The organism is Arthrobacter sp. (genome assembly GCF_048266065.1).
In the GTDB taxonomy this organism is placed as follows: Bacteria; Actinomycetota; Actinomycetes; order Actinomycetales; family Micrococcaceae; genus Arthrobacter_H.
Genome location: NZ_JBLXAH010000007.1, coordinates 168,930 through 225,112, shown reverse-complemented (window position 1 = coordinate 225,112; position 56,183 = coordinate 168,930). Strand labels below are relative to the sequence as shown.

Here is a 56,183-nt window from a genome sequence, read left to right as displayed (position 1 = left end):
GGTCCGCGCTCTCGCGATGCCCGGCAACCCCCTATTTTACAGGTGGAAGCGCAGTTCTCCGACGGGGCCCTATTTCAGCGACCAGCGGGCGCCGTCGGCCGAGTCCTCCACGACGATGCCCGCGGCGGCGAGGGTGTCGCGGATCCGGTCCGCCCGCGCCCAGTCCCTGGCCGCCCGCGCCTCGACGCGTTCTTCCAGCTGCGCGGCCACCAGCGTGTCCAACGCCTCCTGCTGGGCCGGGGACCCGCCCTGTGTCCCGTCGCCGGCGGCGTCGTCCAATCCGAGGGTGGACGTCATGGCCAGCACCTGCGCCAACGCCTGGCCGGCGGCCTCCAGCTCACCGGCGGCCAGCGCCTTGTTGCCACGGCGCACGCTCTCATGCAAGGCGGCCAGGGCCTGCGGGACGTTCAGGTCGTCGTCCATGGCCGCTGCGAAGTCGTCGGTGACCTCGAAGTGCTCCAGGTCCAGTTCGAAGTCGGCCCCCGGGGCGACTGCGTGGATGCGTTGCAGGGCGTTGGCGATGAACGTGTCGATGCGTTCGACGGCGGCTGCGGCCTCCTGCAGCGAGCTGGGCTTGTAGTCCAGCTGGGACCTGTAGTGGGCCTGGCCCAGGAAGTAGCGCACCACCCGGGCCGGGGCGGCGTCGAGCATCTCGGCCGGGGAAATGGTGTTGCCGATGGACTTGGACATCTTCTCGCCCTCGAAGGTGACCATGCCGTTGTGCATCCAGAAGTTCGCGAACCCGTCGCCGGCGGCGGTGGATTGGGCGAGCTCGTTCTCGTGGTGCGGGAAGCGCAGGTCCAGTCCCCCGCCGTGGATGTCGAAGGCGGTGCCGAGGTACTTGCCGGCCATCGCCGAGCATTCCAGGTGCCAGCCGGGACGGCCGCGGCCCCACGGGCTGGGCCAGGAGGCGGTGGCCGGGTCGGTGTCCTTGTGCCCCTTCCACAGGGCGAAGTCCCGCGGATCGCGCTTGCCGCGCGGATCGGCGTCGGGTGCCGCCTGCAGGTCCTCGACGCGTTGGCGGGTCAGGGCACCATAGGCCGGGTAGGAGAGCACATCGAAGTAGACGTCCCCGGAGTCGTCGGTGGCCGGGTAGGCGTGACCGGCGTCGATGAGCCGGGTGATGAGTTCGTGCATCTCGGTGATGTGGCCGGTGGCGCGCGGTTCGTAGGTCGGCCGGCGCACCCCCAGGGTGTCGTAGGCCAGCGCGAAGGCCTGTTCGAAGCGGTAGGCCAGCGCGTACCAGTCCTCGTCCGGCTGGTAGGCGTCGTCGCCGTCGAAGTCCTCGGCGAAGGAGGCTGCGGACTTCTCCAGGATCTTGTCGTCGATGTCCGTCACGTTGCGCACCACGTCCACGCGCAGGCCCCGGTATTCGAGCCAGCGAACCAGGATGTCGAACGCGATCGCCGAGCGCACGTGCCCCACGTGCGGCATGCCCTGGACGGTGGCGCCACAGTAGTACAGGCCCACGCGCCCCGGTGTCAGGGGAACGAAGTCCCGGACCTGTGCCTGCTGGGTGTCATAGAAACGGATGCTCACCGCTCAAGGTTATCGGACGCGGGGTAGACCAGTGCGGTGGCGTAGGCCGTGATGCCCTCCCCCGCCCCCTCGTAGCCGAGCCCGTCCGAAGTGGTGGCGGTGACGGTGATCGGGGCGCCGGCGGCAGCGGACAGCACGGCGTCGGCCTCGGTGCGGCGGGGCCCGAACTTCGGGCGCCGGCCCACGAATTGGACGGCGACGTTGCCGATCTCCCAGCCTGCGGCGCGCACCAGCCGGGCTGCCTCGGCCAGCAGGCTCGCTCCGGAGGCCCCGGCGAATTCGGGCCGGTCGGTGCCGAAGTGGGTGCCCAGATCCCCGATCCCGGCGGCGGAGAACAGGGCGTCGCAGGCGGCGTGTGCCACGGCGTCGCCGTCGGAATGGCCGGAGAGCCCGCGTTCGCCGGGCCAGTGCAGCCCGGCCAGCCACAGCTCGCGGTCGGGGTCGGGGTCCACGGCGTGCACGTCGATGCCGATCCCGGTGCGCGGGATCAGGGGGCGGGGGGTCATCGCGGCTCCTCGGTGGTGGTGGTCGGGGACGGGGCCTGGTCGCGGGTCCGGTCGCCGGCCAGCATCGCCTCGGCCAGCAGCAGGTCCAGCGCGGTGGTGATCTTGAAGGCCGCCGGATCGCCGGGGACGACCAGGACCTGGTGTCCGGTGCGTTCCATCAGGGCGGCGTCGTCGGTAATCGCCGCGGCCTCGGCCCGGCTCCACCCCGCGGCGGCGGCGTGCGCGGCGGCGAGGGCACCTGCTTCGAAGCCCTGCGGTGTCTGGATGGCCCGCAATCCCGAACGGTCGGGGGTGCCGGTGACCGGCGCGGCGTCGGGGATGCCGTGGGCGGGGCGGGTCGCGGGGTCAACGACCTTGATGGTGTCCGCCACGGCCACTCCGGGGATCACTGCGGTGCCTCCTGCCTGCAGGGCCTCGACAATGCGGATGAACACCTCCGGCGGGGTCAGGCAGCGGGCCGCATCGTGGACCAGGATGTGGTCGACGGGGCCGAGTGCCTCGATGCCGGTGCGCACGGAGTCGGTGCGTTCGGCGCCCCCGGCGGTGGTGGTGATGGCCGTTCCGGTGTCCCGTCCGAGGTCGGCGCAGATCCGCCGCAGGTGTTCGTCACCGGGTGGGAGCACTGCCACCACGGTGGTCGCGACGCCGGAGGCGATGATGCCCCGCAGGGCATGTTCGAGCAGGGGCTTCCCGGCCAGCGGCACCAGGGCCTTGGGCATGCCCCGGCCCAGACGGGTGCCGGAGCCGGCCGCGACGAGGACGACGCCGATGCGAGGTGTCGAGGGGGCGGTGTCAGTCACGGTCCCACCTTACCGGCGGGCAAAGGAAAGACCCGGCCACCGTCGGGTGGCCGGGTCTGGTGCCGGTCGTGCCGGCCTCTCGCCGTTCCGGATGGCCGGAGCGACGTCGTTGCCTAGGAGGCGAGCACCTCGTCGAGGACGGTTTCCGCCTTCTCCTCGTCCAGCTTCTTGGCCAGGGCCAACTCGCTGATGAGGATCTGGCGCGCCTTCGAGAGCATGCGCTTTTCACCGGCCGACAGTCCGCGGTCGTTGTCGCGGCGCCACAGGTCGCGGACGACCTCTGCCACCTTGACGACGTCACCGGACGCCAGCTTTTCCAGGTTTGCCTTGTAACGGCGGGACCAGTTGGTCGGCTCCTCCGTCAGTTCGGCACGCAGGACGTCAAAAACATGTTCCAGCCCCTCCTGGCCGACGACGTCCCTGACGCCAACCAGATCAACATTTTCTGCCGGAACCTCGATTGTCAGATCTCCCTGCGCGACCTTGAGCTTGAGATACATCTTCTCTTCGCCCTTGATCGTCCGCATCTTGATCTCTTCGATCATCGCCGCACCGTGGTGAGGGTAAACAACCGTTTCGCCAACCTCAAAAACCATCTGGATAAACCCCTTTCCCGGAATCAAGTTTATCACGAATATGGTTCTATTACCGGCGCGTTGCCCGTCATCTAGCGGGAGGAGGGCCATAATCCGCCCTTGCAATTTCTGCCATTGATGCTAGCGCGCACGAATGCGCACCCCGGGCCGCGGGTGCCCCCTCCCCCGCTCCGGGGACCGTCATGCTCCCGGTGGAGTCATACTTTTGCGGCGAAACCGATTAGGCTGGAGGCAATGCTTTTTATGCCCGGCGTGGAACCCACTCGTCCGCACGGGGCGACAACACCAGAGAAGAACCTTGTAGAGGAGTTTGTGCCGTGATCACCGCACAGAAGTTCCGCGGCCGCAAGACCGCGACCGTTGCCGCCTTCGCCTTGCTGGCGGCCGGGATGACCGGATGCAGCGCGGTGAACCAGCAGGCCACCACCATGCACTACGCGGCGTCCGATGGCATCGTCTTCGACGTCGCCAGCATCGAGGCACGCAACCTCATGCTGGTCACGAACTCGGCCGACCAGAAGGCCCGCTTCATCGGCAGCCTGATCAACGACACCGACCAGCCGGCCTCGGTGGAACTGACGGTGGATGGCAATTCGGCCACCATCGAGGTTCCCCGCAAGTCCTCGGTCGAGCTGGAGGACGACGCCAACAAGACGGTGCTCCCCCGCGCCGGCGTCGAGCCCGGATCGCACGCCGACCTGACCGTCAAGGTCGGTGCCAGCAGCGCCACCGAGTCCCTGCCGGTCGTCAACGGTGCGCTGCCCGAATACCGTCCGTACCTGCCCGAGGGCTACAACGCCGACACGGTCAAGCACCTGGAGCCGACCGCGCCGATCCTGAAGCCCGAAGGCCACTAGGCCCGACCCCACGGCATGCGCTGGGCGGCCGGGTCCCCGCGGGGATCCGGCCGCCCTTGTTGTGTTTCCGCGCGTTGTGCCCGCGCGCGGGGCGGGGTGCCCCGCCGTCGTGCTTTAGGCCTCGAACTTGTAGCCGAGCCCGCGCACCGTCACCAGATGCACCGGGGCCGCGGAGTCCGGCTCGATCTTCGAGCGCAGGCGCTTGACGTGGACGTCCAGGGTCTTGGTGTCCCCGACGTAGTCCGCACCCCACACCCGGTCGATGAGCTGGCCGCGGGTGAGCACGCGTCCGGCGTTGCGCAGGAGCATCTCGAGCAGCTCGAACTCCTTGAGCGGGAAGGAGACCTGCTCGCCCTGGACGCTGACGGTATGCCGTTCCACATCCATGCGCACCGGGCCCGCCTGCACGGTGGCGGCGACCAGTTCCTCCGGCTCGCCCTGCCGGCGCAGCACGGCGCGCACGCGGGCGACCAGTTCCCGGGCGGAATAGGGCTTGGTGACGTAGTCGTCGGCGCCGAGCTCCAGGCCCACGACCTTGTCGATTTCCGCGTCCTTGGCGGTGAGCATGATCACCGGGACGCTGGAGCGTTGGCGCAGCTGCCGGCAGACCTCGGTGCCCGGCTGACCGGGGAGCATGAGGTCCAGCAGGACCAGGTCGGCCCCGTTGCGGTCGAACTCGACGATCGCGTCGATCCCGTTGTCGACGACCTGGACCTCGAAGCCCTCCTTCGTCAGCAGGTACTCCAGCGGGTCGCTCAGCGACTCCTCGTCTTCGACCACCAGAATGCGGGTCAAATTCGGCCTCCTTGTTGTGTGGCGCGGCGTGGGTTCACGCCGGGGGTCTCGTGGCCGGGTTCCCCCGCGTCGTCGGCGTCCGGCGCCTCGCGGGGGGCCTCGTCGGCCTGTTCGTGGCGGGGCATGCGCACCGTGAAGGTGGAGCCCTGGCCGGGCTGGGACCACAGCGTGATTTCGCCGCCGTGGTTGGAAATGACGTGCTTGACGATGCTCAGGCCCAGACCGGTTCCCCCGGTCTGGCGCGTGCGGGCGGCGTCGACCCGGTAGAAGCGCTCGAAGATGCGTTCCTGTTCCTCCGGGGCGATGCCGGGGCCCTGGTCGGTGACGGAGACCTGCACCAGCCCGTCGCGCGAGCGGACGCCGACCCCGACGCTGGTGCCCTCCGGCGAGTAGCGGATGGCATTGTCGATGAGGTTCCTGAAGGCGGTCATCAGCAGGTCCCGGTCCCCGAAGATCCTGTCATCGGTGTGGCCGCCGACGGTGATGGTGATGTTCTTGCCCTCGGCGGTGAGCTTGTTGCGGTCCACCGCCTCGGCGATGGCCCGGTTCACGTCCACCGGCTGGCCGGCCAGGACCACGTCCGTGCCCTGCAGGCGGGAGAGCTCGATGATGTCCTGCACCAGCGCGCCGAGCCGACGGGCCTCCTTGTCCAGCCGGGTCGAGAAGCGGCGGACCGCCACCTCGTCGTCGGCCGCCTCGTCGATGGCCTCGGAGAGCAGCCGGATGGCACCTACCGGCGTCTTGAGTTCATGGGAGACGTTGGCGACGAAGTCGGTGCGGACCGCCTCGGTCCGGGTGATCTCCGTCCGGTCATCGGCCAGCAGCAGGATGTATTCCTCCCCCAACGGGGCGACCCGCACGTGCACCACGATGGTCCCCTGGCCGAGCGGGCCCAGCGGCAATTCGAACTGGCGTTCCTCGATGACGCCGTCGGCCCTGACGCGTCGGGCCAGCGAGAGCAGCTCGGCGTGCACCATCGTGTGGCCACGGACCAGGCCGTAGGCGTAGGCGGCCGGGTTGGCGCGGACCACGCCGTCGATGTCGTCGACCACCACGAAGGCCCGTCCCACCACGGAGAGGATCTCGGCGGCACCCTCGGGCAGGGTCGGTTCGCCGACGTCGACGACGGCCCGGCGCTGCATCCGGCTGTAGCGGTACGCGAGGAGCCCCACGACGCCGAGCGCCAGGCCCACCAGGCCGGCCATCACGATCATCAACGCTTCATCCACGGAACTAGCGTAGCCCGGCCTCAACGGGGCCTTGCGCCCATATGACGGGCCGGAGCGCCCCATTCACCCAATGTTCATGCGGCGGCGGTCCTTGGTTAAGGTGGGGGTGGAAGGGTTGGACCCTACAGTGCCCCACCCCTGCCCGGGGGAGCGGGACAGCAGCTATGAAAGGACGCCCAGTGCGCAAGGTTTTCCAGGCCGAACTCCAGACGATCGGCGAGGAACTGACGGAAATGGCCTCCCTCGTGGCCGATGCCATGGAACGGGCCTACTCCTCGTATGCCGGGGCCGATACCGAGATCGCCCAGGAAGTGATCGCCGCCGATGCACGCGTGGACTTCATGCAGAACCAGTTGGATGAGCGGGCCATCGACGTGCTGGCCCTCCAGGGCCCGGTGGCCTCTGACCTGCGGATGATCGTCGGTTCACTGCGGATGAGCGCCTCGCTGGAGCGGATGGGTGACCTGGCCCGCCACATCGCCCAGCTCGCCCGCCTGCGCTACCCGGCCAACGTGGCCCCGGACTCCGTCGCCCCGGTCTTCGCCGAAATGGCCGAGCTCGACGTGCAGATCGCCCGGAAGCTGATCACCCTGCTGGAGACCCGCGACCTGGACATCGCCGCGGAGATCATCACGATCAACACCCGGATCGACGACCTGCATGCCAGCGTCTTCAAGATCGTCGCGGCACCGGAGTGGAACGAGTCGGCGCCGCGGACTGCCGACGTCACGCTGACCAGCCGCTACATGGAACGCTACGGCGACCACGGCGTCTCGGTCGCCCGCAAGGTCAACTACCTGGTGACCGGCGAGTGGGAGCCCGGCAGCTCCGAACGCTAGGACCAACGTCGAAGGGGGCCGGCCGGCGCATGTGCGTCGGCCGGCCCCCTTTGTCGTTTCCTTCGACGGGCCGGGGCTACTTGCGGCCCTGGTTGGCCACCGCCTTGATCGCGTCGGCCGCGGCGTCGGCGTCGAGGTAGCGCCCGCCGGGCGTGACCGGGGCGAAGTCCTCGTCCAGTTCATAGACCAGCGGGATGCCGGTGGGAATGTTCAGGCCAGCGATGTCCTCGTCGGAGATGCCGTCCAGGTGCTTGACCAGGGCGCGCAGCGAATTGCCGTGCGCGGTGACCAGGACCGTCTTGCCGGCCTGCAGGTCGGGCCGGATCGCGGACTCCCAGTAGGGCAGCATGCGCTCCAGGACGTCCTTGAGGCATTCGGTGCGCGGGGCATCCTCGCCGAGGTCGGCGTAGCGCCGGTCCCCGATCTGGGAGAACTCCGAGTCGTCGTCCAGCGGCGGCGGCGGGGTGTCGTAGGAGCGGCGCCACTGCATGAACTGGTCCTCGCCGAACTCGGCGAGCGTCTGGGCCTTGTCCTTGCCCTGCAGCGCACCGTAGTGGCGTTCGTTCAGGCGCCAGTCGCGGCGGACCGGGATCCAGGACAGGTCGGCTGCCTCCAGGGCCAGGTTCGCGGTGATGATCGCGCGCTTGAGCAGGGAGGTGTGCAGCACGTCGGGGACCAGGCCCTCGGCGGTGAGCAGCTCTCCGCCGCGCACTGCCTCGGCGCGTCCCTGCTCGGTCAGCGGCACATCGTACCAGCCGGTGAAGAGGTTCTTTTCGTTCCATTCGCTCTGCCCGTGGCGGAGCAGGATCAGGGTGTGCGTCATGAATTCATCCTATCGGGCGTGAAGTCCGTTACTTTCCCCCATGACTGGTCATGAAGGGGTCCGGCGCCACCTTATATTTTTGGTTGTGGTGCAAAAGGCTCAGCGGCTTGGCGGCCGGCACCAGGCCGGGCGTCCCGTGGGCAACCCCACCCGCGGCACCACGAACCCGAACCGGATGCGCCGGGTGGACCGGTGGATGACCGGTACCCAGGAATTCCGTTTGCGCCCCGCCGTCACCGGCGCCCCTCCGATCTGCGTGGACCTGGGCTATGGGGCCTCGCCGCGCACCGCCGTCGAATATTTCCAGCGGCTGCGAGCCGTCAACCCCCGGGTGTCAGTGGTGGGACTGGAGATCGATCCGGGCAGGGTCCGGGAAGCGAAGGCAATGGAGGTCGAGGGGTTGTCCTTCGATGTCGGCGGCTTCGAGATCCCCACCGCGCGCAATCCCCTGCTCATCCGTGCCTTCAATGTCCTGCGTCAGTACAACGAGGAGGATGTCGCCGCGATCTGGAAGGCCCTCGCGGCACGGCTCGATCCGCAGGGGCTGCTCATCGAGGGCACCTGCGATGAGATCGGGCGGATCAGCACCTGGGTCGGCGTCGCCCCCGAGGGGCCGCTGACCTTGAGCATCTCGGTGCGTTTCGGGGCGGTCCACCGGCCCAGCGACGTGGCCGAACGCCTGCCCAAGGCGCTGATCCACCGCAACCATCCCGGGGAACGGGTCCATGAATTCCTGGCAGCCGCCGATGCCGCCTGGCTGGCGTCGGCACCGTTGGCGGCCTTTGGCCAGCGCCAGCGGTGGATTGCGATGTGCAGGACGTTGCGCGTGCAGGGGTGGCCGGTGCGCGACGGGGTGTCCCGCTGGCGTTTGGGCGAGCTCACCGTCGACTGGGCGTGTGTGGCCCCGCGGACCGGGTCGCTGGCGCTCTGAGGCCGCTGGCGCCCTGAGGCCGCCGGCCCGCCGGACCGGTCAGTAGTTGTAGTACCCCGGGGAGCCCTTGCCGCCCACGGACGGACGCACATCGGCGAGGTAGACGCAGGAGATGCACGCGGCGATCAGCTGCAGGAACCCGGCACCACCGGAACCCAGGAAGCTGAACACGCACACGGCGGCCGAGACGCCGGTCAGGCCCAGCCAGAAGCCCTTGGTGCGCTTGTTCTCACGCAGGTAGTTGGCCGCCGGGTGGCGCACGGCATCGATGAAGGCCCACAGGCCGAGCACCAGGGCCACCAGGCTCAGGAGCCGGAACAGGTACGTCTCGAACAACAATGCGGTTAACACAAGCGCCAGTCTAGGCGACGTGGCCCCGATCCACCGCTAGCGCGTCGACGTCAGCGCGGCGTCCAGGTCCTTCCAGAGGTCCTCGACGTTTTCGATCCCGACGCTGAGCCGGATCAGGTTCACCGGGACCGAGTCCGGCTCCCCCGGGTGGCGGCGGCGCCGTTCGGCCAGCGATTCGACCCCGCCCAGGCTCGTGGCCGGGGTCCACAACCCCAGGGCGGCCAGGACGGCTTCGGCCGCTGCCTCTCCCCCGGCGACGGTGATGGCCACGATCGAACCGAACCCGTCCATCTGGGCTGCGGCGCGTGCGTGCCCGGGATCGGAGGCCAGCCCCGGGTACCTCACGGATTCCACGGCAGGGTGCGCCTCCAGCCGGCGGGCCAGCTCCCCGGCGTTGGCCTGGGCGCGCTCGACGCGCAACGCCATGGTCCGCAGCCCGCGCAGCGTCAGCCAGGCCTCGAAGGGCCCGGGGATCGCCCCGTGGAGCGAGCGGTGCCCGTGCAGCTTCGCCCGCAGGTCGGCATCGCTGGTGAGCACTGCACCGAGCACGACGTCGGAATGCCCGCCGATGTACTTGGTCGCCGAATGCACCACGACGTCGGCGCCGAGTTCCAGCGGGCGCTGCAGCAGCGGAGTGGAGAAGGTGTTGTCCACCACGCACAACACGCCGGCGGCACGGGCGGCTGCGGCGAGCGCCCGCACGTCGGCGACCTCGAGCATCGGGTTGGTGGGGCTTTCCAGCCAGAGCAGGTCGGCGCCCTCGAGCAGGGCCACAGTGGCCTCGGTGTCTTCCACATCGGCCAGGCGCACGGTGATCCCGGCCCGGGTCTGCAGGTCGGCCACCAGGGACAGCGAGCCGTTGTAGCTGTGCCGGGGCACCACGATCGTGCCGCCCAGGGGAATCAGCGACATGGCCGAGGCCACAGCCGCCATCCCCGAGGCGTAGAGAAGCCCCGGCAGGGCGGCGAACTCCAGCTGCGCCAGTGCCTCTTCGAGCGGGTCCCAGGTCGGGTTGGAGAACCGCCCGTAGACCCGTTCCCCGGCCCCCGGCGTCCCGGCCCCGAAGAACGTGGAGGACAGCACGATCGGCGGATTCACCGGTGCGTCCGGCTCGCGCGGCGGACGCCCGGCGGCGACGACGACTGTATCGGGGCAGAGATCCTGGGAGTGCGATGGGGCCATGCCAAAATCGTAGACCCCGCCCCCGTCCACACCCGAAGCCGCGACAGCGTGTTACCGGCCGCTGGCCGATAGGCTTAGCCGGTGAATGAAATGCAGCGCACGCCCGGGGCCCTGTTCGTCGTCCTCGAAGGCGGCGACGGTGCGGGCAAGTCCACGCAGGCGGCCCGGTTGGCCACCCACCTGCAGGAGCGCGGCCGCGAGGTCGTGCGCACCCGCGAACCCGGTGGCACCCCGATCGGCGAGAAACTGCGGTCCCTGGTCCTGGACCACGGCCACGGTGAGGTCGATGCCCGGACCGAGGCCCTCCTGTTCGCCGCGGCACGCGCCGCCCACGTCGAGCAACTCATCCTGCCCGCCCTCGCCCGCGGCGCCACCGTCATCTGCGACCGCTACATCGACTCCTCCGTCGCCTACCAGGGCGTCGGCCGGGGCCTCGGCACCGAGCAGGTCCTGGCGGTGAACCGCTGGGCCACCGGTGGCCTGCGCCCCGACCTGACCATCCTGCTCGACGTCGACCCGCGGGCCGGGCGGGACCGCCGCACCCAGGGGGACGCCACCGAGGACCGGCTTGAATCCGAGCCCGACTCCTTCCATGCGCGGATCCGCCAGGCCTTCCTGGACCGTGCCGGAAACGAGGACGGCGCCTACCTGGTCTTGGATGCCTCCCTGGCCGTGGAGGACCTGGCCGGGCAGATCTGCGCAGCGGTCGACGCGCTCGGACACCCGGAAGGATCCACCCCATGAGCACTGCCACGACACTGCCCGGGGTCTGGGCGGACCTCCCCGGACAGGACCAGGCCGTCGACGCGCTGCGCCGTGCAGCGGCGCAGGGAGCCCCCTCGCATGCCTGGCTGTTCACCGGCCCCCCGGGATCGGGACGTTCAAATGCCGCCCGCTCGTTCGCCGCGGCCCTGCAATGCGACGTCGCCGACCCCGAAGCTCGCGGGTGTGGCCAGTGCAGGCCCTGCCGCACCGTCATGGCAGGAACCCACCCGGACGTCGCCCTCATCGCCACGGAGAAGGTCGCCTACCAGATCGATGACGTCCGGCAACTGATCGCCAAGGCCCAGGACCGCCCCTCGACGGGAACGTGGCGGATCATCATCGTCGAGGATGCCGACCGCATGACCGAGCGGACCACCAACGTCCTGTTGAAGTCGATCGAGGAACCGCCCCCGCATACCGTGTGGATCCTGTGCGCCCCGAGCCCCGCCGACGTGTTGGTGACCATCCGCTCGCGGTGCCGCCCGGTGACGCTGGGGGTGCCGTCCCGGACGGCGGTGGCCGAGCTGCTGGTGCGCCGCGACGGGTTGACCCCCGAGCAGGCGGACTTCGCCGCCCGCGTCTCGCAAAGCCACATCGGCATCGCCAGGCGCTTGGCCCGCGACGAAGGGGCCCGGCAACGCCGTGATCGCACGGTGCGCCTGCCCCTGCGCCTGGGCAGCGTGTCCGATGCTGTCATCGCCGCGGGCGACCTGGTGGAGCTCTCCACGGCGGAGGCCACCGCCTCAGCGGAGGAACGCGGTGCCGCCGATACCGCAGCGCTGCGCGAATCCCTGGGCTTGGCAGCGGATGCCCCCGTGCCCCCGCAATTGCGCAGCCAATTCAAGGCCCTGGAGGAGCTGAACAAGCGCCGGGCCAAGCGCGGAGTCAACGACTCCCTGGATCGGGCGTTGATCGACTTGACCACCTTCTACCGCGACGTCCTGACCCTGCAGCTGTCCACGGGCAGTGAACTGGTCAACGCCTACCTGGAGCGAGAGCTCACGGGGATCGCCCACTCCTCGACGCCCGAGCACACGCTGGCGCGCATCGACTACATTGCCGAGGCGCGGCGCCGCATCACCGCCAACGTCCAGCCGTTGCTGGCCATGGAGGCCATGATGGCCGGATTGCTTCCGGCCAGGAGCCAAGGAGAACCCCGCGCATGACCTTCCCCCGACGCCGGCTGCGCTGGGCAGCCGCCGCCAGTTCCCTGCTGCTCCTCACCGGCTGCAGTGGCGGCCCCTCCTCCGGTCCCGAGGCGGACGCCGGGTCGACGGCATCGGTGCCCACCCCACCGGCGGGACTGGAGAAGTACTATTCCCAGACACTGGACTGGACCAGCTGCTCGACGTCGTTCGAGTGCGCCGAGGTGGAGGTGCCCCTCGACTACCAGCACCCGGACCGGGACTCCATCAAGCTCTCCGTGGTGAAGCTGGATGCCCGCGGCACGTCGAAGGGGACGTTGCTGGTCAATCCCGGTGGCCCCGGTGCCTCCGGCGTGGATCTGGTCATGAATGCGGGTACCCAGATGTTCTCCGCCGACCTGCGCAAGGGGTATGACCTCCTCGGCTTCGATCCGCGCGGGGTCAGCCGTTCGGCGCCGGTGACGTGCCAAACGGATGCCGAGCGCGATGAGGCCCGGACCGAGGACCCGGATCCCACCACCGACGCCGGGTTGGCGGAGCTCAAGGAGTTGAGCGAGCAGTTCGCGGATGCCTGCGCCGCGAAGACGGGCAAGGAACTCGGCTTCATCGACACTGTCAGTTCCGCCAAGGACCTGGATATCCTGCGTGCCGTCAATGGCGATGCACGGTTGAATTATTTGGGCTTCTCCTATGGAACGAAGCTCGGTGCCACCTATGCCCAGCTTTATCCGAAGAACATCGGGCACATGGTGCTCGACGGGGCGATGGACCCCTCCCTCGACAACGAGGAAGTCACCCTCGGGCAGGCCGCCGCCTTCGAGAAGGCGATCACCGCCTACCTCGAGGATTGCCTGCGACGCCAAAACTGCCCGTTCGACGGCGATGTCGACCAGGCCCGCGACCAGCTGCATCAGTTGTTCGCCTCCATCGAGCAGTACCCGCTGACGGCCCAGGATGGCCGCGAGGTCGGCATCACCGACTTCGTCAGCGGTTTCCTGGTGGCCTTCTACGAAAACGCCTATTGGCCGACACTCACCGATGCCCTCAATGCCGCCATCTCCGGTGATCCGACGCAGATGCTCGCCCTGGCGGACATGAGTGCCGGACGCGAGGAGGACGGTTCCTATACCGGCAACGCGGACTCTGCGTTCATCGCCATCAACTGCCTGGACTACCCGGTCGACACGTCCCTGGCCGGGCAGCGCCAGGACGCGAAGGAGCTCGAGCAGGCGTCGCCGACCATCGGCAAATACCTCGCCTATGGTGGCTTTGCCTGCCAGGACTGGAAGTTCAAGCCCACCGGCACCCCGGCGCCGGTTTCGGCCCCCGGAGCGGCACCGATCGTCATCATCGGCACCACCGGGGATCCAGCCACTCCGTATGCCTGGTCGCAAGCGCTGAACAAGCAGTTGGAGTCCTCGGTGCTGTTGACCTTCCACGGGGAAGGCCACACCGCCTACGGCCGCAGCAATGAGTGCATCGGCAACGCGGTGGACGAGTACTTCCTGGACTCGACGGTGCCCGAGGACGGCCTGCAGTGCTGAGGGGCGGGCCGGTGGATGCGTTCGTTTTGACCGCTGGCGAAGCGCTCCTATAAACTAACTGCTTGTGGCCCGCGCGGCTACGGTGCCTCCTTAGCTCAGTTGGTAGAGCGTTTCACTCGTAATGAAAAGGTCGCCAGTTCGATTCTGGCAGGAGGCTCACCTTTCAAGAAGGCCGTTCCCCGGAGAAAACACCGGGAAGCGGCCTTCTTGTTGTTCCCGTGTCTTTGCGGAATCGACCCGGTCCGACCTCCCGAAAGGCCCAGCCCATGACAACGAATGCCCAACGACAGAAGATCCGCACGGCCGGTGACTTCATGATCGTCGGTGGCACGCTGCTCGCCGTCGTGGCGGCCTTTCTGGGATTGATTCTGCTCTTCTCCGGCAGCGGGGCCGCGCTGGTGTTGTCCGGGGTTCCCACCGGGCTCCTGCTCATGGCCGTCGGCTACCTCAAGCGGATTGCCACGGCGCTCACGCCGCCAGCGGCAGACTAGCCAGGCTCCCGGATCCCCGATGCGCTGAAGCCGCTCCCGACGGTGGCAGCGGTACCGGCCAACGCGCTGTCAGCCATGGCTGGGGCCTCCACCAGAAGAGCCCGCCACCTCACGGTGGCGGGCTTTTCTGCATCCGGGGTTGGGGGCTACTCGAAATCGCTGACCGACGGATCCGGTCCGATGCGGCCTTCGGTACCGCGGTCCAGTCCGTTGATGGCCTCGATGTCGCCGTCGTCCAGTGTCACACCGAGTGCTTCCCAGTTCTCCACGATCCGCGACGGCGTCTCCGACTTGGGGATCACCACGTTGCCCAGGGCCAGGTGCCAGGCAATGACGACCTGCGCCACGGTGGCACCGTGCTTGGCTGCAATGCCGGCCAGCACTGGGTTGGACAACAGGTCCGAGCCCTGGCCCAACGGTGACCACGACTGGTGGACGATGCCCCGCGAGGCCTCGTAGGCGCGCAGTTCGGCCTGCGGGAAGTACGGGTGGGTTTCGACCTGGTGGATCGCCGGCGCCACGCCGGTGGCCTCCTCGATCTCCTTCAGCGCCTCGACGGTGAAGTTGCAGACGCCGATGGACCGCACGCGTCCGGACTTCTGGAGTTCCACGAGGGCCTTCCAGGTCTCGACGTGCTTGCCCTGCTTCGGCTGCAGCCAGTGGATGAGGAAAAGGTCCAGGGAGTCCAGGCCCAGGCGCTCCAGCGACGCATCAAAGGCGTCGAGGGTCTGCTGGTACCCTTGGTCGGAGTTCCAGACCTTGGTGGTGATGAACAGGTCCTGCGGGTCCAGGCCGGAGGCTGCCACGGCCCGGCCGACGCCTGCCTCGTTGCCGTAGATCCGGGCGGTGTCGATGTGGCGGTAGCCGGCTTCGAGCGCCAGCCCGACCACCTTTTCCGCGACGTCGTCCTTGACCTTCCACACCCCGTAGCCGAGCTGCGGGATGGTGTTGCCGTCGTTGAACGTGGTCTGGGGTGATTCGTATGTGGTCATTGACCTATCCTGTCACCGGATCCGCGGTGGAATCGACGTCAACGGACCCGCTCCGCGCTGGGCGAACGAGTCGCTTCAGCCAACGGCTGCGAGGGCTTCCTCCGCGGCGCGGACGCCGTCGACGACCAGGTCGGCACGGAACGCGACGTTTTCCAGTCCTGCCGAGTTGTAGCCCCAGCGTTCACCGTCGAGCCGGGCCATGGCGGCGGCCTGTGCCGCTGCGGCCAGGTCGTTGGCGGCCTTGGACAGGGTGCGGTGGACACCTGCATGGCTGCCGGGGATATCGGTGCCCGAACTGGGCCGTTGGCCCTGGGCGGCAACGCAGACCGCCCGCACCCTCGGCTGCAGGTCCGCCAGGTGGTCGGCAATCATCACCAGTGCGTTGTAGAGCTCATCGGATTCGATGCCCTCCAACACCTGGTGGAAACGGTCCAGCCCCCGGCTGAAGCGGTCGTGGGCGCGGCGCCAGACGCCGTCGCCCAGCTCCTTGTCGTCGCGTCGGGCGCCACGCATCTGGGCCATCCATCCCATGCTCAGAGGTACTGTCCGGGTCCGCCGTCGGCATCGGCGCTGGCCTGCGCACCGCGGTCGGGACCGCCCGGGGCCATGCGTTCGGGTTCGCCGCGTTCGTTGATGACGATTCCGGGGGCCACCTGGGTTCCGGGAGGCAATTCACGCAGTTGGATGCGTTGGGCGAGCTGCTGGCTGGCCATCTGCTGCGCCGCCAGTGCGGTCTGGATGCCGTGGAAGACGCCCTCCAGCCAGCCGACCAGTTGGGCCTGGGCGATCCGCAGTTCCGACTCCGAGGGGGTGCTGCCTTCGGTGAACGGCAGGCGGATCCGCCGCAGTTCGCTGGCCAGTTCCGGGGAGAGGCCGTCCTCGAGTTCGACGACTGAGCGTTCGTGGATGTCGGCCAGGGTGGTCCGGGCCTCGGCGTCGAGCGGCGCGGCCTTGACCTCTTCAAGCAGCTGCTTGATCATCGAGCCGATGCGCATGACCTTCGCCGGTTCGTCGACGAGCCCCTGGATCCTGAAGGACTCGGCGGGGGGTCCCTCGGGATGGCCTTCCACCGCAGGAGCCGGCGGCCGTGGCTGCACGTGTTCGCTCATGGTCCCATCTTGCCATGATGCGACGAGGGTGGGGCCGGTCACCCGGCCCCACCCTCGTCGTCGTGCATCAGCAGCAACGCCCCTGCGGGTTGCGTTCCTCCCAGTCGTACTTGTCCCGCCAGAATTGGCGCTCGGTCATCGGCTCACACCCCGGATGCGTTGCGGCATGATGGGCGACGTACCGGTGGTAGGCGTCGGCGCCCATCATGCCCTCGAGGTACCAGCGCACCTTGCCCAGGCTCTTGCGTACTGCCGGGAACAACGCGGTGGCCATGTCAGTGACCGCCGCCGTGGTCGGCTCGTTCCGTCGCCGGAACGTGCTTCCAGCGGGCCTCCAGTTCCTTCTCTGCAGGACTGGTGATGATGCCCGAGGGGGCATAGATCCGCGATTCCACCCGCGGGTCCTCGGTATCCGCTGCCGTCCCCGGTGCCCGGTAGGCACGGATGGTCGCCAGGATGGCCGTGATGATCACGATGATGGACAGGACCACGAAGATGATCGAGAGGGTGCCCTGGACGCCGGTATTGCGCACCACTGCCTCCATGGCCTCGACGTTTTTGGCGGTGCCGAAGCTGTCCTTGCCTTGGGCCAGCGCCTCCTTGAAGGAGTTGTGCTGGGCCCAGTAGCCGACCTTGGCAACCGGGGAGAAGATCTTCTCCCACGAGGCCCAGATCGTGATGACCGCGGTGAAGGCCAACGGCACGGCAACGATCCACAGGTAGCGGAAGTTGCCACGTTTGGCCACGATGGCCAGCACGACAGCCAGGGCGATGGCCGCCAGCAGCTGGTTGGCGATGCCGAACAGCGGGAAGAACGTATTGATCCCGCCCAACGGGTCGGTGACCCCCAGGATGAGGATGTACCCCCAGCCGGCGACCATGACCGCCGTGCACAGCCAGGCGCCGGGGCGCCAGGAGGTGTCCTTGAACTTCGGGATGAAGTTGCCGATGGTGTCCTGCAGCATGAACCGGGCCACGCGGGTTCCGGCGTCGACGGCGGTAAGGATGAACAGCGCCTCGAACATGATGGCGAAGTGGTACCAGAAGCCCATCATCGCGGTGCCGCCGAACCACTGGTGCATGATGTGGGCGATGCCCACGGCCAGGGTCGGGGCGCCGCCGGTGCGCGAGACGATGCTCTCCTCGCCGACGTTGGCCGCCAGGTCGGTGAGCATGTTCGGCGTCAGGTGCACGCCGGTCAGGCCCAGGCTGTTCACGAACGCGACGGCCGACTCGACGGTTCCCCCGGTGGAGGCCGCCGAGGAGTTCATCGCGAAGTAGACACCGCGGTCGATGGAGATCGCGGCAACCAGCGCCATGATGGCCACGAAGGACTCCATCAGCATGCCGCCGTAGCCCAGGAAGCGGGTCTGCTTTTCCTTCTCCACCATCTTCGGGGTGGTGCCCGAGGCGATCAGCGCGTGGAAGCCCGAGAGCGCACCACAGGCGATCGTCACGAACAGGAACGGGAAGAGCGAACCGGCCACCACCGGGCCGTCGGCCCGTCCGGCGTACTCGGAGAAGGCCGGCACCGAGATGGTGGGACGCACGATGATGATGGCCACGGCCAGCAGGCCGATGACGCCGATCTTCATGAACGTGGACAGGTAGTCGCGCGGTGCCAGCAGGAGCCAGACCGGCAGGATCGCCGCGATGAAGCCGTAGACGATGATCGACCAGGCGATCACGGGGCGGTCCAGGTGGAACAGTGCCGAGCCGAGGTCGGATTCGGCGACCCAGCGGCCGGAGATGATGGCGAACATCAGCAGGACGAACCCGATGATCGAGATCTCCAGGACCTTCCCCGGGCGGATGAAGCGCAGGTAGCAGCCCATGAACAGGGCGATCGGGATGGTCAGCGCCACCGAGTACACGCCCCAGGCGGATTCGCCGAGTGCGTTGACGACGACGAGGGCCAGGATGGCCACGATGATGATCATGATCGCCAGGGTGGCGATCAGGGCCGCGGTGCCGCCGATCAGGCCGAGCTCCTCGCGGGCCATCTGGCCCAGCGAGCGTCCGCCGCGGCGCATGGAGAAGAACAACACGAGGTAGTCCTGCACGGCTCCGGCGAAGACGACGCCGACGATGATCCAGATCGTGCCGGGCAGGTAGCCCATCTGGGCGGCCAGCACGGGGCCGACGAGCGGGCCGGCGCCGGCGATGGCCGCAAAGTGGTGGCCGAAGAGGACCCGGCGGTCCGTGGGCATGAAGTCGCGGCCGTTGGAGTTGTACTCGGCCGGGGTGGCCCGGGAGTCATCGGGACGGGCGATCTTGCGCTCGATGTACTTCGCGTAGAAGCGGTAGAACACCAGGTAGGTGCACACCGCGGCGAAGACGAACCAGATGGCGTTGATGGTCTCGCCCCGGGAGATGGCCAGGACCGACCAGGCGACGGCGCCCAGCAGGGAGATCGCGGCCCACAGGACGATCTTGGCCGGAGTCCATTTGCGTTCTTCGGCCTCGGCGACCTCGGGGGCAACCGCGCTGGGCGGTAATTCCGCGGGTTGGGTGGATGGGTGTTCACTCATGTGTTGATGCCTTTACTCTCAAAGATGCGTTGCGACCTGCCGTCGACAACCCTGACGTGAGCTGTGGCACGGTGACGGCCGCGCCTACAGGGTAACCCGCGGGCACGCCGTCGAGTGGGAGGCCCGCACGGCTCAGATGGTGAGCAGGATCTTGCCGCGGTGCTCCCCCGAGTCAAAGTATGCGTGGGCTTCAGCCGCCTGCTCCAGCGCAAAAGTGCGCTCGACGACGGGACGAACCGCACCGGATTCGACCAGGGGCCACACCCCGGTCCTCACGCCCTGGACCACCCGGCCCTTGGCCTCGATGTCGCGGGCGCGCAGGGTCGTTCCGATCACGCGCAGGCGCCGGGTCATCAGCTTCGCCAGGTTCAGCTCCGCCGTGGCACCGCCTTGGAGCGCGATGACCACGAGCCGGCCGTCCTTGGCCAGCACGTCCACGTTCCGCCCCAGGTATTTGGCCCCCATGATGTCCAGCACGACGTCGGCTCCCTGGCCGCCGCTGATCTGGCGCATGCGTTCGACGAAGTCCTCCTCGCGGTAGTTGATGCCCTCCAGGGCCCCGAAACCGCGGCAGAAGTCGATCTTCCCGGCGCTTCCCGCGGTGACGACCACCCGCGCGCCGCGGGCCGCCGCGATCTGGGTGGCCATGGTTCCGATGCCGCCGGCGCCGCCATGGACCAGGAGCCACTCCCCCGCGGCCAGGTTCGCCTCCATGAACAGGTTGGACCACACGGTGCAGGCCACCTCGGGCAGGCCCGCGGCTTCCACGAGGTCCAGGCCCGCCGGCCGGGGCAGCAGCTGCTGAACGGGCACCGCCACATACTCCGCGTAGCCGCCGCCGGCGAGGAGCGCGCACACGGGTGTTCCGGCGTCGTACCCGGTGACGCCCGGGCCGAGCGCCACGATGGTCCCCGAGACCTCGAGCCCCGGGATGTCCGAGGCCCCGGGCGGCGGCGGATAGGTCCCGCCGCGTTGTCCGACGTCGGCCCGGTTGATTCCCGCGGCGGCGACCCGCACCAGCACCTCGCCGGCGCGCGGCGTGGGGACCTGGCGGTCGACGATGGTGATGACTTCGGGGCCTCCGGCGCCGGCAAACTCCACGGCGCGCATCGTCTGCGGCACGGCGGTGGGGGTGGCGTGGCTCATGATGGGGTCCCTTCCCGTGGCTGGCTGTTTCCTCCGCCCACCCTATCCGTGCATTTTCCGGCTCCCGGGGCCCTCGCGTATAGTTCTCGTGTCTGGAAGGTTGTCCGAGCGGCCTATGGAGCTGGTCTTGAAAACCAGTGTGCGGTAACCCCGTACCAAGGGTTCAAATCCCTTACCTTCCGCGCACCATCCGGGAAGCCGGGCCCTGGCGGGTCGGCTTCCCGGATGCGTTAACTGCCCTCGCCCCGGCCATCGGCCGCGAAGAGTCCGGGGCTCAGCTGGCGCAGGATCTCCCCGCGCAGCCCCGTGGTGTCCGTTTCCCAGAAGGCCTCCGGATAAACCAGGGCTCCGCCGGCAATATGCGGCCCGGCGCCGGTGGCGTGGACCATGAACGCGGCATCGGGGATCCGCACCGAGGGCTTGCCGAATCCCGCGGGCCCGGCCTCGACAAAGCCCAACTGTGGATAAAACGACGGAGCGCCCTCGAGGAAGACCAGCGGCCAGCCCGCGTCCCGTGCCCCGGCGAGCGCGGCGCGCACCAGGGCCTTGCCGATGCCACGGCCTTGCCATCGGGGCTCCACGGACAGCGGCGACAGGACCAGGACGTGGTGCAGCTTCTCCAACGAGTCGACGTAGGCCCGCGTCATGCCGACGTGGCCGACGACCCGGCCACCGGCGTCGGCGACGAGTTCGAAGCCCCGGTCCTGCTGCCACGAGCGGCGCAGGGTGTCCACCAGGGCACCCACCGTGTGGCCCTCGGCCGGGTCGTCCGCGCCGAAGGCAGCTCCCACGACGGCGCCGATGCCGGGCCACTCGCCGGGTTCCGGGGGCCGGATGAGCCACCCGGGGTGCGGGTCCGGTGGGCCGGGTTGGGGCGGTTCGTGCGCTGTTGGGGGCATGGAGCGAGCGTAGCCGCGGCGTGCACCTCTGTCACCCGGGGTCTATCCACAGTTCACCTCTTGCTGTTTCACTGGTTTACATCACTGAAAGGTTCATTGACGAACCTGCACCAGAGAAGGGCACCATCGTGAACGCATCACGCACCCGGGCCGGCCTGTGTCTGGCCGCCTGCACCACCCTGATCGCCGCCAGCGCGGCAGCCGGCCCCGCCATGGCCGCCCCCGCTGCCGACGGCGGCGGCATCGTCATCAACGAGGCCTACCTGTCAGGCGGCAGCGCCAACGCGGTCTACCAGGACAAGTTCGTCGAGTTGTACAACGGCTCCGCATCGCCGGTGACGTTGGACGGCTGGACGCTGCAATACCGATCGGCCACCGGAACCGCTGCCACCAACACCTCGGTCGCGCTCTCCGGGACCGTTCCCGCCCACGGCCACTTCCTGGTCGGTGGGGGTAGCAACGGCGGGAACGGGGCCGAACTGCCGGCACCCGATCTGGCCACCTCGTTCAATCCGAGCGGCAGCCAGGGCACGATAGTGCTCTCGAACCAGGCGGACCGGCTGACCCTGCCGACCGGTTCGGTCACCGACAACGCAGCTGTCGTCGACCTGCTCGGCTACGGCTCCTCCAACACGTTCGAGACGGCCGCCGCCACGGCCCCGGCCGGCAACTCGGATCCGAAGTCCCTCGAGCGCGCCGACCACGCGGATACTGACAACAACGCAGCAGACTTCACCCTGAACGCCGCCCCCTCCCCCACAGCGTCCGGCGGGACCGACCCCGGCACGGATCCGGATCCCGTGGACCCGGTGACCGCAAGCATCGCCGAGATCCAGGGCACCGGCGATTCCACCGCGCTGGCGGGCCAGTTGGTCACCACGCGCGGCGTGGTCACCGCCACCTACCCGACCGGTGGCTACGACGGGTACTACATCCAGACCCCGGGCACCGGCGGTGACTCCGGCTCGACGGCCTCGAGCGGGCTGTTCATCTATTCGGCTGCCACGGTGTCCGACGTGCGGGTCGGCGACTACGTGGAGGTCACCGGCACGGCCGGCGAGTTCTACGGCCTCACCCAACTCAGCGTCCCCGCTGGCGGCGCCACCGTCCTCGACGAGCCGGCCGAGGCCGTGAAGCCGTTGACCGTCGCCTGGCCCGCCACCGACGCCCAACGTGAGGTGTACGAGGGCATGTTGTGGGATCCGCAGGGCCAGTGGACGCTCGCCGACAACTATTCGCTCAACGGCTACGGCGAACTGGGGCTGGCCTTCGGGACCTCCCGCCTGGTGCGCGGTGCCACGACCCTGCCCCAGGCCACCGATGTGGCCCCGGCTGGTTCGACGAAGGCAGCGGCCGTCGAAACCGAGAACCTGGCCCGCTCCGTCACCCTGGACGACGGCTCCACTGCCAACTACCTGGGCGCCGATCAGAACAAGGACGTCCCGCTGCCCTACCTCGCCCGCGGATCCCAGGTCCGGGTCGGGGCCCCGGTGGACTTCATCGGCAACGTCATCCTCGACTACCGCCATGACGCCTGGCGTTTCCAGCCGCTGACCCGGCTGACCGGTGCCAACACCGCAGACCAGCCTGTCGCCTTCGGCAAGACCCGGACCTCCCACCCGGAGGACGTCGGCGGTGACGTGAAGATCGGCACCTTCAACGTGCTGAACTACTTCACCACCACCGGAGACCAGCTCAGCGGCTGCAGCTTCTACACCGACCGCGACGGCCAGCCCGTCACGGTCCGCAGCGGCTGTGAGGCACGGGGTGCGGCGAATGCCGCCAACCTGCAACGCCAGCAGGCGAAGATCGTCGCGGCGATCAACGGACTGGACGCCGACGTCGTCTCGTTGGAGGAAATCGAGAACTCGGCGGCCTTCGGCCAGGACCGCGACAGCGCGCTGGCCGAACTGGTCGACGCCCTGAACGCCGCGTCCACGAAACCGGGCCACGGCAAAGGCCACGGCAAGGGGCCGAAGACATGGGAGTACATCCCGACCCCCGCCGCCGTTCCCGCCGACGAGGACGTCATCCGCACCGCCTTCATCTACCGCAAGGCAGCGGTGAAGCCGGCCGGCCCCTCGGTCATCCTGGACGACCAGGCCTTCTCCAACGCGCGTCCTCCGCTGGCCCAGGCCTTCACCGCGGCCCGCGGGCCCAAGCATGATTCCTTCGTGGCGATCGTGAACCATTTCAAGTCCAAGGGCTCGGGCCCCTCGGATGGTTCAGGCAACGAGGACACCGGTGACGGCCAGGGCGCCTGGAACGCTGCACGCGTCCAGCAGGCGACCGCGCTGGTGGACTTCGCCGAGCAGATGAAGCTCCGGGCGAAGACCACCCAGGTCCTGCTCACGGGCGACTTCAACTCCTACACGCAGGAGGATCCGATGCAGGTGCTCTACGCAGCCGGTTACGTCGACCTCGGGTCCGGGACCGGCAAGCAGTCCTACCTCTTCGCGGGGCGGACCGGATCACTGGACCACGTGCTCGCCTCCCGCCCGACGGCCAGCAACGTCTCGGGTGTGGACATCTGGGACATCAACGCGGACGAGCCCATTGCCCTGGAGTACAGCCGGTACAACTACAACGTCACCGACTTCTACGCCCCTGACCCCTACCGGGCCTCTGACCACGACCCGCTGGTCGTCGGCCTGGACCTCGGCGGCAAGAAGGGGCACCACCGGAAGTGATCCGGCGGCCCGGGATCAGTCCCGGGCGGCCATCCTGACCAGTTCCAGCGCGACGGCGTCCGCATCCCCCAGGGTGCGGGCGCCGTCCTGGAATCCGGCCCCGGCTTCCGCGGCGATGGCAGTGCCCCACTGGACGCTGGAGAGCTGCAGCCCCAACACGAAGATCCCCCGGTGGGCGATCCCGTGGCCGTCCACCAACCGGTAGGGCTGACCCACGACGTCGAACCCGGAACCATGGACGGCGTCCCCCTCAGAGGTGTCCATCAGCCGCGGCCGGGCCAGCCCATCGGCCAGCAGCTGCTCCAGCAGCGGAGAGGCGGATTGGGCGACCCGGTTGGCCGGCATCATGGCCTCGAACATGTACCGGGCGGTGACCGGCTCGTCCTGCACCCAGGGTGAGGACGCCGCAAAATGGCCGGCCTCCTCCTCGAGGGAGAACACCGGATCGGGTCCGATGAACTGCACGACGCCGGCACGCGCCAAGGCGGCCAGCTCCTCGATGCGCTGCAGCGGCGGGCCGCTGGCCAGGCCCTCCACCAGGGGTTCGAACCAGCGGGCGAGCTCCTCCAACCGGCTGGCGTCATCGAGCAGGCCCTCGGCAACGAACCGCTTGACGATGCCGCGGCCGGCGTTCAACGCACCGATGGCCATCTTCAGCGGGTCGTCCTCGCCCCGGGCCGATGACGCGGCATCCTCTTCCAGGTACCGCAGCACTGCGTCCTGGTAGGCGTCGTGCCCCACGAACCCGCGGTCGGCGAACGGGTGGCCCAGTGCCGCCACGTCCAGCCACGCGGCGCCCGGCGCCGCCCGTTCAACGAGTTCACGGGCCACCGTCCGCCAGACCTCCTGGCCGTGGACGTGCGGAGCGTCCAGGACGTCGTCCAGTTCGGCCAGGAAGGCCGCGGGGTCCTCGAAGAGTCCGGGGCTGACGCGGACGAGCGTTGCGTAATAGGTCCGCAGCACGTCGCGGTGCAGCAGCGGCCAGACGTGGGCGTTGAAGCCGACCTTTCCTGCGGGTTCCCCCGGGGCACCGGCGGCTGCGAGCTCGTGCACCGCATCGAAGCCCAGATGGCGCAGGGAGACCGAACGCGGCAGGTACGTATCGATGCATGGCTTCGCCCGGTAGGGGGCGCCGCGGCGGGACGCTGCATGCAGCCCGGGTTCGGTCCCGCTCGCCCGGTATTCCAGCGCATGTCCGGGCCCGGCTCCGGTGGGGACGAACTCCCCGCCCCGGCCGACGGTCAGCGCGGTCATCGCGTCGAAGAAGTTCAGGCCGAGGCCGCGCACCAGCACCGGCTCCCCGGGCGGGTACACATCCCAGTCGACGTCGGCCGGCACATTGGGTCCCTGGTAGTGCAGGCCAACTGCCGTGGCCCGTTCCCCGGCGACGCGCTGCTGCGGGTTCGGGTGGGCCGGGACGTGGCCCACGGCCAGCACCACCGCCTCGGCGGCCAACTCCTGCCCTCCGGCGTCGTGTCCGTCGTCGTCCCCGGTGCCGGCGAGCGTGATCCGGTAGCCGTTGGCCTCGCGCCGGATGGCAGTTGCCTCCGCGCGGACGACCTTCAGGGACGCGACCGCGGGGTGTGCGCCGAGGCGATCGGCGACCCGGGTGAAGACGTGGCGCAGATAGGCTCCGTAGAGGGCCCGGCCCGGGAACCCGTCGGTGGACAGGTTGGCCAGTTCCGCTTGCTCGGTGGCATCCAGGTCGGCGCCGTCGCCGCCACTGGCCCGGAACTCCTCGAACGTCAGGCCCGGCCGGTCACCGGATCCGCGCGGCGGGGCGACGGTGGGGAAGAGTGCCGGGGTGTTCATCAGGTAGTAGCGCGCCTGCCCGGGGGCCCAGACGTGGCCGGGGCCGGGTTCGCAGGGGTCCACGATGGTGAGGTCGAGCCGCCAGGGTGGTTCGTCGGAGCCAGCTGCAGCCGTGGCGTCGTCGAGGTGGGCCAGCAGGCGTTCCAGGGTCGAGGTGCCCCGGGGGCCGGCACCGATGATGACCACGTTGAACCTGCTTGCTGCCACCTGCTGCTCCTTCGTCGTCGACGGGCCGGATCCCCGGCCGCTACCCCGCCGGTCCGCCGGAGGCAGGGGTTCCCAGCGTACCGCCCGGGCCCGGAGCGGATCATAGACTGGGCCCATGGACAGCACCGTGGACACCCCAACCCCGGACCGGGGCACAGACGCCGAACCGCACGACCGGTGGGAATGGCTGGAGGACATCCACGCCCCGGCTTCCCTGGAGTGGGTGGGCGCACGCAACGCCGCCACCGAGGCCATGCTGCACGACGGGCGCTACCGCGCCCTGGAGTCCTCGATCCTCTCGGTACTCGACGCCGACGACCGCATCCCGATGGCCACCAAACGCGGCGGCTTCTACTACAACTTCTGGCGCGATGCCGCCCACCCCAAGGGCCTATGGCGCCGCACCACGTGGGATTCCTACCGGGGCGAGACCCCGGACTGGCAGGTCCTGCTCGACGTCGATGCGCTGGCCGCCGCCGAGGGCGTCGACTGGGTCTTCGCCGGGTCCCGGCTGTTGCGCCCCGCCGACGGGGGCGAATACCAGCGGGCGCTCCTGCGCCTCTCACCCGACGGCGGCGATGCCGTCGAGATCCGCGAATTCGACCTGGCCACCGCGGCGTTCGTGCCCGGTGGGTTCACCCTGCCGGCGGGCAAGACCCAGGTCGGGTGGGACGGCCCGGACGCCTGGTATGTGGCCACCGATTTCGGCCCGGGCACGCTGACGCGATCCGGCTACGCCCGCACCGTGCGACGGGTCGAACGCGGCATGGATCCCGCCCGGGCCCCGGAGGCCTTTTCCGTCGACGCCTCCCACGTCATGGCCGCCGTGTCGGTGGACCAGACCCCTGGCTTCGGACACGTCACCGCCACCGACGTCATCGACTTCTTCAACACCCGCACCTCGATCCTGCGGGCCGGCACGTGGATGCCGATCGACGTCCCCACCCATGTGCGGGTCGGCATCCACCGGGGCTGGCTGCTGTTCAGCCCCCAACAGGACTGGGACCTGGGCTCCCGGCACCTGCCCGCCGGGTCCCTGGCCGTGGCCGACCTGGAGGACTTCCTCTCCGGCGGGCGCACCGTCACCAGCGTCTTCACCCCGGACGCGGCCACCTCGCTGCAGTCCACCTCGTTCACCGCCGATCACCTGTTGTTGAACGTCCTGCACCACGTCTCCTCGCAGATCCTGGTGGCCGACCCGGCAGCCGGCTGGGGCCTGCGCCCCCTCGACGTCGGCGCCGGGACCCACCTTGACTTGTCAGTCGCTGCCGTCGATGACAAGGATCCCGACACCGCCAACGACTACTGGCTGGTCTCCTCCGGGTTCCTCACCCCGGCCACGCTCTCCCGCGGGAGGATCGGTGCCGGGGCCCCGCAACCGGTGAAGTCCTCCCCGCCCCGGTTCGACGCCACCGGCCTGGAGGTCCAACAGCACTTCGCCACCAGCGACGACGGCACCCAGGTGCCCTACTTCCAGGTCGGCCCCGCCGATCTGGTGCACGACGGCGGAAACCCCGTGCTCATGAACGGCTACGGCGGATTCGAAACCAGCCTGACGCCGTCGTACTCGGCGGTGGTGGGCCTCTCCTGGCTGCGCCGGGAGGCCAACACGGGCCGGGACGGCGTGTATGTGCTGGCCAACATCCGTGGCGGCGGCGAATACGGCCCGTCCTGGCACCGGGCCGCCCTGCGGGAGAACAGGCACCGCGCCTATGAGGACTTCGCTGCCATCGCCCGGGACCTGGTGGCCCGCGGCGTCACCACCCCGGGGCATCTCGCGGCCACGGGGCGCAGCAACGGCGGCCTGCTGGTGGGGAACATGCTCACCCGGTATCCGGAACTCTTCGGCGCGATCTCCTGCGGGGTCCCGTTGCTGGACATGCGCCGCTACACCCGGCTCTCGGCGGGGCATTCCTGGATCGCCGAGTACGGGGACCCCGATGTGCCCGGGGACTGGGAGTTCATCCGCGGGTTCTCCCCCTACCACCTGCTCGACGAAGCGCTTGCCGCGGGAACGCGTTTCCCGCCGGCGCTGATCTGGAGCGCAACCAGCGACGACCGGGTGGGCCCGGTGCAGGCCCGGAAGATGGCGGCGAAGATGCTCGACGCCGGCGTGCCGGGGATCTGGTACCACGAGTCGCTGGAGGGTGGGCATGCGGGGGCATCGGATAACCGGCAGAGCGCGCAGATGCTGGCCACCAGCTACGAGTTCCTCTGGCGGACGGTGGCCTGAGCGCCGCTTTTGAATTTCGGGGCCAGTTGTCGGTAGTCTGGGGGGGTTGCTTTAGCAGCGCTGGAGACGTGCCAGAGCGGCCGAATGGACTTCACTGCTAATGAAGGGTCGGGGTTAAACTCGACCGGGGGTTCAAATCCCCCCGTCTCCGCTGAAAAACCCCTACTCAGGTAGGGGTTTTTTTGTTCCTACTTCTTGCCGAACGCGGTGAGCAACTGTTCCACCATCTCCACGGGCAACCCGGTGTGCTCGTGCACGATCTCTGCGGCGCGGCCCAGTTCACCGGAACGCATGAAACCCAGGAAGCGGCCCTTGTCCTCACCGGGCAGATCGCTGGCGCTGAAGCGGACATGCCCGTCCGGTCCGTCGCCCTCGAAGCTGAAATCCGCGATGTTGTCACCCATCGAGGCGGGGTTGCCGTCCACCGGGGCCGTGTCCAGCAGCTGGCGGATGGAGTCCCGGTCCAGCCCCGAGAACTTGGCCAGCAGCTCGGCCGCGCCGTCGAGGTCGTGGTCGCGCAGCAGCGACTGGAACTGGTCGAATTCGGCCGGGGGCAGCTCGTCGGTGCCGAATTCGCGGACCACGCCGTCCTGTTGTGCCGAGATCCTGAAGGTGGAGGTCTTGCGGCTGGCCCCGCTGCCGAATTTTTCGGCCCACTCGTCGGGGATCGTGAAGTCCTCACCGGCCGTGGGCGCATCGGCCGGTCCGCCTGCTGCCGCGTCGATGCCCGCAGGCGCCGCCGGATCGGCGTCGGTGGGTTCCACCGGAGCGGTTGCCGGGGTGTCCGGCGCAGGAGGCTCAGCCGCTGCGGGGCCGGCGGATTCGCCGGATGCGTCGGGCGCTGCGGGTGGGGCCTCCGACGGGTCGGCTGCGTCGGAGAGGGTGCCGCGTTCACGGTAGACCTGCGGATGCGCCTCGAGGCTGCGCACGGCGATGATGCTGGCCTTGACGCCGGCTCCGGTGGCGGTCCGGTATTCCTGGACCGCACCCATGAAGTTGCCCTGGGCCAGGTTCCGGTACACGGCGCGGTGGGCATCCGCCCCCAGTTGTCCCGCGGCCTGCTGCGCGGACTCGGGGCCAACGGCCGCCTTGACCTCGGCCGAGGTCTTTCGACGCAACCGTGTCAGCAGCCACCACCCCAGCACAATGACCAGCAGGGGGACCAGAACCCACAACAACGTCTCCATGGTCCAAGTCTAGGGCCGTCCGTCCACCAGGTCAGGCGGAGACCGCCAGGACGAACGGCAGCACCGCGGGAGCCCCGGCGTCGCGGAGCACGCGGGTCGCCTCGGTGATGGTCCACCGGCTGTCGACGTAGTCGTCGATGAGCAGCACCGGGCCCCCCAGCCCCTCCAGTTGCCCGGCCAGTTCGGCACCGACGGCCAGCTGGCCCCAGACCGCCGCCAAACGGAAGGCGCTGTTGCCCCCTGATCCGCCACGCGGGCCGCCATGGGGGTATTCCAGCGCCCCGAGGTACGGCAACTGCCCGATCCGGGCGATGCCGGCGGCGAAGGACTCGACCAGTTGCGGACGGGTCCGCGAGGGCATGGACACCACTGCGGCGGGGCGTTGGGCCCAGTCCCATTCGGAGAGCACCTGGACGCAGGCGCGCAGCATGGCATCCTCGATCGGCTCGTCGGCGACCTGTTCGGCGGTGGTGGAGAGCAGGGTCCGCAGGCGTGCCCCCCAGCCCAGGTCGGTCAACCGGGCCAGCGCCCGCCCGGGCCGGGCCTGGTTGGCGGGGGCGATCTTGCCCTTCAGCGGCACCCCGAGCCGGTCCATGCCCCCGGGCCACATGGCCCGGGGATCCAGTTGCACGCCGACACGGCCCAGTGCCGTCTGGGATCGGTCCCGGGCCTCATCGCCGATGGTGTCCTGGTACCAGGGCCCCGCACAGTTGTCGCAGCGCCCGCACGGGGCCGCCTCGGGATCGTCGAGCACCGTCGAGAGGAATTCCATCCGGCAGCCGGTGGTGCGTTCGTATTCGAGCATGGAGTTCTGCTCGTCCACCCGGGCCGCTGCCACCCGGGAGTAGCGGCCGGCATCGTAGACCCAGGGTTCGCGGGTGCGTGCCCAGCCGCCGGCGACCCGTTCGACGGCTCCGTCGACCGCCAGGACCTTGAGCAGCAGCTCCAGTGGCGAGCGGCGCACGTTGACCCGGGCCTCCAGCGCCGGGACCGATACCGCGGTGCCGGCGGCCTCGAGTTCGGTGAGCACCGCGTGGGCACGGTCCTCGTCCGGCATGGAGGCGGTGGCGAAGTACCGCCAGATCTCACGGTCCTCCGGGCCGGGCAACAGCAGCACGTCGGCGTTCTCGGTGCCACGACCGGCACGGCCGACCTGCTGGTAGTAGGCCACCGGGGAACTCGGTGCGCCGACGTGGACCACGAACCCGAGGTCGGGTTTGTCGAACCCCATGCCCAGGGCACTGGTGGCAACCAGCGCCTTGACCTCGTTGTCCTTCAACGCCTGCTCGGCGGCGGCGCGTTCCTCCGGATCGGTGCGCCCGGTGTAGGAGCGCACGTCATGGCCGGCCTCGCGCAGCAGCCGGGCGATGTCCTCGGCGGCGGAGACGGTCAGGGTGTAGATGATGCCGCTGCCGGGCAGGTCGTGAAGGTGGGTCAGCAGCCAGGCCAGTTGCATCCGCGGGCTGGGCAGGCGCAGCACCCCCAGCCGCAGGGATTTGCGGGCCAGCGGCCCGCGCAGCGTGAAGACCTCGGCCCCGCCGACGGCCAGCTGCTCCTGGACGTCGTGGACCACGCGCTCGTTGGCCGTGGCAGTGGTCGCCAGCACGGGGACGTTGGACGGCAGGGCGCCGATGAGGTCACGGATCCGCCGGTAGTCGGGCCGGAAGTCGTGCCCCCAGTCCGAAATGCAGTGGGCCTCGTCGATGACCAACAGGCCCATGCGGGCGACGAGGTCCGGCAGCTGCTGTTCCCGGAAGGACGGGTTGTTCAGGCGTTCGGGTGAGACCAGGAGCACGTCGACCTCGTCGGCATCGAGCTTCGCGGTGATCTCCCGCCATTGGACGGCGTTGGCCGAATTGATGGCCTCGGCCCGCACCCCGGCCCGGGCCGCCGCGGCGACCTGGTCGCGCATCAACGCCAGCAGCGGGGAGACGATCAGCGTCGGGCCGGCACCGCGGGCGCGCAAGAGCAGCGAGGCGACGAAGTAGACGGCTGATTTCCCCCAGCCGGTGCGTTGGACCACCAGGGCGCGTCGGCCGCCGTCGACCAGCGCCTCGATCGCCTCGAACTGCCCCTCGTGGAAACGCGCGTCCTCGTTCCCGACCAGCCGGCGCAGGACCCCTGTCGCGTCGTCGTGCAATTGCCTGTGAGCCGTTTCAACCATGGCCCCAGTATTCCAGCGCGCACCGACCGGTGGGCACCGGGGCCCGGGAGCCTGTGGATCATCGCGTTGCCCCGGCGCCACCGGCTATGCTCGAACGCGTGAACGACGAGATTGATCTTTCCCAGTCCTTTAAGGCCTACGACGTGCGTGGCATCGTCGGCGAAACCATCAACGAGGAGATCGTCGAGGCCGTCGGCGCCGCCTTCGTGGACGTGCTGGGCCTGTCAGGTCAGCGCGTGCTCGTCGGCGGGGACATGCGTCCCTCCTCCCCCGCCTTCTCCGCGGCCTTTGCCCGGGGCGCCTCCTACCGCGGCGCGAACGTGTCGATGCTCGGGCTGATCTCCACCGACGAGCTCTACTTCGCCTGCGGGCACCTGGACGCGGCCGGCGTCGTGTTCACAGCCAGCCACAACCCCGCCTCCTACAACGGGATGAAGATGGCCAAGGCCGGTGCGGTGCCCGTCTCCTCGGACACCGGGCTGTATGAGATCCGCGACCTCGCCCAGTCCTACCTCGCCGAGGGCCTGCCGGTGTCCGGGGGCATCCCCGAGGGCACCATCGACACGATCGACGTGCTGGCCGACTATGCCGCCTACCTGCGCTCGCTGGTGGACCTCTCGGGCATCCGCCCGCTGAAGGTCGTCGTGGACGCGGCCAACGGCATGTCGGGCATGACCACTCCCGCTGTCCTCGGCGACGCCCTGCTGCCGGGGCTGCCGCTGGAGATCGTGCCGATGTACTTCGAGTTGGACGGCACCTTCCCCAACCACCCGGCGAACCCGCTGGAACCGGAGAACCTCAGGGACCTGCAGGCAGCGGTCGTCGAACACGGCGCCGACATCGGGCTGGCGTTCGACGGCGACGCGGACCGCTGCTTCGTCATCGACGAGACGGGGGCGCCGGTCTCCCCCTCGGCGATCACCGCCCTGGTGGCCCGCCGGGAAATCGCGCGGGCGAAGGCCTCCGGGGAGGACACCCCGGTCATCATCCACAACCTCATCACCTCACGTGCCGTGCCCGAGCTGGTGGAGCACGACGGCGGCCGGCCGGTGGTCACGCGCGTGGGGCACTCCTTCATCAAGGCAGTCATGGCCCAGGAGGGGGCAGTGTTCGGCGGCGAACACAGCGCCCACTACTACTTCCGGGACTTCTTCAACGCCGATACCGGGATGCTGGCCGCCATGCACGTGCTGGCCGCGCTCGGCTCGCAGGAGTTGCCGCTGGGCGAACTGGCCGCGGAGTACGAGCCGTACTTCTCCTCCGGGGAGATCAATTCCGAGGTCGCCGACAAGGACGGCGCCGTGGCCCGGGTGCTGGCCGAATTTTCGACGCAGGACACCGTGGTCGGTACGCTGGACGGGACCACCGTGTCAGCGACGGACGGATCCTTCTGGTTCAACGTGCGTCCGTCCAACACCGAGCCCTTCCTGCGCTACAACGGGGAAGCCGTCGACACCACGACCATGGAACGCGTCCGCGACGCCGTCCTCACCATCGTCAGGAGCACAGCATGAGCGAAAACACCACGGAAAACCGGTTGGCCGAACTCGGCGACGCCGCCCACCAGGACCTGAACAAGGTCCTCGGCACCGCCCTGGGCGTGGCCCGCGAACAGCTCGAGGCCAACGGCGTCTTCCTGCCGTTCGCCATCGGGCTGGAGCCCGACGCCGAGGAGGAAGGCGAGCTGCGCCTGCTCGCCGTCCAGCCGCCCGAGGAGGAACAGGATCCCGAGGCCGACATCGACGCCGAGGCGATGATGGAGGACCTGGTGACCCTGCTGACGGGCCAGCGCGACCAGTTCACCGCCGTCGCCCTCGTCTCCGACGTCACCTTGATGCAGGAGCACCGCGACGCGATCCACGCCATGGCCGAACACAGCCTCGGCGGCGCCGTCGCCGTCATCCAGCCCTACACGGCACCGGCCAACGACGGCGGGGAATGGACGTTCGAGGAGCCGACGCCGGAACCGGGCGAACTGCAGATCTGGGCGTGATGCCCCGACGTCGTCCACGATGAGGGTCAATGCCTTCTCCGACGGGTGCCTGCGCATCCTGATGGTCCTGGCCGCCCGCCCGGAGGAGCAGCTCACCACCCGCCAGATCGCCGGGCTCATCGACATCCCCTACAACCAGGTCAGCAAGGCCGTCCTGCGGCTGGGCCAGTTGGGACTTGTCGACATCCAGCGCGGCCGCACCGGCGGGGTGCGCATCAGCACCACGGGGCTCGACGCCCGGCCGGGATCCATCCTGCGCTCGCTCGATGAGCAGCCGGACATCGTGGAGTGCGTGCGGGCTGACGGCTCGGCCTGCCCGCTCATCGCCGGGTGCCGGCTGCGCACCGCGTTCAACCGCGCCCGGCAGGCCTTCTACGATGATCTTGACCACACCAGCATCCGGGAACTCTCCGCATCCCCCGGGCTGACGCGGCTGCCGATGCCGCAGGTGCCGTAACCGACTTGCGCTCATTTTCTACAGGCTGTAGAACTGAGAAGTAATACTTGCCAATCAGAAGCAAGTAATCGACTCGAGGAGATCCGATGCTCTCAGACACAGCCCGCCCCGTCATCGAAGCAACCCTGCCCGTCATCGGCGAACGGATCGGGGAGATCACCAAGAAGTTCTATGCCGGCATGTTCGCCGCCCGCCCGGAACTCCTCGACGGCCTGTTCAGCCGGGCCAACCAGAACAACGGCGCCCAGCAAAAGGCCCTGGCCGGCAGCATCGCCGCCTTCGCCACCCACCTGGTCCAGAACCCCGAGACCCTCCCCGAGTCGGTCCTGTCCCGCATCGCCCACAAGCACACGTCCCTGGGCATCCAGCCCGAGCAGTACCAGATCGTCTTCGAGCACCTCTTCGCCGCCATTGCCGAGGACCTCGGCGACGCCGCCACCGAGGACGTCGTCGCCGCCTGGACCGAGGTCTACTGGCTCATGGCCGACGCCCTGGTCAAGATCGAAACCGGGCTCTACGCCGAACAGGCCAACGACAGGATCTACGCCAGCTGGCGCCTGGCCAGCCGCGAGCCGGCCGGCACCGATTGCGTCACCTTCCGCTTCGTCCCGGCCGACGACACTGCGGTCTCCGTGGCCAAGCCGGGCCAGTTCGTGAGCATCCGCCTGCCCCTGGCCGATGGGCTGCGCCAGGTCCGCCAGTACTCGCTCTCCGATGCCGTCTCCTCCACCACCGAGCGCGTGCTGACCACCAAGCTCGATGCCGGTGGCGAGGTCTCCCCCTTCATGCACGAGAACCTGCAGGTGGGCGACGTCGTGGAACTGTCCAACCCGTACGGGGACATCACCCTGGACATGGAGGGCGCCCCGATCATCATCGCCACCGCGGGCATCGGCTGCACCCCCAGCGCCTCGGCCCTGCAGGCCCTGGCCGAGATCGGATCCGACCGCCGCGTGCTGGTCCTGCACGCCGAACAGCACGAAGCCAACTGGGCCCTGAAGGAGCAGATGCGCTCGGCCGTCGACGCCCTGCCCAACGCCGAACTGAAGCTGTGGCTCGAGGACGCCAGCACCAGTTCCGAGGACACCCTGGCCGCCGAGGGGTTCATGGACCTCACCGGCGTCGAGCTGCCCGCTGATGCCCTGATGTACCTGTGCGGCCCGCTGCCGTTCATGCGCGCGGTCCGCAGCCAGGCGATCGCCGCCGGCGTTCCCGCCACGAACATCCACTACGAGGTCTTCGGACCCGACCTCTGGCTCGCCGCCTGAGCCCACCCGCTGCGCGGCACGACGGCGCGGCCCCTGGGGAGGGCCGCACCGGGGGGAGCCGCGCTGCGAGCGGCCCGCCACCTGGATTAGCCAGGTGGCGGGCCGCTCCGCTACGCTCGCAGGGTCCACACGGGTGCCCCAGGAGGGGCTGAGATCGAGCTGACCGCTCGGGACCGTCGAACCTGTCCGGGTCATGCCGGCGTAGGAAGTTGAGGGCTCGAATGAGCAATTCCCTGGAAACACACACCATCGTCGCGTCCACCACCACGGGGACCGGCACGCCCGGGGCCGGGGGTGAAACACCCACCACCTGGGAGCAGCATCCACAACACCGCCTGCACTGGCTCGAGGATCCCGTGCATGGCCTGCGCGTCCCGGTCACCGCGATCTCGCTGGCCGACTCCCCCGATGGCCGGCCCAATGCACCACATCTGGCCTACCGGACGTCGGGGCCGGGGTCGGAACCCACCGCGGGGCTGCCCCGGCCGCGCGCGGACTGGATCGCCGCCCGGGCCGACACCGAAGAGTACGAGGGCCGGCGCAGGAACCTGCACGACGACGGCCGGTCGGCAGTGCGCCGCGGGGCGGCGTCGGCCGAATGGACCGGCACCACCCCCATCCCCCGCCGTTCCCTGAAGGGCCGGACGGTCACCCAGATGCACTATGCCCGGCGCGGATCCATCACCGCCGAGATGCGCTACGTCGCCCTGCGCGAGGGCTGCGACGTCGAACTGGTGCGCAGCGAGGTTGCCGCCGGCCGGGCCATCATCCCGGTGAACATCAACCACCCCGAGTCCGAGCCGATGATCATCGGCAAGGCCTTCCTGGTGAAGATCAACGCCAACATCGGCAACTCCGCGGTGACCTCCTCGATCCCCGAGGAGGTCGACAAGCTCACCTGGGCCACGAAGTGGGGCGCCGACACCGTCATGGACCTCTCGACCGGCGACGACATCCACACCACCCGCGAGTGGCTGATCCGCAATTCCCCGGTCCCCATCGGCACCGTTCCGATCTACCAGGCGCTGGAAAAGGTCGACGGCGATGCAGCAAAGCTGACGTGGGAGATCTTCCGCGACACGGTGATCGAACAGTGCGAACAAGGGGTGGACTACATGACCATCCACGCAGGCGTGCTGTTGCGCCATGTACCGCTGAGCGCCAACCGGGTGACGGGGATCGTCTCGCGCGGCGGATCGATCATGGCCGGATGGTGCCTGGCCCACCACCAGGAGAACTTCCTGTACACGCACTATGACGAGCTCTGCGCGATCTTCGCCCGCTACGACGTCGCCTTCTCCCTGGGCGACGGGTTGCGTCCCGGTTCCCTGGCCGATGCCAACGACGCGGCGCAGTTCGCCGAACTGGACACCCTGGCCGAGTTGACGCAGCGCGCCTGGGCGTTCGACGTCCAGGTCATGGTGGAGGGCCCCGGCCACATTCCCCTGCACCTGGTCCGCGAGAACGTCGAACGCCAACAGGAGCTGTGCCAGGGCGCCCCGTTCTACACCCTGGGTCCGTTGGTCACCGACACGGCGCCGGGGTATGACCACATCACCAGCGCCATCGGGGCGACGGAGATCGCCAGGTACGGCACGGCCATGCTGTGCTACGTCACCCCGAAGGAGCATCTGGGGCTGCCCGGCAAGGACGATGTGAAGACCGGGGTCATCACCTACAAGATCGCCGCGCACGCAGCCGACGTGGCCAAGGGCCACCCGGGGGCGACGGCACGCGACGATGCCCTGTCCAAGGCGCGGTTCGAGTTCCGCTGGAACGACCAGTTCGCCCTGGGGCTCGATCCGGCCACCGCCCAGGCGTTCCACGACGAGACACTCCCCGCGGAACCGGCGAAGACGGCCCACTTCTGCTCCATGTGCGGGCCGAAGTTCTGTTCCATGCGGATCTCACAGGACATCCGCGATGAGTTCGGTGGACAGTCGCGGCAGCGCGAGCTGGCCGATTCCATCGCCGCGGGCCTGGAGGCCAAGAGCCGCGAGTTCGCCGCCGCCGGCTCCAGCGTCTACCTGCAGGCGACGATCCCGGTCGGTCCCGCCGCCGGCTGACCCCCAGGTCCCCGGGCCCCGGCGCCGTGCCGTCAGAGCCCGGGGACCCGCACCAGCCGGGGATGCGCCTCGCCGCGTTCGATCCAGGCGCGGACCATGGCGTTGAAGAACAGGGGATCCTCGATGCTCCATTGGTGGTGCATGCCAGGGGCCAGGCGGAACTCGGTGTCCGGTCGCACGGCAGCCACATCGGCGAAGCCCTTGCGCACCACGGCGGGCTCCCGGGCGCCGGCCACCATCAGCAGGCGTCCGCCGAAGTCTCCGAGCCCCTCGGGAATCCCGCCGGCGTAGACCTCCTCGACCAACGCCTTCATGTTCTCCGGGCGCAGGCTCAACCCGTGGTCGGAATAGAGCTGGCGGGAGTTCGCGGGGATGCCGAAGGCCCCCGCCTGGACCTTCCAAAACCATTCGGCGTCCCCGAAGCGCAGCTGGGCCGCCGAGGAGATGCGGGCCGCTGCCCCGACCGGGCGCACCGAGGCCCCGGAGAACAAGGCGGAGGCAAACAATTCGGGATGCCGGGCCACCGCCCGCAACCCCACGACGCCTCCGAGGGAGAGCCCGACCAGGTGGACCCGCCCATCCTCGACCTCCTCGGCGATGAACGCCGCGACGTCGTCCGCTGCACTGTCCAGGCCCTGCCAGTCCTCGTCGGTGCGGGCACCGAAGCCGGGCAGGTGCGGGGTGAAGACCTGGTAGGCGGGAAACGCCTTGACCTGGGGGTCCCACATCCAGTTCGCGACGTTGCCCCCGTGCAGGAACACCAGCGTCTGGGCGGCCTTGCCGTCGGCGCGCGCCCGCTGGGGCCGGTGGATCTCCGGGTAGCCGGCCGGATCGGGCCGCGTGGCCGGGGCCGGGGATGCGGCCCGGTGCGGATCGGTGGCGGGGCGCTCGCTCATGGCAGGTTCCCTTCGACGGAGTCCAGCCAGGCAAGTTCCGCATCGACGTGCGCAATGCCATGGTCCAGGGTCGCGGCCATCAGGTAGCCGCGGCGGTCGGCCAATGCCGTCTCGTCGAGTTCGGCGCGCAGTGCCCGGTACGAGTGGTGCAGCTCCCGGGCCTCGGCGCGGCGCGCGGCCAGCAGGGACAGGACCTCCTCGCGGGCTAGGGAGCCGGAGAAGAAGATGCGCCCCAGGAACGGCTCCCGGGCCGGCTGGCGGTCCAGCGAACCGGTGAGCCATTCCTGCAGGGACGTGCGCCCGGCGGCGGTGATGTGGTGCTCCTGCCGCGCCGGGTAGTTCTCCTGCGGAACCGTCCGCACCGTGGCCAGGCCCTCGGAGACCAGTTGGGCGAGCGTGCGGTAGATCTGGGCCTTGTCGGCGTTCCAGAAGTGGTTGATGCTCGAGTCGAAATGCTTCTTCAGGTCATAGCCGGTCATCGGCGACAGGCTGAGCAGCCCGAGGATCAAGCGCGCGAGGATCATGGTTCCATCATGCCAGCCCGCTAGGTGAAAAGTCGCCCATGCCCCCGGCGTGTGGACTGTCCAACACCAGCGCAGGGCATGAGCTGCACCACGCACGACGGCGGGGAGCCGACCCGGGTGCCGGGCCGGCTCCCCGCCGTCGCGGGTGGATCGCTGCTAGGCGCCGAGGCGCTGCTTCAGCTCGTCCAGTTCATTCTGCAGCGACCAGGGCAGCGAGTCGCCGAAGTTGGCGTACCACTCCTCGATCCCCGCCAGTTCCTGCTTCCATTCCTCCGGATCGACAGTCACGGCGACGTCGACGTCGGCGGCGGTGAACCCGTCCAGGCCGGTCAGGTCCATCGACTCGCCGGTCGGCACGTTGCCGATCGGGGTTTCGCGGGCCTCTGCGGTGCCCTCGATGCGTTCGATGACCCACTTCAGCACGCGCGAGTTGTCGCCGAAACCGGGCCAGGCGAAGCCGCCCTCGGGGGTGCGGCGGAACCAGTTGACCAGGAAGATGCGCGGCAGGCGTTCCGGGTTGGCCTTGGATTCGATGGAGTCCCAGTGGTTGAGGTAGTCACCGGCGTCGTAGCCGATGAAGGGCAGCATCGCCATCGGGTCGCGGCGGACCCGGCCCACGGCGCCGGCAGCGGCGGCCGTCGTCTCCGAGGAGAGCGTGGAGCCCATGAAGATGCCGTTGGTCCACGAGCGGGCCTCGGTCACCAGCGGGATCGTGGTCTTGCGGCGGCCGCCGAAGAGGATCGCGTGGATCTCGACGCCGTCGGGGTTGTAGAACTCCTCGGCGAGCATGTCGATCTGGTCGATCGGGGTGCAGAAGCGCGAGTTCGGGTGGGCTGCCGGGGTGCCGGACTCCGGGGTCCAGTCGTTGCCGAGCCAGTCGGTCAGGTGGGCGGGGACCTCCTCGGTCATGCCCTCCCACCAGACACCGCCGTCGTCGGTGAGTGCGACGTTGGTGAAGATCGAGTTGCCCTTGGTGATGGCGCGCATGGCGTTGGGGTTGGTGCTCCACCCGGTGCCGGGGGCGACGCCGAACAGGCCGTACTCGGGGTTGACCCCGCGCAGTTCGCCTTCCTTGCCGATGCGCATCCAGTTGATGTCATCGCCCAGGGTCTCGGCCTTCCAGCCCTTCACCGTCGGGTCCAGCAGGGCCAGGTTGGTCTTGCCGCAGGCCGACGGGAACGCGGCGGCGACGTTGTAGCTCTTGCCCTGGGGGCTCGTGAGCTTCAGGATCAGCATGTGCTCGGCGAGCCAGCCCTCGTCACGCGCCATGACGGAGGCGATGCGCAGCGCGAAGCACTTCTTGCCCAGCAGCGCGTTGCCGCCGTAGCCCGAACCGTAGGACCAGATGGAGCGGTCCTCGGGGAAGTGCACGATCCACTTCTCCTCGTTGCACGGCCACGGCACATCGGCCTGGCCGGGCTGAAGCGGGGCGCCGACGGAGTGGACCGCGGGGACGAAGAACGCGTTGGTCGCCTCCATCTTGGCCAGCACGTCGTTGCCGATGCGGGCCATGATCCGCATCGAGGCGACCACGTAGGCGGAGTCGGTGACCTCGACGCCGAACTGCGGCTGCTCCGCGTCCAGCGGCCCCATGACGAACGGGATGACGTACATGGTCCGCCCGCGCATGGCCCCCTTGAAGAGGTCCTGCAGGATCGGGGTCATCTCCTTCGGGTCCATCCAGTTGTTGGTGAACCCGGCGTCGCGCTTCTCCGGAGAGCAGATGAAGGTCCGCTCCTCGACCCGGGCGACGTCCTTCGGGTCGGAGAACGCCGCGAAGGAATTCGGGAACTTCTCCTCGTCCAGACGGACCAGCGTGCCGGCGTCCACCAGTTCGCCGGTGAGGCGGTTGACCTCTTCCTGGCTGCCGTCGACCCAATGGACGTTGTCCGGCTGGGTGAGCTCGACGATGTCGGACACCCATGCCAATAGCTGTGCGTGGGTCGTCGGTGCTGTACGACGCTCCGCGTCGAGAACCGTCTGATCGGAGCGCTCGCTCATGTCCATTCCCTCCATTGGGCTGTTGCTGGTCTTATCGATGCTAGGGCGGCGGGCAAAGGGCACGACGGCGGCCCGGGCCCCGGCGCCGCCCCCACCCGGGCCACCGGCCGGCACTTCCCCGGATTTCCGGGCCTCCTTCCTTTCCTAGTGTGATTAAGATCACGTAGACCGGTCTAGTCAAATGTGTCGCAATGCCCCGTCCGGTGACGCTCCGACCACGTGCACCTGCCTCGATTTTGCACCCCCGCCTTCAGTCTGTATAGTTATTCGAGGTCAGCGACGAGGTCGCGGACCGAGCGCCCATAGCTCAGCTGGATAGAGCGTCTGTCTACGGAACAGAAGGTCAGGGGTTCGAATCCCTTTGGGCGCACCAACGAAAAGACCCCGCTTCGGCGGGGTCTTTTCTCGTTCCAGGGGCCCTGGACGTTCCGGGGCGACATAAACCACACCGGCACTAATTGAACTGACCGGTCAGTTTGATTTACGCTGGAGAGGTGCTGATTGCAAATGACTTCTCCCTCGACGGACGCCACGGCCCGCTGGTCGAACCCACCAGCTTGACCGCCGCCTCCGGCGAACTGCTCCTGGTCCAGGCCGAACCGCAGACCACACGCACCGCCCTGGCCCTGGGCCTGAGCGCCCGCATGCGTCCCGGAATGGGTGCCGTGGCCTGGGAGGGCGACTCCTCCCTGGCAGGGGTCCGCCGCATCAGCATGATCGTCGACTCCCCCGAGATCAACGAACCCGAATCCCACACCAAGGTCAGGGACCTCGTCGCCGAGGACCTGGCCTTGCACCCCGGCCCGTTCTGGCGACGCAGCAGCATCGACGACTGGCTGGACCGCCACCACGTGAGTGATCTGGCCGGCGAATTCGTCGACGCCATCGACCCGCTGGACCGCCTGAAGATCCTCACCCACCTCGCCCTCGAGGAACACCAGACCAAATTGCTGGTCTTCGACTCCCCCGATCGCCACGGCATTCCCGACGACGACTGGGTTGCCCACCTGGTCGAAACCGCAGCCGGGCGCCGGCACCCGGCGATCATCGCCGTCGTCCAGCGGATTCCCGATGCCTGGACCGGCAAGGTGGCCGCCGCCGGCCGCGACAACCTCCCCCACCCCACGGAGACCCCCGCATGACCACGCTTCGACTGGCACTTTCCGAACTCAAGCGCATGACCAGCGGCGTCCTGCCCTGGATGGCGATCATCGCCATGACCCTGGTCCCGCTGCTCTACGGCGCGCTGTACCTCTACGCGAACTGGGATCCGTATTCCCACCTGGACAACGTCAAGGTCGCGCTCGTGAACGAGGACCAGGGCGCGCAGCAGGACGGCAAGGACCTGCACGTCGGGGACGACGTCGTCGACTCGCTGCTCAAGGACGCAACGTTCGGCTGGAACGTCGTGGACTCCGAGGCCGCCGCCGAAGAAGGGGTACGCACCGGCGAATACGCCTTCGCCATGACCATCCCGAAGGATTTCTCGAAGAACCTGGCCTCCCCCGAGGACTTCGACGCCGCGCAACAGGCCATCCTGCAGGTCACCACCAACGACGCCAACAACTACATGGTGGGCACCTTCGCCGACAAGCTGGCCGGGGAGGTCCACAACACCGTGGCCAAGGAGGTCGGCACCGAAACCGCCGACACCCTCCTGACCGGGTACGGGCGCATCCACTCCCAGATGGCCAAGGCGGCCGACGGGGCCGGGGAGCTGAACGACGGTGCCGAGAAGCTCGAGGACGGCATCGGCACCCTGGGCCAGGGGGCAAGGAAACTCGATTCCGGTGCCGGGGAATTGGACGCCGGGGCACGCAAGCTCCATGACGGCACTTCATCCCTGGTGGCCGGCGAGAAGAAACTCGTGTCCGGGACCGCATCATTGGCCTCCGGGGCCGGCGAGCTGCAGGACGGCGCGGACCGCTTGTCCGGCGGGCTGGGGACACTGGAATCGAAAACCGCGAAGCTGCCACAAAAGACCCGGCAATTGGCCGACGGGGCCGCCTCGGCCAACGCCGCGGGAAAGAAGCTCGCCTCCGGTGCAGACCAGGTGGCGGACGGCAACGAGGAGCTCAGCGCCAAGGTCGGGAGCGCCGCAGAGACCATCAAGGCCCTCCAGGCCGACGCCGACCAACGGCTGGAGGACTCCGTCCAGCAGCTGATCGACGACAAGGTCATCACCGCCGACGAGGCCGAGGCAGCCCGCGCCTCGGTCAAGAAGCTGGCGGCGGACTCCGGCGTGACCGCCCGCGCCGAGCAGGCCAAGAAGGACCTGTCCACGGCGCAATCCCGGATCGACCAGCTCGCCGCCGGCTCCCGGCAGGTCGCCACCGGTGCCTCCCAGCTCAGTGGCGGACTGGGAACCCTCGCCACCGGTGCCGACACGCTGGCCGATTCCACGCCGGCCCTCGTCGGCGGCATCTCCGACGCAGCAAACGGCGCCGACCGGCTCTCTTCCGGTGCCGGCCAGCTGGCCAGCGGCGCCAACACGCTGCACGCCGGGCAGAAGGATGCGCTGTCCGGAGCCCAGCAGCTCAACAGCGGTGCGTCGTCGCTGGCGGACGGCACCGGCTCACTGAAACAGGGCACCTCGGACCTGCGTGACGGCATTTCCCGGCTCTCCTCCGGCGCCCACCAGCTGGTGGACGGTTCGGGCACCCTGGCCGCCAAGCTCGGCGACGGAACCAAGCAGGTCCCCAACCCCACGGACGCCCAGAAGACCCAGGTCTCCAATGTCATCGGCGACCCGGTCTCCGTTGCCCAGACCGACCAGGCCAGCGCCGGGACCTACGGCGAGGGACTGGCACCGTTCTTCATGACGCTCGCCGTCTGGATCGGCGCCTTCATCCTGGTGCAGATCATGCGGCCGGTCACCCACCGCGCGCTGGCGTCGAACGCCGCCTCGTGGAAGATCGCGATCGGCGGCTGGCTGCCGTTCCTGTTCCTGTCGATGCTCCAGTCCACCGTCCTCTACGGCGTCGTGCTGTTCGGCCTCGGCCTCGAGACTGCGCACCCGTGGCTGACCTGGGGGCTGTTCCTGGTGGCCAGTGTCGCCTTCACGGCCCTGGTCCAGGGCATCTGCGCCCTGCTGGGAACCCCGGGCAAGCTCGTGGTCCTGGTGCTGCTGGTGCTCCAACTGGTCTCCGCCGGCGGCACGTTCCCGTGGGAGACCACGCCCGATCCGTTGCATGTGGCCCACAACCTGCTGCCCATGGGCCATGTGATCACCGGGCTGCGCCACCTGATGTACGGCGCGACCCTCGAGGGGCTGACGCCTCTGGTGTTGTCGTTGCTCGGCTACGCGGCGATCGGCCTGGCCATGAGCATCCTGGCCGTGCACCGGGGCAAGACCTGGACGTTGAAGACGCTGCACCCGGAGCTGGCGGCATGACCGGCAGGCAGCGGGTCAGGGCGACCGGCTCCAAGCACAAGCTGTTCGCCGCGTCCATGACGCTGATCGGCGAACGCGGACACCACCGGGTCAGCGTCGACGAGATCGCCGCGGCGGCGGGGGTCTCCAAGGGCACCGTCTACTACAACTTCGGGTCCAAGGCCCAGCTGATCGGCCAGTTGATCCGCTTCGGTGCCGACGTGCTGTTCGCCCGGCTGGAGAAGGGGGTGGCGGATCCCGACCCGGTCACCGGCTTCCGGGACATGGTGGCCGCCTCGCTGGAGTTCATGCAGGAGTATCCTGCCTTCGCGCAGCTGTGGATCAGCGAGCAGTGGCAGTCACCCAGCGAGTGGTCAGAGACCCTGGCGGAGTTGCGCGGGGAGATCATCGGCGTCATCGCCGCGGCGTTGGAGAGGCTGCGCGCGGCCGGGGGGCACCCGGCGCTGGAGCGGGCCGATCATCAGGCCCTCGCCACCGCTGTCTTCGGTGCGGTGCTGATCATCGGCCGCGACCGCCATGTCTTCCATCCCGAGCGCAGCATCGCCACCTGTGTCGATGCCGTGGCCGCCTTCGCGGCCGTCGGCTGAGGAGCCCCGGCGCGACGGCTCAGGGCCGCGGCACCACGAAGCCGGTGACGCGTGCGTCCCGGCCGTCGAGTTCGGCCCACGGCTTCTGCGGTTCCAGCAGGGTGAGCCCCAGCGTCGGATAGCGGGTGGCCAGTTCCATCACCGGTTCCTCCTGCGACTGCACCGAGGCCAGCGCCATCGCGACGTCCTGGACGGTCGGCAGGTGCCCGATGACCAGCAGCGTGCCGACGGTCTCGGGGGTCTCGTTGATGATGGAGACCAGCTGCGTGGCCGAGGCACCGTAGACCCGCGAGTCCAGATACGGCGTCGGCCCCTTCTCCCCCAGCTCGCTGGACACCCAGGCACACGTGGACCTCGCCCGCAGCGCGTCAGAACACACGATGTAGTCCGGGATCCAGCCGTGCTCCACCATCCAGGCTCCGGCCGCGGGGGCCTCGCGGTGGCCACGGGTGGCCAGCGGCCGCTCGTGGTCCTCGACGCCGAACGGGAACTCGGCCTTGGCATGGCGCAGGAGCATCAGGCGCTTGGCATCGTGCTGGCTCATGGAACCAGCTTAGGGGGCCGGATCAGATGCTGTACTCCGGGGCGGCCCAGACGATGACCTCGGGGTGCTCGTAGAAGCGGTAGCCCTGCCCGCGCACGGTGCGCACCGTGTTGGCCAGGCGGCCGAGCTTGGAGCGCAGGCGGCGGATGTGCACGTCGATGGTGCGCTCGTTCGGGACCTCTTCGGCGTTGCGCCACAGGTTGGTCAGCAACTCGTCGCGGCCAACGGTGCGGGCGCCGTTCTCCACCAGGTAGTTCAGCAGCTCGAACTCCTTGAAGGTCAGGTTCAGCGTCTGCCCGTCCAGGTGGACCTCGCGGCGTGAGAGGTCGATCAGCACGCCGGAGGGGCGCGTGGCGGCCGGCTGTTGGCGGGCCGTTTCGGTGCGCGGGCGGCGGGCCACTGTCGGGTCCCCCAGCGCCTGGCGCACGACGTCGATGCTCTCACCCGGGGCGCTGGCCGGGGCCAGGGCGACGGCGGCGTGCGTCTGGGCCTGCGGGGCCAGCGTCTGCAGGTAGGCGCGCACCTGGGTGGCCAGCTTGCCCAGCGAGGTGCCCTGTTCCTGGGCGGTCGCCTCATCGAGGCCGACGTAGAGCACGAAGCCGCGGGCCTCGGTGTCGCGTTCGACGGCCTGCGGCCCGGGCGTGCCGTTGCCTGCCACGACCGGGGTGGGTGCGGTCACCGGGTGGCCATCCTGCGGTGAGGGCACTGTGTGGAGCTGGCGGTAGCCCTGTGGTGCGCCATATTCCCCCTGGCCGACCCCCTGGCGCTGGGCAGCTGCGCGGTTCTGCGCGTTGCGGATGGAGATGTGGACGTATCCAGACGTGACAGACATGGTGGAACCTCTAACTGTGCGAAAAGTCGGTGAACTGTCTTGGGGCAGCTGTCCGGCGTCGTGCGAGTGGCGGCGACCGGCCCAGCCGTGCTTCGGATCTTCGGCGGGTGGGAAGAAGCTAGGCCGACATTCGACAACAGCTGCGCGCACGCCCGACTCCATGGCCCCAACGGGTGCCGGTGGTCGTGGGTGCTGCTGGTTCGATGTTCACGTGATCCAGTCTTGCCGTAATAATTCGAACCCGCAAGTAATATTCATCGCATCTGTCCACATAGTGAGACGAAAATGCGACTTTGTGAGGTGATTCACATTGCGCAATATTCTGAAGTGAACCTTTTGGATGCAGCGGTCTGGGCAGTCAAGCGCTTGATGACTGTTCGATTTGACTACTCCGACGTTACGATGCACACCCTAAAACAAGGCATGCATAGTTATGCGTGACAAGAGGTTTTCCGGGTCATGGGCTTGACTATCCGCCTCCCACGGTGGGCGATTCGGGGTCTGCCCCACCATGGCCCGCCGGTTACTGTAGGAGGCAACCGGTTCACAGCCCGGACACAGCTTCATCCCAGCCCGGCCCTATAGGTGCACAGGAGTATCGACTCATGACGAACTCGCAGTTCTCCCCGAACCAGCTCCCCCGCCTGGAACACCCCGATGGAACCCCCCTCCGGGCCCTGGTGGTCGACGACGAGCCCTCGCTGGCCGAACTGGTGGGCATGGGCGTGCGTATGCTCGGATGGCAGGTCAAGGTTGCCGGCGACGGCCCCTCCGCGGTGCAGGAGGCCAGGTCGTTCAATCCCGACATCCTGGTTCTGGATTGGATGCTCCCCGGATTCGACGGCCCGGAGGTCCTTCGCAAGATCCGCGCGTTCCAGCCCGAGGTCCCCGCCCTGTTCCTGACCGCCAAGGACGCGGTGGAGAACCGGATCGAGGGCCTGTCCCTGGGTGGCGACGACTATGTCACCAAGCCGTTCAGCCTCGAGGAGGTGCTGTTGCGCCTGCACCGGCTCGTGGAACGCTCCGGGGCAGCGAAGGCCGACGCCGCGGAACTGGTGGTCGGGGACCTGGTCATGAACCTGGACATGCGCGAGGTCAGCCGCGGCGGGGACATCGTCAACCTCACCGCCACCGAGTTCGACCTGCTGCAATACCTGATGGAGAACTCCCGGCGGGTGATGTCCAAGAACCAGATCCTGGACAGCGTCTGGCAGTACGACTTCGGTGGCCAGGCCAACATCGTGGAGCTCTACATCTCCTACCTGCGCAAGAAGATCGATGCCGGGCGCGAGCCCATGATCCACACGGTCCGCGGCGCCGGGTATGTGCTGAAGCCCGCGCAGTGAGCCCCACAGCTCCCCCGAAACCCACGGAACCCCCCACCGGAGGGGAAAACCCGACAGGTCCCCGGCATCCTGCCAAGCACTGGTCGCTGCGCGCCCGCATGCTCGCGGCACTCATCGCCCTCCTGGCCCTCATCTGCCTGGTGATCGGCGTCTTCACGCACACCGTGATGAGCAACAGCCTGTACGGCCAACTGGACGAGCAGCTGGAACAGGCCTCCAACCGCGCCGCTGCCTTCGACGGCAACACCTCGGGCCAGGGTAGCAATGCGCCCGACCCGTTGAACGCCCCGGGGCAGGGCTCCGGCACGTTGAATGCACGCATCGAGGGCAACACCATCCTCATTGGCGGCGTCCTGGACCGCGAGACCGGGGTACGCAAGCAGCTCAACGAGAAGGACGCCCAGCGGCTGGCCGAGGTGGCCGCCGACGCGGCGCCAACTACCGAGGACCTCTCTGTGGGCCGCTACCGGCTCATGGCCGTCACCTCCACCGAGGCGGGGCACCCCGCGACGGGCGCCTCCGGGAAGTCGATCCTCATCACCGGGCTGCCCGTGGAGAACACCCGACGGACCCTGTTCTCGCTGGACATCACCATGCTCCTGGTGGCTTCCTCCGGGCTCGTGGCCACCGGCCTGATCGGATCGGTGATCGTGCGCCGGTCGCTGGTCCAGCTCGAACGCGTCTCCGCGGTCGCCGGGTCGGTCGCCGAACTGCCCTTGGATGCGGGCGAGGTGCGGCTGGCCCAACGCGTCGCCGCCGCCGATGCCGAACCGGGAACGGAAGCCGGGAACATGGGCCACGCGCTGAACGCCCTGCTGGACAATGTCGAGTCGGCGCTGGAGGTCCGGCAGAACTCGGAGGCACGCATGCGCCGGTTCGTCGCCGATGCCTCCCACGAGCTGCGCACCCCCTTGGCCGCCGTGCGCGGCTATTCGGAACTCGTGGCAGCCACCGAACACCTCAGTGCCGACGGACGGACCTCCCTAGGACGCGTCGTGGAGCAAAGCCACCGCATGGGCTCGCTGGTGGAGGACCTGCTCCTGCTGGCCCGCCTCGACGAAGGGCAGAAACCCACCAGCGTCGACGTCGACCTGACCCAGGTCGCACTGGAAACCGCGCGCGACTTCCAGGTGGCGGCGCCCACCCACCGATGGCGGCTCAACCTGCCCGACGATCCCGTGGTGGTCCGCGGCGACGCGACGCAGCTGGCCCGCGTGTTGAACAACCTGCTCTCCAATGCGCGCAAGCACACCGTGCAGGGGACCACCGTTGACATCGGCGTCGCCCGCTCGGCCGACGACCGGCATGGGGTCCTCACCGTCACCGATGACGGCCAGGGCATCGACGAGGAGTTCCTGCCCCAGGTCTTTGCCCGCTTCACCCGGGCCGACACTGCGCGCTCCGGCGCGGAGGGAACCGTGGGGTTGGGGCTGCCGATCGTGCGCGGCATCGTCGAATCCCATGGAGGCACCATCCACGTCAGCAGCCGGCCCGGGCACACCGAGTTCGAGGTCCGCCTGCCGCTGGCCTTCGAGGTGCCCCCACGCCCGGACCAGCCCCCGCAGTCCGCCGTGTAGCCGGCGGTCACAGCCGCGGGGCCACCTTCACAGACCCGCCACAGCACCACCCCACCACCGCCACAAGTGCGCCGGTGAGGCTGGACGCATGAACCAGCCACCATCCCCACCGACCGTCCAGCCCACCCCACCGACCCGGGCCGCGGGGCCCGCCCCGCGGACCTTCGCCCCCACCACGGCGGCACCGATCCTCCCCGCAGCGGGGATCCCCGTGGTGGACGTCGTCATCCCGGTCCACAACGAACAGGCCGGCCTGGAGGCCAGCCTGCGTCGGCTGCACGCCCACCTCGCGGCCACGCTGCCCTTCGGCTACCGGATCACCGTCGCGGACAATGCCAGCACCGATGACACAGTGGCCATCGCCGAACGAGTGGCCCGGGACCTGGGGTGCATCGCCGTCGTGCATCTGGAGGAAAAGGGGCGCGGGCGCGCGTTGCGCGCCGCCTGGGCCGCCTCCGACGCCCCCGTGCTGGCCTACATGGACGTCGACCTGTCCACCGACCTGGCGGCTTTCGGCCCGCTGATCGCCCCGCTGCTCTCCGGGCATTCGGACGTGGCCATCGGCACCCGGCTGGGCCGCGGGGCCCGGGTGGTGCGCGGGCCGAAGCGCGAGTTCATCTCCCGTGGCTACAACCTGGTCCTGCACGGGTCGCTGGGCACCCGGTTCTCCGATGCCCAATGCGGGTTCAAGGCCATCCGCAAGGACGTGGCCGACCAGCTGCTGCCGCACACCCGGGACAACTCGTGGTTCTTCGACACCGAGCTGCTGGTGCTGGCCGAACAGTGCGGGCTGCGCGTGGCCGAGATCCCCGTCGACTGGACCGATGACCCAAGTTCCAGCGTCGCCCTGGCCCGGACCGCGGCCGATGACCTGGCCGGGATCTGGCGCATTGGCAGGTCGCTGGTCGCCGGCCGGATCCCGGTGGAGGGCATCCGGCGCGAACTCGGCCGCTCCGAACCGGCCCGGACGCGCAGCAACACGCTCTTCGGGCAGCTGGTGCGCTTCGGGGCGATCGGGGTGGTCTCCACGCTGGCCTACCTGGCCCTCTTCCTGCTGCTGCGTCATCTCACCGGGGCGCAGGCCGCGAACTTCAGCGCCCTGCTGCTCACCGCGATCGGCAATACAGCGGCGAACCGGCTGTTCACCTTCGGCATCCGGGGCAGCCAGGGCATCGTCACCCACCACTTCCAGGGGCTGCTGGTCTTCGGCATCGGACTGGCCCTGACGTCCGGGGCGCTGGTCCTGGTCCACCACGGCGCCTCCCCCGGCAGCACGTTGGAGGTCATCGCCGTGGTGCTGGCCAACCTGTTGGCCACCCTGGTGCGCTTTGTGTTGTTCCGCCACTGGGTCTTCGGATCCACGTCCCCGATCCAGAAATCCGAGGTCCAGGCATGAGCGCCACAACATCCACCCTTCGACGCCAACGCCTGGCCCTGGGGATCCTGCTGGTGGGCACCGCAGTGCTCTACTTGTGGAACCTGGGCGCGAACGGGTGGGGCAATTCGTTCTACGCGGCGGCCATCCAGGCAGGGTCCGAGAGCTGGAAGGCGTTCCTGTTCGGCTCCTCCGACGCGGCAAATTCGAGCACCGTGGACAAGCCGCCGGCCTCGTTGTGGATCCCGGCGCTGAGCGTACGGATCTTCGGGCTGAGCAGCTGGTCCATCCTGGTCCCCGAGGCGCTGATGGGCGTCGCGTCCGTCTGGCTGCTGTATTCCACCGTCCGGCGGGTGGCCTCCCACGCCGCCGGGCTGCTCGCCGGTGCCGTGCTGGCGCTGACCCCGGTGGCGCTGCTGATGTTCAGGTACAACAACCCCGAGGCGCTGTTGCTGCTGCTGATGACCGCCGCCGCCTACACCGTGGTGCGTGCCGTGCAGGCCGGTGAGCCCCTCCCCGCGGTGGATCCCCCGACCGGGCCCACGGGCGGCCCCGTCGGGCGGGGGCGCCGGATGGCGTGGTGGCATCGCACCAGCCCGGCCCTGCGTTGGGTGGTGCTGTGTGGGGTGCTGATCGGCTTCGGGTTCCTGGCCAAGCAGCTCCAGGTCCTGCTGGTGGTCCCCGGATTCGCGCTCGCGTACCTGCTCACGTCCCCGCTGGGGTGGGGCCGCAAGGCGCTGCACGTGCTCGGTGCCGGAGCCGGGCTGGTGGTCGCCGCCGGATGGTGGATTGCCCTGGTGGAGCTCTGGCCCGCCGATTCCCGGCCCTACATCGGCGGTTCGCAGAACAACTCGTTCCTGGAGCTGACGTTCGGCTACAACGGTCTGGGGCGCATCAGCGGGAACGAGACAGGCAGCGTCGGGGCCTCCCAATGGGGCGAGACCGGCATCGGCCGGCTGTTCACCGGGGAGTTCGCCACGCAGATCGCCTGGCTGCTGCCCGCAGCACTGCTGCTGGTGGTGGTCCTCGCCGTGCTGGTGGTCCGCACCCGGGCGCTGCGTGATCCGAGCGGCCGCGCATTCACCGCACTGTTCGTGTCCATGGCCTCCTGGCTGGTCATCACCTGGCTGGTGTTCAGCTACATGCAGGGCATCATCCACCAGTACTACACGGCGGCACTGGCCCCGGCGATCGCCGCCATGGTCGGGGCGGGCGGCTGGTTGCTGCACCAATTCCTGGACCAGCTCTGGGCGCGCATCACGGCTGCCGTGCTGGTGGCCGGAACCGGATTCTGGAGCATCCACCTGCTGCACCTCTACCCGGCCTTCCTGCCCTGGCTGGCCCCGGTGGTCGGCGTCGTGGCCTGCGTGGCCGCCGCGGTGCTGCTGGTCCCGCCGGCCTTCTGGACGTCGCAGCAGACATCGGCCCGGGCTCCGTTCCTGCGGCGGGCCGCCGGCGCCGGGCTGGTGCTGGCGCTGGCCTCCACCATCGTCGCTCCGGCCTCCTACGCGGCGGTCACCACCACCGAGGGACGCAGCGGGTCGATCATCACCGCCGGGCCCTCCTCCGGTGGCCCCGGTGTCTTCGGCAACGCCTTCCGCGGCCGGGGCGGCGGACAACGCGGCCCCGGTGGGCAGGTCGGACAAGGTGGGCAAACGCCTCCGACCATGGGACAACCTCCCACGGGGATGGGCCAGGGCACCGGAACAATGCCGGGACACAACGGCACGTCCACCCTCCCCGGCCAGACCGGTGCGGGAACCATGCCCGGTGGAGCCAATGGAACCGGCGGTGGCACCGGTGGCGGCGGGCTGCTCTCCGCTGCGACCGTCGGTGACACGTTGAAGGCACTCCTGGAGCAGGACGCCTCCTCCTACCGCTGGGTGGCCGCGGCCGTCGGCTCGAACAGCGCGTCGGGCTACCAGCTGGCCACCGAGGATCCGGTCATGCCGATCGGCGGCTTCAACGGCTCGGATCCATCACCGACGCTGGAGCAGTTCCAGGCCTACGTGCAGAACGGCGACATCCACTACTTCATCGGTGGCGGGATGGGCCTGCGGGCCAATGGTGGATCGAGCGCCTCCTCTGAGATCTCTGCCTGGGTGGAGGCGAACTTCGACTCCCAGACCGTCGACGGTGTGACCGTCTACGACCTGGGTTCGGCGTCAACGGCCCTGCAGGGTTAGGGCATCGGGCGGTCGTCCCGGCGCACCGTGTCGGGACGGCCGTCCCCGTGTGGTGCCTGCCGAACGCGGGCCGCCCACTCCACCAGCAGGGCACGGACGAGGTCCGGCTGGTCGAGGTGGAGGTTGTGTCCTGCCCCGTCGAGCAAGGCAAAGCTGGAGTGCGGGAAAAGCGAGGCCAGATCGCGTTGGTCCTCGAACCCGACGACGGCGTCCTGTTTTCCGGCAATGATCAACACCGGGCGTTCGTATCCCGACAAACGCCCGTCCGGGGCCTCCGCCAGGGCATATCGCTGGCCCAGGCGTGCCATGGCGCGCAGGTCCGCGGCCCTGATCCCCGGGAGGGCAGCCCGCCGGAAGCGCTGCCAGTTGTCCTGCGTCTGGATGACCGCCGACTCGGCATAGGGACGGCGATCGGCGGCGTCCAGGGTGTCCAGCATTGCGGCGTCCGCCACGAGGACCACGGGGGCCGGCAGGGTCCGGTGGGCTGTTACGGGATCGACGACCGGGGCGAGCAGTGCCAGGCCCAGTACCTGGTCGCTCCGGCGGGCCGCGAGGTCACGGGCCAGCAACCCGCCCAGGGAGCTCCCGACGACGGCGAAGGGCGCGGTGCCGACCAGAGCGGTGACCGCGTCGTCGAGCCAGTCGGCGAGCTCGGGCAGGCCGCCCGGTGCCTCCAGCCGTGGCGTCGACCCGAATCCGGGAAGGTCCAGGTGGATCCGTTCCCACCCGCCGGCGGCGAAGGTGTCGTCGAGTTCGAGCAGCAGCCGGTGGTCCACCCCGTTCCCGTGCAGGAAGAGCAGCGGGGCGCCGGCGCCGCGGCGCACGAGGTGCGGCCACGGCGAGGTCACCGGGGGCGTTTCGGCAGGCACCGCCGTCGTGCAGTGGCTTCTAGTGGGCGAGCCCGTAGAGCCGGTCCCCGGCGTCGCCCAGGCCCGGGACGATGTAGGCGTTCTCGTCGAGCTTCTCGTCCAGGGCGGCGAGGACCAGGTGCACGCGGGAGTCGTCGCCGTAGTGCTCCTCGAGCCGGTCCAGGCCCTCGGGGGCTGCAATGAGGCAGATGCAGGTGACGTCGGAGGCGCCGCGGTCGAAGAGGAACTTGATGGACTCGATCAGCGTGCCGCCGGTGGCGAGCATCGGGTCCAGCACGAACACCTGGCGGCCGGTGAGGTCCTCGGGCAGGCGCTCGGCGTAGGTGACGATGTCCAGCGTCTTCTCGTTGCGGGCCATGCCCAGGAACCCGACCTCGGCGGTGGGCACCAGGCGGGTCATGCCCTCCAGCATGCCCAGGCCGGCGCGCAGGATCGGCACCACCAGCGGGGTCGGCTTGGCGAAGGCGGTGCCCGTGGTGGTGGCGACCGGGGTCTGGACCTCCACCTGGACGGTGCGCACCTCGCGCGTGGCCTCGTAGGCCAGCAGGGTCACCAGTTCGTCGGTGAGCTGCCGGAAGACCGGGGACGGGGTGCTCTTGTCCCGGAGAACCGAAACCTTGTGGGCCACCAGCGGGTGGTCGACTACCTGTACGCGCATGCCCCTAAAACTACCAGCACCACCGGGCCGCTCGGCTACTGTGGGAGCGTGATTCCCGATGATGCGCGCCACGCCCGGTGGATGGGCCTGGCCCTGTCCGAGGCACGCGCGGCGCTGGTGACCGGCGACGTGCCCATCGGCGCCCTCGTCATCGGCCCCGACGGATCCGTCGTCGCCACCGGCCGCAACGAGCGCGAGGCCTCCGGGGACCCCACGGCCCACGCCGAGGTCGTCGCGATCCGTGCCGCCGCCGCTGCCTTGCGCTCGACCGGGAACGACGACGGCTGGAGGCTGGCCGAGTGCACCCTGGTCGTCACCCTGGAACCGTGTGCCATGTGTGCCGGGGCGATCGTGCTCTCACGCATCCCGCGCGTCGTCTTCGGGGCCTGGGACGAGAAGGCCGGGGCCTCCGGGTCGGTGTTCGACATCCTGCGGGAGCCGCGGCTGAACCACTGGGTCGAGGTCTTCCCCCGGGTGCGCGAGGCCGAATGCGCGACGCTGCTAACCGACTTCTTCCGAACCCTGCGGTAGCCATTCGCCGCCGTGGGCGGAACGTCGCCGCCCTGGGCAGCGCGGCAGCGACAGCGTGCCGGCCGGCCAGCACGCTGGTTCCATGAGCGAACAACCAGAAGCACGCAGCCTCTTCGACCGGCACATGCGCCAGCACCTGCTGATGCACCGTGTCCTGGTCCTGGACGGCCCCCTCGACGACGACAACGGCACCATGCTCGCCGCCCAGCTGATGGCGCTGGCCGACGACAACCAATCGGACATCTCCCTGTGGATCAACTCCCCGGGCGGATCCGTCCCCTCCATGCTGGCGCTGCGGGACATCATGCGGATCATCCCGAATGACGTCTCCACCCTGGCCCTCGGGCTGGCCTGCTCCGCGGGACAGTTCCTGCTCTCCGCCGGAACGCCGGGCAAGCGGCGGGCACTGCCCCGGGCCCGCATCCTGATGCACCAGGGGTCGGCCGGGATCGGCGGTTCCTCCGCCGAGGTGGAGGTCCAGGCGAACGACCTGCGCCACACCCGCGATACGGTGCTCGGCCTCATCTCCGAGGACACCGGCCAGCCGATCGAGCGGATCTTCGAGGACTCGCTGCACGACCGCTGGTACACCGCGGCCGAGGCGTTTGAGTATGGCTTCATTGATGGGGTCGCCGATTCCTACGCGACAATCGCGCTGGCGCGGAACCGCCATGCCGGGCTGGGGGTGGACCGATGAGCAGCTACACGATCCCCAACGTCATCGCCCGCACCGGGAACGGCGAGCGCATCATGGACGTCTACTCCCACCTGCTCACCGAGCGGATCGTCTACCTGGGCACCGCCATCGACCCCGGAGTGGCGAATGCGCTGATCGCCCAGCTGCTGCATCTGGATTCGGACTCCCCCGGGACGCCGATCGACCTGTACATCAATTCCGAAGGCGGGGACCTGCCCTCGATGTTGGCCGTCTACGACACCATGCAGTACGTGAAATCCCCGGTGTCCACCATCTGCGTGGGCCAGGCGATCGGGGCCAGCGCCGTCCTGCTCACCGGCGGTGCCGCGGGACGGCGGATGATGCTCCCCCATGCCCGGGTGGTGCTGCACCAGCCCGCCGGCCAAGGGCGCGGAACGATTCCCGACCTGATACTGCAGGCCGATGAGCTGTTGCGGACCCGCGGTGCCGCCGAACGGGTGCTGGCCCGCCACACCGGCAAGGACGTCGCGGTGCTGCGCGCCGACACCGATCGGGAGCGGGTCTTCACCGCCGATGATGCGTTGGCCTATGGTCTTGTCGACGAGATCCTGGACCGGGTGCCGGCGGTGCCCCTGGCGGTCGGCGCATAGGGCCCGCCCACCGGGGGCCGAACTGGCTAGGCTGCCAGGGCCAGGACCGGCTGGGAGCCAAGATCCGCCGTCGTGCCGACGGAGGATCCGAAGGCCGGTGCGGCGAGGGTGGAGTAGCCGCGTTGGCGGGTGGAGGTCAGGACCTGGACGGTTGACGAGGCGTGCAGTTCGGCGGCGACCTGCCAGGTGAGATCCAGCAAGGTGGTGCCGAGTGCGCCGGCGACTGCGGCGATCATCTCGCTGGAGGGTTCCTTGATGCCGCGCTCGATCTCCGAGAGGTACTGCGGGGAGATGCCGGCGAGGCGGGCGACGTCGGCCAGGCGGTCACCGCGGATGGTGCGCAACAGCCGCAGGCGCCGTCCCAGGACCTCGCGCCACAACGGTTCGGGCCCCCACTGTTCGTCGGGG

51 protein-coding genes, 4 tRNA genes and 1 riboswitch (1 of these 56 only partly in view) are annotated in these 56,183 nt (G+C 69.1%); of the genes, 28 read left to right on the top strand and 27 right to left on the bottom strand.

Annotated features, from left to right (window positions below; genetic code table 11):
* Positions 1 to 69: 69 nt before the first annotated feature.
* The 4 genes from cysS to ACN0TP_RS13350 form a co-directional block, all read right to left on the bottom strand.
* The gene (gene cysS / locus ACN0TP_RS13365) at positions 70 to 1,539 is read right to left on the bottom strand and encodes a cysteine--tRNA ligase (protein WP_417219701.1); all 1,470 of its coding nucleotides are present in this window, start codon (positions 1,537 to 1,539) and stop codon (positions 70 to 72) included.
* Positions 1,536 to 2,045, bottom strand: coding sequence for a 2-C-methyl-D-erythritol 2,4-cyclodiphosphate synthase (gene ispF, locus ACN0TP_RS13360; RefSeq protein ID WP_417219699.1), 510 nt, complete (start codon positions 2,043 to 2,045; stop codon positions 1,536 to 1,538). The genes cysS and ispF overlap by 4 nt, the downstream gene beginning before the upstream one ends.
* Complete coding sequence (ispD, locus tag ACN0TP_RS13355) at positions 2,042 to 2,845, bottom strand: 2-C-methyl-D-erythritol 4-phosphate cytidylyltransferase (protein WP_417219697.1); 804 nt, start codon at positions 2,843 to 2,845, stop codon at positions 2,042 to 2,044. Before ispD ends, ispF begins: the two co-directional genes overlap by 4 nt.
* Before the next feature lie 113 nt (positions 2,846 to 2,958).
* Positions 2,959 to 3,441, bottom strand: a complete 483-nt coding sequence (locus ACN0TP_RS13350; RefSeq protein WP_417219723.1) for a CarD family transcriptional regulator — start codon at positions 3,439 to 3,441, stop codon at positions 2,959 to 2,961.
* Positions 3,442 to 3,758: 317 nt separating this feature from the next.
* Between ACN0TP_RS13350 and ACN0TP_RS13345 the strand changes: the two genes are divergently transcribed.
* Positions 3,759 to 4,298, top strand: coding sequence for a hypothetical protein (locus tag ACN0TP_RS13345; protein ID WP_417219696.1), 540 nt, complete (start codon positions 3,759 to 3,761; stop codon positions 4,296 to 4,298).
* A 114-nt stretch (positions 4,299 to 4,412) separates the two neighbouring features.
* Here the strand turns inward: ACN0TP_RS13345 and ACN0TP_RS13340 are convergent, their stop codons facing one another.
* Both ACN0TP_RS13340 and ACN0TP_RS13335 read right to left on the bottom strand, forming a co-directional pair.
* Entirely contained in the window at positions 4,413 to 5,093 is a 681-nt protein-coding gene (locus tag ACN0TP_RS13340; protein ID WP_417219695.1) for a winged helix-turn-helix domain-containing protein, read from the bottom strand.
* The gene (locus tag ACN0TP_RS13335) at positions 5,090 to 6,322 is read right to left on the bottom strand and encodes a sensor histidine kinase (protein ID WP_417219694.1); all 1,233 of its coding nucleotides are present in this window, start codon (positions 6,320 to 6,322) and stop codon (positions 5,090 to 5,092) included. The genes ACN0TP_RS13340 and ACN0TP_RS13335 overlap by 4 nt, the downstream gene beginning before the upstream one ends.
* A 179-nt stretch (positions 6,323 to 6,501) precedes the next feature.
* On the opposite strand from ACN0TP_RS13335, the gene phoU reads away from it, so the two are divergent.
* Positions 6,502 to 7,161 (top strand): phosphate signaling complex protein PhoU, encoded by a 660-nt coding sequence (gene phoU, locus ACN0TP_RS13330; RefSeq protein WP_417219692.1) that lies wholly within the window; start codon positions 6,502 to 6,504, stop codon positions 7,159 to 7,161.
* A gap of 76 nt (positions 7,162 to 7,237) precedes the next feature.
* Here phoU and ACN0TP_RS13325 read toward each other — a convergent pair whose 3' ends face one another.
* On the bottom strand, positions 7,238 to 7,984 hold the full coding sequence (locus tag ACN0TP_RS13325) for a phosphoglyceromutase (RefSeq protein ID WP_417219691.1): 747 nt from the start codon (positions 7,982 to 7,984) through the stop codon (positions 7,238 to 7,240).
* Between the two features lie 85 nt (positions 7,985 to 8,069).
* On the opposite strand from ACN0TP_RS13325, the gene ACN0TP_RS13320 reads away from it, so the two are divergent.
* Complete coding sequence (locus ACN0TP_RS13320) at positions 8,070 to 8,915, top strand: class I SAM-dependent methyltransferase (RefSeq protein ID WP_417219690.1); 846 nt, start codon at positions 8,070 to 8,072, stop codon at positions 8,913 to 8,915.
* Between the two features lie 39 nt (positions 8,916 to 8,954).
* On the opposite strand, the gene ACN0TP_RS13315 is transcribed toward ACN0TP_RS13320, so the two are convergent.
* Entirely contained in the window at positions 8,955 to 9,266 is a 312-nt protein-coding gene (locus ACN0TP_RS13315; protein ID WP_417219689.1) for a DUF2516 family protein, read from the bottom strand.
* Between the two features lie 36 nt (positions 9,267 to 9,302).
* Complete coding sequence (locus ACN0TP_RS13310) at positions 9,303 to 10,448, bottom strand: trans-sulfuration enzyme family protein (protein ID WP_417219688.1); 1,146 nt, start codon at positions 10,446 to 10,448, stop codon at positions 9,303 to 9,305.
* A 90-nt stretch (positions 10,449 to 10,538) separates the two neighbouring features.
* Here ACN0TP_RS13310 and tmk point away from each other — a divergent pair, with 90 nt between their 5' ends.
* The 5 genes from tmk (at position 10,539) to ACN0TP_RS13285 (ending at position 14,393) form a co-directional block, all read left to right on the top strand.
* The gene (gene tmk, locus ACN0TP_RS13305; protein WP_417219721.1) at positions 10,539 to 11,192 is read left to right on the top strand and encodes a dTMP kinase; all 654 of its coding nucleotides are present in this window, start codon (positions 10,539 to 10,541) and stop codon (positions 11,190 to 11,192) included.
* A complete protein-coding gene (locus ACN0TP_RS13300) occupies positions 11,189 to 12,379 on the top strand; it encodes a DNA polymerase III subunit delta' (protein WP_417219687.1) in 1,191 nt (396 codons plus the stop codon). The genes tmk and ACN0TP_RS13300 overlap by 4 nt, the downstream gene beginning before the upstream one ends.
* Positions 12,376 to 13,902: an alpha/beta hydrolase gene (locus ACN0TP_RS13295; RefSeq protein WP_417219686.1), complete on the top strand. Its 1,527-nt coding sequence runs from the start codon at positions 12,376 to 12,378 to the stop codon at positions 13,900 to 13,902. The genes ACN0TP_RS13300 and ACN0TP_RS13295 overlap by 4 nt, the downstream gene beginning before the upstream one ends.
* 84 nt (positions 13,903 to 13,986) lie before the next feature.
* A tRNA-Thr gene (locus ACN0TP_RS13290) sits at positions 13,987 to 14,059 on the top strand.
* Positions 14,060 to 14,168: 109 nt separating this feature from the next.
* Entirely contained in the window at positions 14,169 to 14,393 is a 225-nt protein-coding gene (locus ACN0TP_RS13285) for a hypothetical protein (RefSeq protein WP_417219685.1), read from the top strand.
* A gap of 146 nt (positions 14,394 to 14,539) precedes the next feature.
* On the opposite strand, the gene ACN0TP_RS13280 is transcribed toward ACN0TP_RS13285, so the two are convergent.
* From ACN0TP_RS13280 to ACN0TP_RS13255, 6 genes are all read right to left on the bottom strand, one after another.
* Positions 14,540 to 15,385 (bottom strand): aldo/keto reductase, encoded by an 846-nt coding sequence (locus ACN0TP_RS13280; RefSeq protein ID WP_417219684.1) that lies wholly within the window; start codon positions 15,383 to 15,385, stop codon positions 14,540 to 14,542.
* Between the two features lie 75 nt (positions 15,386 to 15,460).
* The gene (locus ACN0TP_RS13275) at positions 15,461 to 15,916 is read right to left on the bottom strand and encodes a hypothetical protein (RefSeq protein WP_417219683.1); all 456 of its coding nucleotides are present in this window, start codon (positions 15,914 to 15,916) and stop codon (positions 15,461 to 15,463) included.
* Positions 15,917 to 15,918: 2 nt separating this feature from the next.
* Positions 15,919 to 16,494, bottom strand: a complete 576-nt coding sequence (locus ACN0TP_RS13270) for a bacterial proteasome activator family protein (protein ID WP_417219682.1) — start codon at positions 16,492 to 16,494, stop codon at positions 15,919 to 15,921.
* Between the two features lie 67 nt (positions 16,495 to 16,561).
* Positions 16,562 to 16,768, bottom strand: coding sequence for a YbdD/YjiX family protein (locus ACN0TP_RS13265; RefSeq protein ID WP_417219681.1), 207 nt, complete (start codon positions 16,766 to 16,768; stop codon positions 16,562 to 16,564).
* A 1-nt stretch (position 16,769) separates the two neighbouring features.
* Complete coding sequence (locus tag ACN0TP_RS13260) at positions 16,770 to 19,025, bottom strand: carbon starvation CstA family protein (protein ID WP_417219680.1); 2,256 nt, start codon at positions 19,023 to 19,025, stop codon at positions 16,770 to 16,772.
* Positions 19,026 to 19,157: 132 nt separating this feature from the next.
* Positions 19,158 to 20,135, bottom strand: a complete 978-nt coding sequence (locus tag ACN0TP_RS13255) for an NAD(P)H-quinone oxidoreductase (RefSeq protein ID WP_417219720.1) — start codon at positions 20,133 to 20,135, stop codon at positions 19,158 to 19,160.
* Positions 20,136 to 20,265: 130 nt separating this feature from the next.
* Here ACN0TP_RS13255 and ACN0TP_RS13250 point away from each other — a divergent pair.
* Positions 20,266 to 20,353 (top strand) — tRNA-Ser (locus ACN0TP_RS13250).
* A gap of 48 nt (positions 20,354 to 20,401) precedes the next feature.
* Here the strand turns inward: ACN0TP_RS13250 and ACN0TP_RS13245 are convergent.
* Entirely contained in the window at positions 20,402 to 21,070 is a 669-nt protein-coding gene (locus ACN0TP_RS13245) for a GNAT family N-acetyltransferase (protein ID WP_417219679.1), read from the bottom strand.
* A 128-nt stretch (positions 21,071 to 21,198) separates the two neighbouring features.
* Between ACN0TP_RS13245 and ACN0TP_RS13240 the strand changes: the two genes are divergently transcribed.
* Complete coding sequence (locus ACN0TP_RS13240) at positions 21,199 to 23,760, top strand: ExeM/NucH family extracellular endonuclease (RefSeq protein ID WP_417219678.1); 2,562 nt, start codon at positions 21,199 to 21,201, stop codon at positions 23,758 to 23,760.
* Positions 23,761 to 23,775: 15 nt separating this feature from the next.
* On the opposite strand, the gene ACN0TP_RS13235 is transcribed toward ACN0TP_RS13240, so the two are convergent.
* Positions 23,776 to 25,779, bottom strand: coding sequence for an FAD/NAD(P)-binding protein (locus tag ACN0TP_RS13235; RefSeq protein ID WP_417219677.1), 2,004 nt, complete (start codon positions 25,777 to 25,779; stop codon positions 23,776 to 23,778).
* A 115-nt stretch (positions 25,780 to 25,894) separates the two neighbouring features.
* On the opposite strand from ACN0TP_RS13235, the gene ACN0TP_RS13230 reads away from it, so the two are divergent.
* Complete coding sequence (locus tag ACN0TP_RS13230) at positions 25,895 to 28,012, top strand: prolyl oligopeptidase family serine peptidase (RefSeq protein ID WP_417219676.1); 2,118 nt, start codon at positions 25,895 to 25,897, stop codon at positions 28,010 to 28,012.
* A gap of 62 nt (positions 28,013 to 28,074) precedes the next feature.
* Positions 28,075 to 28,163, top strand: a tRNA-Ser gene (locus ACN0TP_RS13225).
* 37 nt (positions 28,164 to 28,200) lie between these two features.
* Here the strand turns inward: ACN0TP_RS13225 and ACN0TP_RS13220 are convergent.
* On the bottom strand, positions 28,201 to 29,199 hold the full coding sequence (locus ACN0TP_RS13220) for a hypothetical protein (protein ID WP_417219674.1): 999 nt from the start codon (positions 29,197 to 29,199) through the stop codon (positions 28,201 to 28,203).
* Between the two features lie 31 nt (positions 29,200 to 29,230).
* Positions 29,231 to 31,363, bottom strand: a complete 2,133-nt coding sequence (locus ACN0TP_RS13215) for a RecQ family ATP-dependent DNA helicase (RefSeq protein ID WP_417219673.1) — start codon at positions 31,361 to 31,363, stop codon at positions 29,231 to 29,233.
* A gap of 98 nt (positions 31,364 to 31,461) precedes the next feature.
* Here ACN0TP_RS13215 and ACN0TP_RS13210 point away from each other — a divergent pair, with 98 nt between their 5' ends.
* The 5 genes from ACN0TP_RS13210 to thiC all read left to right on the top strand — a co-directional run bounded on the left by ACN0TP_RS13210 (position 31,462) and on the right by thiC (position 37,147).
* Positions 31,462 to 32,877, top strand: a complete 1,416-nt coding sequence (locus ACN0TP_RS13210) for a phosphomannomutase/phosphoglucomutase (RefSeq protein ID WP_417219671.1) — start codon at positions 31,462 to 31,464, stop codon at positions 32,875 to 32,877.
* A complete protein-coding gene (locus tag ACN0TP_RS13205; protein WP_417219670.1) occupies positions 32,874 to 33,356 on the top strand; it encodes a hypothetical protein in 483 nt (160 codons plus the stop codon). Before ACN0TP_RS13210 ends, ACN0TP_RS13205 begins: the two co-directional genes overlap by 4 nt.
* A 19-nt stretch (positions 33,357 to 33,375) precedes the next feature.
* Positions 33,376 to 33,813 (top strand): RrF2 family transcriptional regulator, encoded by a 438-nt coding sequence (locus ACN0TP_RS13200; protein WP_417219669.1) that lies wholly within the window; start codon positions 33,376 to 33,378, stop codon positions 33,811 to 33,813.
* 86 nt (positions 33,814 to 33,899) lie between these two features.
* The gene (locus tag ACN0TP_RS13195) at positions 33,900 to 35,081 is read left to right on the top strand and encodes a globin domain-containing protein (protein ID WP_417219668.1); all 1,182 of its coding nucleotides are present in this window, start codon (positions 33,900 to 33,902) and stop codon (positions 35,079 to 35,081) included.
* 119 nt (positions 35,082 to 35,200) lie between these two features.
* A riboswitch (TPP riboswitch) is annotated at positions 35,201 to 35,306 on the top strand.
* Positions 35,303 to 37,147, top strand: a complete 1,845-nt coding sequence (thiC, locus tag ACN0TP_RS13190; protein WP_417219667.1) for a phosphomethylpyrimidine synthase ThiC — start codon at positions 35,303 to 35,305, stop codon at positions 37,145 to 37,147. Its footprint overlaps the riboswitch before it by 4 nt.
* Positions 37,148 to 37,179: 32 nt before the next feature.
* Here thiC and ACN0TP_RS13185 read toward each other — a convergent pair whose 3' ends face one another.
* The 3 genes from ACN0TP_RS13185 to ACN0TP_RS13175 all read right to left on the bottom strand — a co-directional run bounded on the left by ACN0TP_RS13185 (position 37,180) and on the right by ACN0TP_RS13175 (position 40,568).
* Entirely contained in the window at positions 37,180 to 38,043 is an 864-nt protein-coding gene (locus ACN0TP_RS13185) for an alpha/beta fold hydrolase (protein WP_417219666.1), read from the bottom strand.
* Positions 38,040 to 38,567, bottom strand: a complete 528-nt coding sequence (locus tag ACN0TP_RS13180; protein WP_417219664.1) for a PadR family transcriptional regulator — start codon at positions 38,565 to 38,567, stop codon at positions 38,040 to 38,042. The genes ACN0TP_RS13185 and ACN0TP_RS13180 overlap by 4 nt, the downstream gene beginning before the upstream one ends.
* Positions 38,568 to 38,723: 156 nt before the next feature.
* Positions 38,724 to 40,568: a phosphoenolpyruvate carboxykinase (GTP) gene (locus tag ACN0TP_RS13175; protein ID WP_417219663.1), complete on the bottom strand. Its 1,845-nt coding sequence runs from the start codon at positions 40,566 to 40,568 to the stop codon at positions 38,724 to 38,726.
* Positions 40,569 to 40,864: 296 nt separating this feature from the next.
* On the opposite strand from ACN0TP_RS13175, the gene ACN0TP_RS13170 reads away from it, so the two are divergent.
* From ACN0TP_RS13170 to ACN0TP_RS13155, 4 genes are all read left to right on the top strand, one after another.
* A tRNA-Arg gene (locus ACN0TP_RS13170) sits at positions 40,865 to 40,941 on the top strand.
* 121 nt (positions 40,942 to 41,062) lie between these two features.
* The gene (locus tag ACN0TP_RS13165; RefSeq protein ID WP_417219662.1) at positions 41,063 to 41,710 is read left to right on the top strand and encodes an ABC transporter ATP-binding protein; all 648 of its coding nucleotides are present in this window, start codon (positions 41,063 to 41,065) and stop codon (positions 41,708 to 41,710) included.
* On the top strand, positions 41,707 to 43,962 hold the full coding sequence (locus tag ACN0TP_RS13160; RefSeq protein ID WP_417219661.1) for a YhgE/Pip family protein: 2,256 nt from the start codon (positions 41,707 to 41,709) through the stop codon (positions 43,960 to 43,962). Before ACN0TP_RS13165 ends, ACN0TP_RS13160 begins: the two co-directional genes overlap by 4 nt.
* Complete coding sequence (locus ACN0TP_RS13155; protein ID WP_417219660.1) at positions 43,959 to 44,549, top strand: TetR/AcrR family transcriptional regulator; 591 nt, start codon at positions 43,959 to 43,961, stop codon at positions 44,547 to 44,549. Before ACN0TP_RS13160 ends, ACN0TP_RS13155 begins: the two co-directional genes overlap by 4 nt.
* 19 nt (positions 44,550 to 44,568) lie before the next feature.
* On the opposite strand, the gene ACN0TP_RS13150 is transcribed toward ACN0TP_RS13155, so the two are convergent.
* Together ACN0TP_RS13150 and ACN0TP_RS13145 are read right to left on the bottom strand one after the other, a co-directional pair.
* Positions 44,569 to 45,093 (bottom strand): SixA phosphatase family protein, encoded by a 525-nt coding sequence (locus tag ACN0TP_RS13150; protein ID WP_417219658.1) that lies wholly within the window; start codon positions 45,091 to 45,093, stop codon positions 44,569 to 44,571.
* A 22-nt stretch (positions 45,094 to 45,115) separates the two neighbouring features.
* Positions 45,116 to 45,925 (bottom strand): winged helix-turn-helix domain-containing protein, encoded by an 810-nt coding sequence (locus ACN0TP_RS13145; protein WP_417219657.1) that lies wholly within the window; start codon positions 45,923 to 45,925, stop codon positions 45,116 to 45,118.
* A gap of 605 nt (positions 45,926 to 46,530) precedes the next feature.
* Here ACN0TP_RS13145 and ACN0TP_RS13140 point away from each other — a divergent pair.
* The 4 genes from ACN0TP_RS13140 to ACN0TP_RS13125 all read left to right on the top strand — a co-directional run bounded on the left by ACN0TP_RS13140 (position 46,531) and on the right by ACN0TP_RS13125 (position 52,409).
* On the top strand, positions 46,531 to 47,271 hold the full coding sequence (locus tag ACN0TP_RS13140) for a response regulator transcription factor (protein WP_417219656.1): 741 nt from the start codon (positions 46,531 to 46,533) through the stop codon (positions 47,269 to 47,271).
* Positions 47,268 to 48,848, top strand: a complete 1,581-nt coding sequence (locus ACN0TP_RS13135; RefSeq protein ID WP_417219654.1) for a sensor histidine kinase — start codon at positions 47,268 to 47,270, stop codon at positions 48,846 to 48,848. Before ACN0TP_RS13140 ends, ACN0TP_RS13135 begins: the two co-directional genes overlap by 4 nt.
* 88 nt (positions 48,849 to 48,936) lie before the next feature.
* Positions 48,937 to 50,244 (top strand): glycosyltransferase, encoded by a 1,308-nt coding sequence (locus ACN0TP_RS13130; RefSeq protein ID WP_417219653.1) that lies wholly within the window; start codon positions 48,937 to 48,939, stop codon positions 50,242 to 50,244.
* On the top strand, positions 50,241 to 52,409 hold the full coding sequence (locus tag ACN0TP_RS13125; RefSeq protein ID WP_417219651.1) for an ArnT family glycosyltransferase: 2,169 nt from the start codon (positions 50,241 to 50,243) through the stop codon (positions 52,407 to 52,409). Before ACN0TP_RS13130 ends, ACN0TP_RS13125 begins: the two co-directional genes overlap by 4 nt.
* On the opposite strand, the gene ACN0TP_RS13120 is transcribed toward ACN0TP_RS13125, so the two are convergent.
* A complete protein-coding gene (locus ACN0TP_RS13120) occupies positions 52,406 to 53,278 on the bottom strand; it encodes an alpha/beta fold hydrolase (protein WP_417219650.1) in 873 nt (290 codons plus the stop codon). The genes ACN0TP_RS13125 and ACN0TP_RS13120 overlap by 4 nt on opposite strands.
* A 19-nt stretch (positions 53,279 to 53,297) precedes the next feature.
* The gene (gene upp / locus ACN0TP_RS13115; protein ID WP_417219649.1) at positions 53,298 to 53,936 is read right to left on the bottom strand and encodes a uracil phosphoribosyltransferase; all 639 of its coding nucleotides are present in this window, start codon (positions 53,934 to 53,936) and stop codon (positions 53,298 to 53,300) included.
* A gap of 81 nt (positions 53,937 to 54,017) precedes the next feature.
* Between upp and ACN0TP_RS13110 the strand changes: the two genes are divergently transcribed.
* From ACN0TP_RS13110 to ACN0TP_RS13100, 3 genes are all read left to right on the top strand, one after another.
* Complete coding sequence (locus ACN0TP_RS13110; protein ID WP_417219718.1) at positions 54,018 to 54,467, top strand: nucleoside deaminase; 450 nt, start codon at positions 54,018 to 54,020, stop codon at positions 54,465 to 54,467.
* An 82-nt stretch (positions 54,468 to 54,549) separates the two neighbouring features.
* Positions 54,550 to 55,164: a ClpP family protease gene (locus ACN0TP_RS13105; RefSeq protein ID WP_417219648.1), complete on the top strand. Its 615-nt coding sequence runs from the start codon at positions 54,550 to 54,552 to the stop codon at positions 55,162 to 55,164.
* On the top strand, positions 55,161 to 55,775 hold the full coding sequence (locus tag ACN0TP_RS13100; RefSeq protein WP_417219647.1) for a ClpP family protease: 615 nt from the start codon (positions 55,161 to 55,163) through the stop codon (positions 55,773 to 55,775). Before ACN0TP_RS13105 ends, ACN0TP_RS13100 begins: the two co-directional genes overlap by 4 nt.
* Positions 55,776 to 55,801: 26 nt before the next feature.
* On the opposite strand, the gene ACN0TP_RS13095 is transcribed toward ACN0TP_RS13100, so the two are convergent.
* A protein-coding gene (locus ACN0TP_RS13095; protein ID WP_417219646.1) for a helix-turn-helix domain-containing protein crosses the window boundary here: on the bottom strand, positions 55,802 to 56,183 show its 3' portion. The gene runs 44 nt beyond the window's last position; only the last 382 of its 426 coding nucleotides appear in the window; its start codon lies beyond the right edge, outside the window — the gene reads right to left on this strand; its stop codon occupies positions 55,802 to 55,804.

Bases quoted from the DNA above. Each gene is read 5' to 3' on its own strand.
- ACN0TP_RS13110 (WP_417219718.1), top strand. From the start codon at position 54,018: ATGGGCCTGGCCCTGTCCGAGGCACGCGCGGCGCTGGTGACCGGCGAC.
- ACN0TP_RS13200 (WP_417219669.1), top strand. From the start codon at position 33,376: ATGAGGGTCAATGCCTTCTCCGACGGGTGCCTGCGCATCCTGATGGTC.
- ACN0TP_RS13285 (WP_417219685.1), top strand. From the start codon at position 14,169: ATGACAACGAATGCCCAACGACAGAAGATCCGCACGGCCGGTGACTTC.
- ACN0TP_RS13245 (WP_417219679.1), bottom strand. From the start codon at position 21,070: ATGCCCCCAACAGCGCACGAACCGCCCCAACCCGGCCCACCGGACCCG.
- ACN0TP_RS13255 (WP_417219720.1), bottom strand. From the start codon at position 20,135: ATGCGCGCCGTGGAGTTTGCCGGCGCCGGAGGCCCCGAAGTCATCACC.
- ACN0TP_RS13125 (WP_417219651.1), top strand. From the start codon at position 50,241: ATGAGCGCCACAACATCCACCCTTCGACGCCAACGCCTGGCCCTGGGG.
- ACN0TP_RS13220 (WP_417219674.1), bottom strand. From the start codon at position 29,199: ATGGAGACGTTGTTGTGGGTTCTGGTCCCCCTGCTGGTCATTGTGCTG.
- ACN0TP_RS13145 (WP_417219657.1), bottom strand. From the start codon at position 45,925: ATGTCTGTCACGTCTGGATACGTCCACATCTCCATCCGCAACGCGCAG.
- ACN0TP_RS13280 (WP_417219684.1), bottom strand. From the start codon at position 15,385: ATGACCACATACGAATCACCCCAGACCACGTTCAACGACGGCAACACC.
- ACN0TP_RS13195 (WP_417219668.1), top strand. From the start codon at position 33,900: ATGCTCTCAGACACAGCCCGCCCCGTCATCGAAGCAACCCTGCCCGTC.
- ACN0TP_RS13300 (WP_417219687.1), top strand. From the start codon at position 11,189: ATGAGCACTGCCACGACACTGCCCGGGGTCTGGGCGGACCTCCCCGGA.
- ACN0TP_RS13180 (WP_417219664.1), bottom strand. From the start codon at position 38,567: ATGATCCTCGCGCGCTTGATCCTCGGGCTGCTCAGCCTGTCGCCGATG.
- ACN0TP_RS13150 (WP_417219658.1), bottom strand. From the start codon at position 45,093: ATGAGCCAGCACGATGCCAAGCGCCTGATGCTCCTGCGCCATGCCAAG.
- ACN0TP_RS13215 (WP_417219673.1), bottom strand. From the start codon at position 31,363: ATGGTTGAAACGGCTCACAGGCAATTGCACGACGACGCGACAGGGGTC.
- ACN0TP_RS13185 (WP_417219666.1), bottom strand. From the start codon at position 38,043: ATGAGCGAGCGCCCCGCCACCGATCCGCACCGGGCCGCATCCCCGGCC.
- ACN0TP_RS13100 (WP_417219647.1), top strand. From the start codon at position 55,161: ATGAGCAGCTACACGATCCCCAACGTCATCGCCCGCACCGGGAACGGC.
- ACN0TP_RS13230 (WP_417219676.1), top strand. From the start codon at position 25,895: ATGGACAGCACCGTGGACACCCCAACCCCGGACCGGGGCACAGACGCC.
- ACN0TP_RS13155 (WP_417219660.1), top strand. From the start codon at position 43,959: ATGACCGGCAGGCAGCGGGTCAGGGCGACCGGCTCCAAGCACAAGCTG.
- ispF (WP_417219699.1), bottom strand. From the start codon at position 2,045: ATGACCCCCCGCCCCCTGATCCCGCGCACCGGGATCGGCATCGACGTG.
- ACN0TP_RS13140 (WP_417219656.1), top strand. From the start codon at position 46,531: ATGACGAACTCGCAGTTCTCCCCGAACCAGCTCCCCCGCCTGGAACAC.
- tmk (WP_417219721.1), top strand. From the start codon at position 10,539: ATGCAGCGCACGCCCGGGGCCCTGTTCGTCGTCCTCGAAGGCGGCGAC.
- ACN0TP_RS13265 (WP_417219681.1), bottom strand. From the start codon at position 16,768: ATGGCCACCGCGTTGTTCCCGGCAGTACGCAAGAGCCTGGGCAAGGTG.
- ACN0TP_RS13325 (WP_417219691.1), bottom strand. From the start codon at position 7,984: ATGACGCACACCCTGATCCTGCTCCGCCACGGGCAGAGCGAATGGAAC.
- upp (WP_417219649.1), bottom strand. From the start codon at position 53,936: ATGCGCGTACAGGTAGTCGACCACCCGCTGGTGGCCCACAAGGTTTCG.
- thiC (WP_417219667.1), top strand. From the start codon at position 35,303: ATGAGCAATTCCCTGGAAACACACACCATCGTCGCGTCCACCACCACG.
- ACN0TP_RS13310 (WP_417219688.1), bottom strand. From the start codon at position 10,448: ATGGCCCCATCGCACTCCCAGGATCTCTGCCCCGATACAGTCGTCGTC.
- ACN0TP_RS13105 (WP_417219648.1), top strand. From the start codon at position 54,550: ATGAGCGAACAACCAGAAGCACGCAGCCTCTTCGACCGGCACATGCGC.
- ACN0TP_RS13130 (WP_417219653.1), top strand. From the start codon at position 48,937: ATGAACCAGCCACCATCCCCACCGACCGTCCAGCCCACCCCACCGACC.
- ACN0TP_RS13260 (WP_417219680.1), bottom strand. From the start codon at position 19,025: ATGAGTGAACACCCATCCACCCAACCCGCGGAATTACCGCCCAGCGCG.
- ACN0TP_RS13350 (WP_417219723.1), bottom strand. From the start codon at position 3,441: ATGGTTTTTGAGGTTGGCGAAACGGTTGTTTACCCTCACCACGGTGCG.
- ACN0TP_RS13275 (WP_417219683.1), bottom strand. From the start codon at position 15,916: ATGGGATGGATGGCCCAGATGCGTGGCGCCCGACGCGACGACAAGGAG.
- ACN0TP_RS13270 (WP_417219682.1), bottom strand. From the start codon at position 16,494: ATGAGCGAACACGTGCAGCCACGGCCGCCGGCTCCTGCGGTGGAAGGC.
- ACN0TP_RS13205 (WP_417219670.1), top strand. From the start codon at position 32,874: ATGAGCGAAAACACCACGGAAAACCGGTTGGCCGAACTCGGCGACGCC.
- ACN0TP_RS13175 (WP_417219663.1), bottom strand. From the start codon at position 40,568: ATGAGCGAGCGCTCCGATCAGACGGTTCTCGACGCGGAGCGTCGTACA.
- ACN0TP_RS13295 (WP_417219686.1), top strand. From the start codon at position 12,376: ATGACCTTCCCCCGACGCCGGCTGCGCTGGGCAGCCGCCGCCAGTTCC.
- ACN0TP_RS13160 (WP_417219661.1), top strand. From the start codon at position 41,707: ATGACCACGCTTCGACTGGCACTTTCCGAACTCAAGCGCATGACCAGC.